49 protein-coding genes are annotated in these 57,154 nt (G+C 72.1%); 24 read left to right on the top strand and 25 right to left on the bottom strand.

What is annotated here, in order from left to right; translation table 11 throughout:
• Window positions 1–97 precede the first annotated feature (97 nt).
• Window positions 98–952, top strand: a complete 855-nt coding sequence (locus tag ITX44_RS33095; RefSeq protein WP_205362166.1) for a helix-turn-helix domain-containing protein — start codon at window positions 98–100, stop codon at window positions 950–952.
• A gap of 66 nt (window positions 953–1,018) precedes the next feature.
• On the opposite strand, the gene ITX44_RS33090 is transcribed toward ITX44_RS33095, so the two are convergent.
• From ITX44_RS33090 to ITX44_RS33065, 6 genes are read right to left on the bottom strand one after another with little or no spacing between them, the layout of a single operon-like run.
• The gene (locus ITX44_RS33090; RefSeq protein WP_307795604.1) at window positions 1,019–2,131 is read right to left on the bottom strand and encodes a cytochrome P450 family protein; all 1,113 of its coding nucleotides are present in this window, start codon (window positions 2,129–2,131) and stop codon (window positions 1,019–1,021) included.
• Entirely contained in the window at window positions 2,128–3,582 is a 1,455-nt protein-coding gene (locus ITX44_RS33085; RefSeq protein ID WP_236062144.1) for a cytochrome P450, read from the bottom strand. Before ITX44_RS33085 ends, ITX44_RS33090 begins: the two co-directional genes overlap by 4 nt.
• A complete protein-coding gene (locus ITX44_RS33080; RefSeq protein WP_205362162.1) occupies window positions 3,579–4,181 on the bottom strand; it encodes a GTP-binding protein in 603 nt (200 codons plus the stop codon). The genes ITX44_RS33085 and ITX44_RS33080 overlap by 4 nt, the downstream gene beginning before the upstream one ends.
• Window positions 4,159–4,518, bottom strand: coding sequence for a DUF742 domain-containing protein (locus ITX44_RS33075; protein ID WP_205362160.1), 360 nt, complete (start codon window positions 4,516–4,518; stop codon window positions 4,159–4,161). The genes ITX44_RS33080 and ITX44_RS33075 overlap by 23 nt, the downstream gene beginning before the upstream one ends.
• The gene (locus tag ITX44_RS33070; protein ID WP_205362158.1) at window positions 4,515–4,943 is read right to left on the bottom strand and encodes a roadblock/LC7 domain-containing protein; all 429 of its coding nucleotides are present in this window, start codon (window positions 4,941–4,943) and stop codon (window positions 4,515–4,517) included. The genes ITX44_RS33075 and ITX44_RS33070 overlap by 4 nt, the downstream gene beginning before the upstream one ends.
• On the bottom strand, window positions 4,940–6,397 hold the full coding sequence (locus ITX44_RS33065) for an ATP-binding protein (RefSeq protein WP_205362156.1): 1,458 nt from the start codon (window positions 6,395–6,397) through the stop codon (window positions 4,940–4,942). The genes ITX44_RS33070 and ITX44_RS33065 overlap by 4 nt, the downstream gene beginning before the upstream one ends.
• 573 nt (window positions 6,398–6,970) lie before the next feature.
• Here ITX44_RS33065 and ITX44_RS33060 point away from each other — a divergent pair.
• Genes ITX44_RS33060 through ITX44_RS33050 form a run of 3 tightly spaced genes read left to right on the top strand, consistent with a single transcriptional unit; the run spans window position 6,971 to window position 10,032 of the window.
• Window positions 6,971–8,317 carry a serine/threonine-protein kinase gene (locus ITX44_RS33060; RefSeq protein WP_205362155.1) on the top strand — a complete coding sequence of 449 codons (1,347 nt, stop codon included), beginning with the start codon at window positions 6,971–6,973 and terminating at the stop codon, window positions 8,315–8,317.
• A complete protein-coding gene (locus tag ITX44_RS42400) occupies window positions 8,310–8,912 on the top strand; it encodes an effector-associated constant component EACC1 (RefSeq protein ID WP_205362153.1) in 603 nt (200 codons plus the stop codon). The genes ITX44_RS33060 and ITX44_RS42400 overlap by 8 nt, the downstream gene beginning before the upstream one ends.
• 4 nt (window positions 8,913–8,916) lie before the next feature.
• Entirely contained in the window at window positions 8,917–10,032 is a 1,116-nt protein-coding gene (locus ITX44_RS33050) for a caspase, EACC1-associated type (RefSeq protein WP_205362151.1), read from the top strand.
• A 49-nt stretch (window positions 10,033–10,081) separates the two neighbouring features.
• Here ITX44_RS33050 and ITX44_RS33045 read toward each other — a convergent pair whose 3' ends face one another.
• Complete coding sequence (locus tag ITX44_RS33045) at window positions 10,082–10,663, bottom strand: TetR/AcrR family transcriptional regulator (RefSeq protein ID WP_205362149.1); 582 nt, start codon at window positions 10,661–10,663, stop codon at window positions 10,082–10,084.
• 87 nt (window positions 10,664–10,750) lie between these two features.
• Between ITX44_RS33045 and ITX44_RS33040 the strand changes: the two genes are divergently transcribed.
• The 3 genes from ITX44_RS33040 (at window position 10,751) to ITX44_RS33030 (ending at window position 12,402) form a co-directional block, all read left to right on the top strand.
• A complete protein-coding gene (locus ITX44_RS33040; protein WP_205362147.1) occupies window positions 10,751–11,212 on the top strand; it encodes a nuclear transport factor 2 family protein in 462 nt (153 codons plus the stop codon).
• A gap of 234 nt (window positions 11,213–11,446) precedes the next feature.
• Entirely contained in the window at window positions 11,447–11,770 is a 324-nt protein-coding gene (locus tag ITX44_RS33035) for a hypothetical protein (protein ID WP_205362145.1), read from the top strand.
• A gap of 98 nt (window positions 11,771–11,868) precedes the next feature.
• A complete protein-coding gene (locus ITX44_RS33030) occupies window positions 11,869–12,402 on the top strand; it encodes a hypothetical protein (RefSeq protein ID WP_205362143.1) in 534 nt (177 codons plus the stop codon).
• A 98-nt stretch (window positions 12,403–12,500) separates the two neighbouring features.
• Here ITX44_RS33030 and ITX44_RS33025 read toward each other — a convergent pair whose 3' ends face one another.
• Window positions 12,501–14,003 (bottom strand): hypothetical protein, encoded by a 1,503-nt coding sequence (locus ITX44_RS33025; protein ID WP_307795603.1) that lies wholly within the window; start codon window positions 14,001–14,003, stop codon window positions 12,501–12,503.
• Window positions 14,004–14,809: 806 nt separating this feature from the next.
• On the opposite strand from ITX44_RS33025, the gene ITX44_RS33020 reads away from it, so the two are divergent.
• Window positions 14,810–15,343 (top strand): hypothetical protein, encoded by a 534-nt coding sequence (locus tag ITX44_RS33020; protein ID WP_205362141.1) that lies wholly within the window; start codon window positions 14,810–14,812, stop codon window positions 15,341–15,343.
• Between the two features lie 22 nt (window positions 15,344–15,365).
• Window positions 15,366–16,094, top strand: a complete 729-nt coding sequence (locus ITX44_RS33015; protein ID WP_205362140.1) for a hypothetical protein — start codon at window positions 15,366–15,368, stop codon at window positions 16,092–16,094.
• A 3-nt stretch (window positions 16,095–16,097) separates the two neighbouring features.
• Here ITX44_RS33015 and ITX44_RS33010 read toward each other — a convergent pair whose 3' ends face one another.
• The 6 genes from ITX44_RS33010 to rhaI all read right to left on the bottom strand — a co-directional run bounded on the left by ITX44_RS33010 (window position 16,098) and on the right by rhaI (window position 24,181).
• On the bottom strand, window positions 16,098–16,748 hold the full coding sequence (locus ITX44_RS33010) for a LutC/YkgG family protein (RefSeq protein WP_205362138.1): 651 nt from the start codon (window positions 16,746–16,748) through the stop codon (window positions 16,098–16,100).
• Complete coding sequence (locus tag ITX44_RS33005) at window positions 16,745–18,223, bottom strand: LutB/LldF family L-lactate oxidation iron-sulfur protein (RefSeq protein ID WP_205362136.1); 1,479 nt, start codon at window positions 18,221–18,223, stop codon at window positions 16,745–16,747. The genes ITX44_RS33010 and ITX44_RS33005 overlap by 4 nt, the downstream gene beginning before the upstream one ends.
• Window positions 18,220–19,059 carry a (Fe-S)-binding protein gene (locus ITX44_RS33000; protein WP_205362135.1) on the bottom strand — a complete coding sequence of 280 codons (840 nt, stop codon included), beginning with the start codon at window positions 19,057–19,059 and terminating at the stop codon, window positions 18,220–18,222. Before ITX44_RS33000 ends, ITX44_RS33005 begins: the two co-directional genes overlap by 4 nt.
• A 24-nt stretch (window positions 19,060–19,083) precedes the next feature.
• Window positions 19,084–20,550, bottom strand: coding sequence for a rhamnulokinase (locus ITX44_RS32995; protein WP_307795602.1), 1,467 nt, complete (start codon window positions 20,548–20,550; stop codon window positions 19,084–19,086).
• Window positions 20,551–20,886: 336 nt separating this feature from the next.
• Entirely contained in the window at window positions 20,887–22,932 is a 2,046-nt protein-coding gene (locus ITX44_RS32990; RefSeq protein WP_205362133.1) for a bifunctional aldolase/short-chain dehydrogenase, read from the bottom strand.
• 82 nt (window positions 22,933–23,014) lie between these two features.
• The gene (gene rhaI / locus ITX44_RS32985; protein ID WP_205362131.1) at window positions 23,015–24,181 is read right to left on the bottom strand and encodes an L-rhamnose isomerase; all 1,167 of its coding nucleotides are present in this window, start codon (window positions 24,179–24,181) and stop codon (window positions 23,015–23,017) included.
• A 364-nt stretch (window positions 24,182–24,545) separates the two neighbouring features.
• Between rhaI and ITX44_RS32980 the strand changes: the two genes are divergently transcribed.
• The 5 genes from ITX44_RS32980 to ITX44_RS32960 all read left to right on the top strand — a co-directional run bounded on the left by ITX44_RS32980 (window position 24,546) and on the right by ITX44_RS32960 (window position 30,658).
• A complete protein-coding gene (locus tag ITX44_RS32980) occupies window positions 24,546–26,066 on the top strand; it encodes a sugar ABC transporter ATP-binding protein (protein ID WP_205362129.1) in 1,521 nt (506 codons plus the stop codon).
• Window positions 26,063–27,115 (top strand): ABC transporter permease, encoded by a 1,053-nt coding sequence (locus ITX44_RS32975; protein WP_205362127.1) that lies wholly within the window; start codon window positions 26,063–26,065, stop codon window positions 27,113–27,115. Before ITX44_RS32980 ends, ITX44_RS32975 begins: the two co-directional genes overlap by 4 nt.
• A gap of 16 nt (window positions 27,116–27,131) precedes the next feature.
• Complete coding sequence (locus ITX44_RS32970; protein WP_372441066.1) at window positions 27,132–28,169, top strand: ABC transporter permease; 1,038 nt, start codon at window positions 27,132–27,134, stop codon at window positions 28,167–28,169.
• An 84-nt stretch (window positions 28,170–28,253) separates the two neighbouring features.
• Window positions 28,254–29,357 (top strand): rhamnose ABC transporter substrate-binding protein, encoded by a 1,104-nt coding sequence (gene rhaS / locus ITX44_RS32965; RefSeq protein ID WP_205362125.1) that lies wholly within the window; start codon window positions 28,254–28,256, stop codon window positions 29,355–29,357.
• Between the two features lie 290 nt (window positions 29,358–29,647).
• On the top strand, window positions 29,648–30,658 hold the full coding sequence (locus tag ITX44_RS32960) for a LacI family DNA-binding transcriptional regulator (RefSeq protein WP_205362123.1): 1,011 nt from the start codon (window positions 29,648–29,650) through the stop codon (window positions 30,656–30,658).
• A 29-nt stretch (window positions 30,659–30,687) separates the two neighbouring features.
• On the opposite strand, the gene ITX44_RS32955 is transcribed toward ITX44_RS32960, so the two are convergent.
• Together ITX44_RS32955 and ITX44_RS32950 are read right to left on the bottom strand one after the other, a co-directional pair.
• The gene (locus ITX44_RS32955) at window positions 30,688–31,389 is read right to left on the bottom strand and encodes a response regulator transcription factor (RefSeq protein ID WP_205362121.1); all 702 of its coding nucleotides are present in this window, start codon (window positions 31,387–31,389) and stop codon (window positions 30,688–30,690) included.
• Entirely contained in the window at window positions 31,389–32,561 is a 1,173-nt protein-coding gene (locus ITX44_RS32950) for a sensor histidine kinase (protein WP_205362120.1), read from the bottom strand. Before ITX44_RS32950 ends, ITX44_RS32955 begins: the two co-directional genes overlap by 1 nt.
• A gap of 432 nt (window positions 32,562–32,993) precedes the next feature.
• Here ITX44_RS32950 and ITX44_RS32945 point away from each other — a divergent pair, with 432 nt between their 5' ends.
• Window positions 32,994–35,216 carry an MMPL family transporter gene (locus ITX44_RS32945; protein WP_205362118.1) on the top strand — a complete coding sequence of 741 codons (2,223 nt, stop codon included), beginning with the start codon at window positions 32,994–32,996 and terminating at the stop codon, window positions 35,214–35,216.
• 116 nt (window positions 35,217–35,332) lie between these two features.
• Here ITX44_RS32945 and ITX44_RS32940 read toward each other — a convergent pair whose 3' ends face one another.
• Complete coding sequence (locus tag ITX44_RS32940; RefSeq protein WP_236062143.1) at window positions 35,333–35,920, bottom strand: TetR/AcrR family transcriptional regulator; 588 nt, start codon at window positions 35,918–35,920, stop codon at window positions 35,333–35,335.
• Between the two features lie 64 nt (window positions 35,921–35,984).
• Between ITX44_RS32940 and ITX44_RS32935 the strand changes: the two genes are divergently transcribed.
• Window positions 35,985–36,863, top strand: coding sequence for an oxidoreductase (locus ITX44_RS32935; RefSeq protein ID WP_205362116.1), 879 nt, complete (start codon window positions 35,985–35,987; stop codon window positions 36,861–36,863).
• A gap of 75 nt (window positions 36,864–36,938) precedes the next feature.
• Here ITX44_RS32935 and ITX44_RS32930 read toward each other — a convergent pair whose 3' ends face one another.
• Entirely contained in the window at window positions 36,939–37,592 is a 654-nt protein-coding gene (locus tag ITX44_RS32930) for an ATP-dependent endonuclease (RefSeq protein WP_205362111.1), read from the bottom strand.
• Between the two features lie 147 nt (window positions 37,593–37,739).
• On the opposite strand from ITX44_RS32930, the gene ITX44_RS41785 reads away from it, so the two are divergent.
• Both ITX44_RS41785 and ITX44_RS32920 read left to right on the top strand, forming a co-directional pair.
• Window positions 37,740–38,852: a ricin-type beta-trefoil lectin domain protein gene (locus tag ITX44_RS41785; protein WP_307795601.1), complete on the top strand. Its 1,113-nt coding sequence runs from the start codon at window positions 37,740–37,742 to the stop codon at window positions 38,850–38,852.
• An 89-nt stretch (window positions 38,853–38,941) separates the two neighbouring features.
• Window positions 38,942–39,577 carry a hypothetical protein gene (locus ITX44_RS32920; protein WP_205362110.1) on the top strand — a complete coding sequence of 212 codons (636 nt, stop codon included), beginning with the start codon at window positions 38,942–38,944 and terminating at the stop codon, window positions 39,575–39,577.
• Window positions 39,578–39,594: 17 nt separating this feature from the next.
• On the opposite strand, the gene ITX44_RS32915 is transcribed toward ITX44_RS32920, so the two are convergent.
• Window positions 39,595–39,978: an MDR/zinc-dependent alcohol dehydrogenase-like family protein gene (locus tag ITX44_RS32915; RefSeq protein ID WP_372441064.1), complete on the bottom strand. Its 384-nt coding sequence runs from the start codon at window positions 39,976–39,978 to the stop codon at window positions 39,595–39,597.
• A 188-nt stretch (window positions 39,979–40,166) separates the two neighbouring features.
• On the opposite strand from ITX44_RS32915, the gene ITX44_RS32910 reads away from it, so the two are divergent.
• Window positions 40,167–40,748, top strand: coding sequence for a TetR/AcrR family transcriptional regulator (locus ITX44_RS32910; RefSeq protein ID WP_205362107.1), 582 nt, complete (start codon window positions 40,167–40,169; stop codon window positions 40,746–40,748).
• Between the two features lie 88 nt (window positions 40,749–40,836).
• Here the strand turns inward: ITX44_RS32910 and ITX44_RS32905 are convergent, their stop codons facing one another.
• The 4 genes from ITX44_RS32905 to ITX44_RS32890 form a co-directional block, all read right to left on the bottom strand.
• Entirely contained in the window at window positions 40,837–41,622 is a 786-nt protein-coding gene (locus ITX44_RS32905) for a hypothetical protein (RefSeq protein ID WP_205362105.1), read from the bottom strand.
• A gap of 94 nt (window positions 41,623–41,716) precedes the next feature.
• The gene (locus ITX44_RS32900) at window positions 41,717–42,166 is read right to left on the bottom strand and encodes an aldo/keto reductase (RefSeq protein WP_372441063.1); all 450 of its coding nucleotides are present in this window, start codon (window positions 42,164–42,166) and stop codon (window positions 41,717–41,719) included.
• A 46-nt stretch (window positions 42,167–42,212) separates the two neighbouring features.
• Window positions 42,213–43,238, bottom strand: a complete 1,026-nt coding sequence (locus tag ITX44_RS32895) for an oxidoreductase (RefSeq protein WP_205362095.1) — start codon at window positions 43,236–43,238, stop codon at window positions 42,213–42,215.
• Window positions 43,239–43,346: 108 nt separating this feature from the next.
• Window positions 43,347–44,357, bottom strand: a complete 1,011-nt coding sequence (locus tag ITX44_RS32890; RefSeq protein ID WP_205362094.1) for an alpha/beta fold hydrolase — start codon at window positions 44,355–44,357, stop codon at window positions 43,347–43,349.
• A 335-nt stretch (window positions 44,358–44,692) separates the two neighbouring features.
• Between ITX44_RS32890 and ITX44_RS32885 the strand changes: the two genes are divergently transcribed.
• From ITX44_RS32885 to ITX44_RS32865, 5 genes are all read left to right on the top strand, one after another.
• Window positions 44,693–45,424: a 2OG-Fe(II) oxygenase gene (locus tag ITX44_RS32885; protein WP_205362093.1), complete on the top strand. Its 732-nt coding sequence runs from the start codon at window positions 44,693–44,695 to the stop codon at window positions 45,422–45,424.
• Window positions 45,425–45,559: 135 nt separating this feature from the next.
• Window positions 45,560–46,105, top strand: a complete 546-nt coding sequence (locus ITX44_RS32880) for a carboxymuconolactone decarboxylase family protein (protein ID WP_205362092.1) — start codon at window positions 45,560–45,562, stop codon at window positions 46,103–46,105.
• Window positions 46,106–46,683: 578 nt separating this feature from the next.
• The gene (locus ITX44_RS32875; protein WP_205362091.1) at window positions 46,684–48,603 is read left to right on the top strand and encodes an FAD/NAD(P)-binding protein; all 1,920 of its coding nucleotides are present in this window, start codon (window positions 46,684–46,686) and stop codon (window positions 48,601–48,603) included.
• A gap of 16 nt (window positions 48,604–48,619) precedes the next feature.
• The gene (locus tag ITX44_RS32870) at window positions 48,620–49,876 is read left to right on the top strand and encodes a putative PEP-binding protein (RefSeq protein WP_205362090.1); all 1,257 of its coding nucleotides are present in this window, start codon (window positions 48,620–48,622) and stop codon (window positions 49,874–49,876) included.
• Between the two features lie 181 nt (window positions 49,877–50,057).
• Window positions 50,058–51,941, top strand: a complete 1,884-nt coding sequence (locus ITX44_RS32865; RefSeq protein WP_205362088.1) for a CehA/McbA family metallohydrolase domain-containing protein — start codon at window positions 50,058–50,060, stop codon at window positions 51,939–51,941.
• Window positions 51,942–52,004: 63 nt separating this feature from the next.
• Here the strand turns inward: ITX44_RS32865 and ITX44_RS32860 are convergent, their stop codons facing one another.
• Together ITX44_RS32860 and ITX44_RS32855 are read right to left on the bottom strand one after the other, a co-directional pair.
• Window positions 52,005–53,447, bottom strand: coding sequence for a glycoside hydrolase family 76 protein (locus ITX44_RS32860; protein WP_372441061.1), 1,443 nt, complete (start codon window positions 53,445–53,447; stop codon window positions 52,005–52,007).
• Window positions 53,448–53,525: 78 nt separating this feature from the next.
• On the bottom strand, window positions 53,526–57,077 hold the full coding sequence (locus ITX44_RS32855; RefSeq protein ID WP_205362085.1) for a ricin-type beta-trefoil lectin domain protein: 3,552 nt from the start codon (window positions 57,075–57,077) through the stop codon (window positions 53,526–53,528).
• Window positions 57,078–57,154 lie beyond the last annotated feature (77 nt).

Below are 57,154 nucleotides of genomic sequence, written 5' to 3'. Positions count from 1 at the left end.
CGCGGGGTGCCGGGAGAAGGCCGAGTCCCTGCCTGGGAAGGATCCTGCCCCCGCACGGCGGTCGGACCGTGACCGCGGCCGCGCCCACAATGGAGGAGTGAGTACGGAACGGGAGCTGGGCGACTTTCTCAGGGCGCGGCGCGGGCAGTTGACGCCGGGCGAGGTGGGGCTGCCCGATCCGGGTACGCAGCGCAGGGTGCCGGGGCTGCGGCGCGAGGAGGTGGCGCAGTTGGCGTCGATCAGCGTCGACTACCTCACTCGGCTCGAGCAGGGCCGGGTGCCGGCGTCCGGCTCGGTGCTGGTCACCCTGGCGCGAGCGCTGCGGCTCGACGACGACCAGCGGCGCTACCTCTACCAGCTCGCCGGCCGGCCGATGGTCCGGCGGCGGCGGGGTGTGCAGCGGGTGCGCCCCGCGATGCGCCGGCTGCTCGACCAGCTCACCCGTACACCGGCGCTGGTGACCGGCAAGCGGCTCGACATCCTGGCGTGGAACGACGCCGCCGCCGCGCTCTTCACCGACTTCTCGGCGTACGCCCCGCCGCGCCGCAACTACGTCTACCTCCTGTTCAGCGACCCGGCCGTGCGGGCCCTGCACCGCGACTGGGAGGAGGCCGCCTCGACCGCGACGGCCTACTTGCGCATGCACGCCGCCGCCGAGCCCGACGACCCCGCGCTGGCCGTGCTGGTCGGGGAGCTCTCGGTCCAGCACGAGGAGTTCCGCGCCTGGTGGGCGGCCCACAAGGTCACCGGCGGCGTCTACGGCACGAAGAAGTACCACCACCCCGCCGTGGGCGACCTCACCTTGGACTGCGACCTGTGGGAGAGCCCCGACGGCAGCGGCCAGCACCTCATGGTCCTCACCGCCGAACCCGGCACGCCGTCCTGGGACGCCCTCCAGGCGCTCGGATCACCGGCGGCCAGGACCGAACGGACCGAACGGCAACCTGCCTGAGGTGTACGGAAGGGGCCCGGTCCCCGGTGCCGTACGACACCGCAAGCCGGGCCCCCTGACCGCGGATCAGCCCGCCGACGTCCCCGTCAGCAGCACCGGAAGGCTCCGGTGGCCGTTGGAGATGAAGGACTCGACGGGGGAAAGATCGGCGGGCGGGACCGCGAGGGCGAGGTCCGGGAAGCGGTCGAAGAGCGCCGGGAGGGCGATCGCCGCTTCCAGCCGGGCCAGTGGGGCGCCCAGGCAGTGGTGCACGCCGTGGCCGAAGGCCAGGTGTTCCTTGTTCACGCGGGTGACGTCGAAGCGGTCGGCGTCGGAGCCGTGCAGGGCGGGGTGCCGTCCGGCGGCCGCGTAGGCGGCCAGGATCGCCTCGCCCTTGGCTATGTGCACGTCGCCGGCGTCGATGTCGTCCACCGCGTACCGCAGCGGGAGGTTCGCCACCGGCGCCTCCGCCCGCAGCGTCTCCTCGACGACGTCGGACCAGGTCGCCTGCCCCTTGCGGACGAGGTCGAGCTGGTCGGGGCGGGTGAGCAGGGCGTGGACAGCGTTGTCGAGCAGGTTGACGGTGGTCTCGTGGCCCGCGCTGATCATCAGCAGCAGGGTGTCGACCAGTTCGCTCTCGGCCAGCCGGGAGCCGTCCTCCTCGCGCGCCGCGATCAGCACGCTGGTCATGTCGTCGCCGGGCTCCCGCCGCTTGAGCGCAACCAGGTCGGAGAGCACGGTGTGCATGTCCTGGAAGGTGGCCGCGGCCTCCTCCGGAGTGACCGCCGTGTTGAAGATGCTGTCCACCAGGCGGCGCAGCTCATCGCGGGTGTCGTCCTCCGGGACGCCGAACAGCTCGCTGATCACCTGGATCGGGATCGGGTAGCAGTACTCCTCGCGCAGGTCGACCGCCGTGCCGGGCGCGGTCGCGGCCAGGCCGTCCAGCAGGCCGGCCGCGATCGACTCGATCCGCGGCCGCAACGCCTCGGTCCGGCGGGCGGTGAACGCCACCGAGACCAGCTTGCGCAGCCGCCGGTGGTCGCCGCCGTACGCGGTGAACATGTTGGTCACCGCGACCCAGGTGAACAGCGGCCAGTCCGGGGTGATCTCACCCCTGGCCCAGGCCCCCCAGTGCTGCCGCGGGTCCTTGGACACGCGCGGGTCGGTGAGCAGGTCCTTCAGCACACCCGGGTCGGTCACCGCCCACGCAGCCACCTGCCCGGGAAGTTCCACCAGCGCCGCCGGCCCGTGTTCGCGTAAGCGGGCTCCTTCGCCGTGGATGTCGGGCCCGGACGGGTCGATGACGACGGGGTGGGATCGCTGATCCATGAACTGACTCCAGAGGACTCGTCGTTCGCTTCGCCGCGTTCGGCAATGGCCGGGAAGCGCACCGGAAGGGCGGCGAGCGCCCGGTGGAAGGGACCCTGCCGCCATTCCAACTGCTCTACCCCGACTGCGAGTTCGACATCCGGGAGGCGGTCGAGAAGTTTTTCGACGGCGACCGCGGCGATCAGCCGGGCGGGGCTCTTGGCCGGGCAGGTGTGCGGGCCGGCGCTCCACGCGAGGTGGGCCCGGTTGCCGCCGCGCCGGTCGGCGGCCAGGCTCGGGTCGGTGTTGGCGGCGGCCAGGCTGATCAGGACCGGCTCGCCCTCGCGCAGCGGGGTGCCGTCCAGTTCCAGGTCGCGCAGCGGGTAGTGGATGGCGTAGTTGGCCATGGGCGGGTCGGCCCACAGCACCTCGTCCAGCGCGTCCTCCACCGGCAGGCTGCCGCCGGCCAGGTCGCCCGCGAAGCGGTCGTCGGACAGCAGCAGGCGCAGCGCGTTGCAGATCAGGTTCTGCTGCGGCTCGGTCCCCGCGCCCATCAGCACCACCAGTTGGTGCATCATCTCCTCGTCGCTGAGCTGCGCCGGGTGGGCCATCAGCCAGGACGTCACGTCGGCCCGCGGCTTGGCGCGCTTGAGGGCGACCAGTTCGGCCACGCCCTCGGTGAGGATCGCGTTGGCCTTCTCCGAGTCGGCGTTGCTGTCGAAGATCCCGGACATGCCGACGACCAGCTTCTCCCCGATGTCCGGCGGGCAGCCGAACATCTGGTTGAAGACCAGCAGCGGCAGCAGCGCGCCGTACTGGCCGCGCAGGTCCGCCTCGCCCTTGGGGCCGAACTCGTCGATGAGGTGGTCGGCGGCCGACTCGACATAGCCGCGCAGCGCGTTGGGGTCCACCCGGCCGAGGCTGTCGGTGATGGCGCCGCGCAGCCGGGCGTGCTCGTCGCCGTCCGTCCACAGCGCGTTGGGCCGGTACATCATCATCGGCACGACCGGGCTGTCGGCCGGCACGGTGCCGTCGGCCAGCGCCCGCCAGCGCCGCGGGTCCTTGGCGAAACGTTCCGGGCTGCGCAGCACCTCGAGCGCGGTGTCGTAGCCGACGACGAGCGAGGCGTCCACGCCGGGGGCGAGTTCCACCGGCGCGACCGTGCCGTGGGCGGCGCGCAGCCGGGCGTAGGTCGCGCCGGGGTCGGCCGCGAAGGCCGCGCCGTGCAGGGCGGCCCGGCCGGTCGCGCCGTCGCCGCCGGCGTGGGCCGGGCAGCCGGGCGGCGGCACGGCCCCGGACGCGGCCGGGGGTACGGCGCCGGAGGCTGGGGAGGTGGTGCTCATCGCTGCTCCTGGGCGGGTGTGCGGGTCTGGAGGTATTCCACGAGGGAGATCAGCGCCTTGGTGGAGGAGCCGGCCTCGCGGGCGTCGCAGGTGACGAGGGGGGTCTCGGGAAGCAGGTCCAGGGCCTCGCGGATCTCCTCCTCCGGGAAGAGCGGGGCGCCCTCGAACTGGTTGACGGCCACCGCGTACGGCATGCCGTGCTCCTCCAGCAGGCCCATGATGTCGAAGGACGCGTCCAGCCGCCGGGTGTCGGCGAGCACCAGGGCGCCCAGCGCGCCGTACATCATGTCCTTCCACAGCCGGGTGAAGCGTTTCTGGCCGGGGGCGCCGAACAGGTAGAGCACGAGGTGGTCGTTGAGGGTGATCCGGCCGAAGTCCATGGCCACGGTGGTGGTGGTCTTCTCCGGGCTGCCGGCCAGGTCGTCCACGTGCGCCCCGGCCTGGGTCATGATCTCCTCGGTGCGCAGCGGCCGGATCTCGGAGAGCGTGCCGACGAACGTCGTCTTGCCGACCGCGAAGTGCCCGACGACCAGGATCTTGACCGCGGCTCTGACCGAGTCCGAGAGGTAGACCTGGTCAGAGACGGGAGCGGAGCCCATCGAGCACCTCCTGCAGGATGCGGGCGTCGGGGAGTTCGGTCCGGGGGATGGGGGCCCGGGCGGTGAGGTGACCGCTGTCGATCAGGTCGCTGACCAGCACCTTGGTGACGCTGATGGCCAGGTTCAGGTGGCCGGCCACCTCGGCGAGCGACAGCGCGCCCGGCCGGCACAGCTCCACGACCCTGCGTTTTTCCGGGCTGAGTCCGGTCAGCGGGCGGCTGCCGGTGCCGTTGACGAGGGTGACCAGGTCGAGTGTGTTGCGCGTGGGGTGGGCGCGCCCGTCCGTGACGACGTACGGGCGGACCAGCCCCCGCTCGCGCCGCAGCGGCGGGGTCATGACGGGCTGGCGCCGGGGGCCATGGCCGCGTCCTCGCGCGGCGGGCTGGTCAGTTCCTTGCCGAGCCGGTCGACCAGCTTCTGCATGCGATAGGTGACCGTCTCCATGTCCACGTGCTGCGTGGCCGAGACCGCCAGGTACGCGCCCGCGCCGGCCGCGACCAGGAACACGTACCCGTCGGCGAACTCCACCAGAGTCTGCCGCCACGGCGAGTGCTCGTCGCCGCAGAACTCGGCGGTGCTGCGGCTGATCGACTGGAGGCCGGACAGCGCGGCCGCCTGGCGTTCGGCCTCGTCCCGGCCGATGCCCTGGGAGTGGGAGCGGAGCATCCCGTCGGCCGAGAGCAGGATCGCGTGGCGCGCCTCGGGGACCTTCAGGACCTCGTCGAGCATCCAGCCCAGCTCGTTGGTCATGTGGTCGTTCATTCCTGCGGGATCCCTTCGTCGTCTGCGGTTGCGGCGCGCCCGCTGCGGGTGCCGCGGGCGAAAGCTCCCATGCGGGTGGCGGTCTCGTACGCCGGCCGGGTGGCGGTGGCGGGCTCGTCGTCCGCGGGGTCCGGGGCGGTCTGCGCGGTCGCGGCCTCGGTCGGGGTACGCCGGCGGCGCCGGGGCAGGCCGCCGGCGGTGGCGGCGGCCGGGGAGCCCTCGTCCTCGTGGTCCGGGGCGTCCTGGGCGGGCGCGTCGGCCGGGCTCGTGGTGTCGGTCAGGGCGGCGGGGCCGGCCGGTACGGTCTGCGCCGGGTCCGCGAGCAGGCCGGCGGGCGGTGTGTCGGGAGCCGCCGGGAGGACGTGGGTGCCGCGGGTGGGCAGCGTCGCCGTGCGGGTGCCGCCGCCCGGCGCCGGGGTGCGCGCGCCCCGCACCGGTGCCGTGACCGTCGAACCCGCCGTCGCCAGCAGCGACTTGGGCAGGAACACCACGGCCCGCACGCCCCCGTACGGGGAGCGGGAGTCGACCGAGACGGTGAACCCGTAGCGGGCGGCGAGCACTCCGATGACGGCGAAGCCGAACTGCGGCGGGTCGCCGAGCCGGTTGATGTCGATGTCCTCGGTGCCCGACAGCCGCCGGCCCGCCTCCTCGATCTCGCCGGAGTCCATGCCGACCCCGGCGTCGTCGATCACCACGGACACCCCGTTGTGCGCGGAGCGGATGTTGACCTCGACCGAGGTGTTGGGCTGCGAGTGGCGTGCCGCGTTGTCCAGCAGCTCGGCGACCGCGAGGACCACCGGCTCGACCGCGCGGCTGGTGACGTCGATGTCGGCGGCCGAGTGGATCTCGACCCGCCGGTAGTCGCGGATGCGGGAGGTCGCGCCGCGTACGACATCGATCAGCGGGGAGGCGGCCCGCTGCCGGCCCGGCCAGGACCCGCAGAGCACGGCGATGGCCTGCGCGCGGCGGCCGAACTGGGAGTTGGCGTGGTCGATCTCCAGCAGGTCCTGGAGGACGTGCGGGCTGTCGTGCCGGTCCTGCATGTCGGAGATGGACAGCTGCTGCTCGTTGGCCAGGGCCTGCAGCGCGCGCATCGCCGCCTTGAGGGTGGCCTTCGCCGAGTGGTCGGCCCGGGTGCGGGCGGTCTCGGCGGCGCCGGTGAACCGGTCCACGACCTGCTGCAGGGACCGGGCGAAGTCGGTGCCGAACAGGCCCCCGTCGAGCAGTCCGGGCAGCGGCTGGCCGCCGGCCCAGTGGTTCTCCTCCAGCGCGGTCAGCCGGACCTCGACCAGGTGCCGGACCTCCGCGTCACGGCCGCGCAGCGTCTTTTCCGCCGCGGCCAGCCGTCTGCGCAGGGCCGCCGCGGCCCGGTACTGACGCAGCGACAGGACCAGCCCCGCGAGCGCCACGGCGGCGACGCACCAGAACACCGCCTCCGGTATGTGTCGTGTCATCGGATCCTCGTGTGCTGGGACGTGGTGGGAGCCGACCGAGGCAGGGCGGAGCGGACGGACGCGAAGGGAGGGAACGCTCAGGAACGCCTGTCGGCGCTCCAGGGGCATTCCGGCCGGTCGAGCCGGAACAGGGCGCACGGGATACCGATGTGTCGCCCGGACGCTGCGCCCACCATGGGCGGGGAGTGGCAGTCATCCTAGCCATGACGCAGAGCCGCGAGTCACCTACTGTCCGGAACTTCTTTGCCCTGCCTGTACCTTCCGTACGGGTGTTCCCCCTGGCAGAACTCACGATTTCCGGCACTGCCGCCGAGAGCGGTCAGATTCCCTTTTCCGCCCTTCTACCGGGAGGTGACGGGCATGTCCGCGGGCGGATTGCCCTGGCTTCTACGGGAGAAGGCGGCACATGGCCGCACTTCCTACCGGGAATTGTGGTGTTCGTCATGCGGGCAGTGCCGGGAGCGCTTCGGGGCACCGCTCGGCTTCGGGGCCGGGACCCGCGGCAGGCACCGAACGCCGAACGTACGGGCGGCATAGGATCGTTCCACGCGCACGTCACGGGGGAGGAAGCGGATGACGACAGGCGGCACGGTCCTCGCCGACCGCTACCGGTTACTGCGGCCGCTCGGCAGCGGTGGCACCAGCCGGGTCCACGAGGCGGAGGACCTGGCCCTGGGCCGCCGGGTCGCGGTCAAGGTCCTCACCGAGGGCCCGGGGCCCGCCGACCCGGTCGCCCTCCAGCGCTTCCGGCGTGAGGCCGAGACGCTGGCCAGGATCAGCTCCCCCTTCGTGGTCGGGGTGCTGGACGTCGGGGTGGGCGGTTCGGAGCCGTCGTATCTGGTGATGGAACTCCTCGACGGCGTCGAACTCGACGTCCTGGTGGAGGATCGCGGCGCGCTGCCGCCCGACATGGCCGAGGCGGTCGCCGCGGGCATCTGCGCGGGCCTGCTGGTGGTCCACGAGGCGGGCGTGGTCCACCGGGATGTCAAACCGTCCAATGTGATGATCACAAGGACCGGCCGGGTCGTCCTCCAGGACTTCGGGCTCGCCCGCGCCGTCGACAACACCCCGGTGACCGAACTGGGCGAGGTCGTCGGCACCCCGCGCTATCTGCCGCCGGAGACGCTGCGCGGCGCCTCCCCGCGGCCGGCCGCCGACCTGTACGGGCTCGGCACCTGCCTCTACACCATGCTCACCGGGCGGCACCCGTTCACCGGCGAAGAGGAGATCGCGCCGATCATCTTCCAGGTCGTGGACAGCGGCCTGCCCCGGCTGGGCGGCACCGCCGGCATCCCCGCGCGGCTCGCCGAACTCACGGACGCGCTCACCGAACGCGACGCCGAGCGCCGCCCGGCGAGCGCGGCCGACGTCCTGGGCCGGCTGGAGACGGCGACGTCCCCGGAGACCGTACGGCGGCTGCGCGACCTGGTCGCCGACTGCATCCGCGAGCAGGCGCTCGCCACGGTGGCGCGGCTCGGCGAGACCCGGGGCGGCACGGCAGCTCCCACCACCTCCGTGCCGGCCGGTGATGCCGCCGAGGACATCTCGGGGCTGCGGATGACCGGCGCCCCGGCGCCGGCCCAGGCCTGGCCGGGCGCGGCCGGACCCGGCCCGCTCGGGCTGAGCGGCACCACCCAGCAGATGGTCATGAGCGGCATGACCGACGCGAAGGCGACCTCCCGGCTGCGCGAGGCGGTCAACCTCGTGCACCGCGGCGACCTCCAGGAAGCGGTACGCATCCTCGGCACCCTGGCCCGGGTCTGCCCCACGTCGCTGGGCCGGGACCATCCCACGACACTGGCCGCCCAGTTCTGGCAGGCGATGTGCCTGTCCCGGCTCGGCGCGGGCGGGGAGGCCGTCGCCCTGTTCTCGGCGGTGAACGAGCGCTGCGAGGCGGAGAGGAGCACCGGGCGTGGTTGAGATCGAGGTCGGCCTGGCCGCGGCCGTCCCGGAGGACACCGAGGACGACCTGCGGTCGCTGCTGCGCTGGCTGCGCGCGGACGAGAGCCTGGCGGGCCGCGCGGACGGCCAGGTGCGCGACGGGGCGCCGCCCCGGCCCGGGCAGATGGGCACGGCGTTCGACATCCTGCAACTCACCCTCGGGTCGGGGCTGTCGGCGGCGTCGCTGGTGGTGTCCGTCCTCCAGTGGCGCGACGCCCACCGCCGCCCGCCCGCTCTCGTCCTGCGGCGCGGCGAGGCGACGGTCGAGGTCCCGGCGACCGGTGAGGTGGACGCGGCCGCGCTCGTCCAGGCGGTAGTGCTCCTAGCGGAAGAGCCACCGGTGATGATGCCCGCCGCGGCGGCGCCTCCCGTACCGGTGGCGGCTCCCGCACCTGCCGCGGCACCTCCCGTTCCGGCGGCGGCTCCCGCACCTGCGGCGCCACCTCCCGCCCCGGTGGCGGCACCTGCGCGGGTCGCGGACGCCGTACCGGCCGGGGACGCCGTACCCACCGGGGCCGAGCAGAGCACGCACCCACTCACGGGGGAGCCGGCGGGTGACGGAACGCCTTCCTGATCCGATGCGGTCGCGCGCCGTCCTGGTCGGCACCGCGGCGTATCACCAGCTCGAACAGCTCCCCGCGGTGGGCGCCAATCTGCGCGACCTCGCCCAGGCGCTCGGCGACCCCATGCTGTGGGGGCTGCCCGACGGGAACTGCCTGGTCGTCGCCGACCCGCAGAGCTCCTCCGCGCTGCTGGATCCGGTGCAGCGGGCGGGCGAGGACGCCGACGACACGCTGCTCGTGTACTACGCGGGCCACGGCCTGCGGGACGCCGACTCCGCCGACCTCTACCTCGCGCTGACCGGCTCCCGGGCCAACACCGGCTACACCGCGGTTGCCTACCAGCACCTGCGCACCGTGGTCCGGCAGTCCCGGGCGCGGCGCAAAATCATCGTGCTGGACTGCTGCTTCAGCGGGCGGGCGGCCCGGGCACTGGCCGGCGGCATCGCGGACGAGACGGCCGTGGACGGCGCGTACGTGCTCGCCGCGTCCCCGAAGGACCGGGTGGCGCTTGCGCCGGACGGCGAGATGCACACCGCCTTCACCGGCGAACTCCTGGACATCCTGCGGCTCGGCATCGACGACGGGCCGGAGCTGATCGACCTGGAGACGATCTACCAGGAACTCGACCTGCGCCTGCGGGCCAAGAACCGTCCCCGGCCGCAGCGCCACCAGGAGAACAACACCGGCCGGCTGCCGCTGGTCCGCAACCGCGCCGCGGCCGCGGCTCCGGTGCCGGCCGGACCCGTACTCCGCGAGGAGGTGCGCGCCGCGATGCTCAGCGCCGGGCTGAGCCTGGCCCGGCTGCTGCGGTCGGCGGGGCGCAGCCGGGACGCGCTGCCGGTGCTGCGGCTCGTCCTCCAGGAAGGCGCGCCCGATCCCGGCGCCCACACCTATGCCGTCCAGCTCGAACTGGCCGAACTCCTCGCCGACACAGGGCAGAGCAGGGAGGCCGTCGAGGTGCTGGAGCAGGCGTTCCTGGCCACCCACAAGTCCTTCGGCCCGGAGGCCGTCCTGGTCTGCCGCCGGCTCGCCGACCTCCTCCAGGAGTCCGGCAACCACATCCAGGCCTGCGAGGTCCTCAAGCACGCGCTGGACCTGATGGAGTACGGCTCCCACGAGCGCGCCGGCTGAGCGGCGTGACCCGGTCTGCCGGTACGGCGCCCGCTCCGGGGCGGCGAGGTCATCCCGGCTCGGGGGCTGCCGCTTCGAGCAGCGTGGCGACGGCCGTGCGGGCGTGGCGGGCCGGGGCAGGGTCGCCGGTGATGGCGGCCGTCACAATCGCTCCTTCGGCGAGGAGGTGGACCGGTTCGGCCGACGGTATCCCGGTGGGCCGGACCCATGCGGCGATCTGGTCGTGGAACGCCCGCTTGTGGGACCGGACTTCGGCGAGCACCGGCTCGGACGACGTACCCAGTTCGCCGAACGCGTTGGTCCAGGCGCAGCCGCGGAAATCGGGTTCGGCGAACCACCGGGCGAGCCAGTCGAAGATCGCCAGGACGCGCTCGCGGGGGTCCGCGGTCCCTTCCACGTAGGCGGCCAGGTTTCCCCGCCACCGCTGGTCGCGGTTTCTGAGCATCGCCACGACGAGGTCCTCCTTCGTGGCGAAAAGCCGGTATATGCGCTTCAGCGGCAGGCCGGACGCCGCCCGGACCTCGTCCATGCCGACGGCCTGGATGCCGCGTGCGTAGAAGAGCCGCTCCGCCGCGTCGAGCAGCGCGTGGCGGTCCAGGCGGCTTTGTTCCTCGGTGACCGGGGCCGGCATGCGGGGCTCCTTGACGTTGAGAACGGTCGTTCTCTATCGTAGGTCACCTCGACGGAGAACGTACGTTCTCGACGCAAGGAGGCCGTGATGCCCGAAGACCGCCCGCCCTACCCCCCGTTCACCCGGGAAACAGCCCTGCAGAAGGTCCAGGCGGCCGAGGACGCGTGGAACACCCGCGATCCGGAGCGGGTCGCCTCGGCCTACACCCCGGATTCGGTGTGGCGCAACCGCGGCGCCTTCGTGACCGGCCGCGAGGAGATCGTCGCCTTCCTCACCCGCAAGTGGGAGCGCGAACTCGACTACGCCCTGCGCAAGAGCCTGTGGGCCTTCCACGAGAACCGCATCGCCGTCCGCTTCCAGTACGAGTGCCACGACGCGACGGGCCAATGGTGGCGCAGCTACGGCAACGAACTGTGGGAATTCGACGAGCACGGCCTCATGCTGCGGCGCGAGGCGAGCATCAACGATGTCGCCATCCAGGCAACCGACCGCCGTATCCACGGCCCCCGCCCCCGCGAGGAATTCGGGCTCGACATCCCACTCGAGTAATGCCCGGACAATGTCCGGAACAGGGCGTCCGCAAGAGGCTGCCCCGGGCGGTACCGTGCTGACCCTCGCGGGCAGGGACCGATCACCGTTACGATCGGCGCATGGCTTCCCGTCAGGCAGATGCCCCGTAGGTCCCCGCACGAGCTCCGCGCCGGACGGCCCGATGTCCCCAACCCGGCGCCGACCAGCACTCTGCTTGTCAGCAGGTGTCCCGGGGCGCCGCTGTGCACGGCGGTGCACACGTACCTGTTCGTCGACGGCCTCGACATGATCTCGCGCAGCGACAGCAGAGCGGTCGGCCTCCCCCCGAGCCACCTCCTCCGCCCCGGCGGCCCCCTCTACCCGACGGAAACCCCCCGCACGGTCAGCGTGGCCCACACGAGCCCCGGGCCCGCCCCGGACGAACTGCGCATCCGGGTCCACCTGCGCGGCGACACGGTCGTCTGGACCGACCTGACGTACCCGGGGCCCGACGACGAACCCGTCGAGGAAGCCCGCTTCCATCTCGGCCAGTACACGGCCGAGATCCAGCGGGCGTTTCTCGTCCTGCTCGGCTGAGGACCTTCGCTTCGGGGCGCCGGTGCGAAAACCGGCGTGTCGGACCGGGGCACTCGGTGCCAGCATGTAGATCCATTGGCCGGGGGGAACGGGGACGCATGGCGAACGAAGTGGTCACGGTCTGCCTGCCGGCGGACGCCCACCAGGACCTGCGTGCCGCGATCGAGGAGGCCATGGCCCCCTTCGACCTCAACGGCCGCCACGAGCCCTGCCAAGGGGAATGGGACAGCTGGTGGCTCGGCCGGCCGGGCGAGGAGTTCGACGTACTCCCCGGCCACGAAGACGACCCTCGCCTCGTGCGGGCGCTGGTGGACGCCCGCGGGGAGCCCCGCGACTGGACGGCCGGGCAGTGCGACGGGGGGCCGCGCGGCCTGCTCGACTTCAAGGGCATGCGCACCCGCGCCGCACAACTGGCCGCAAGCCTTGACCCCGCTCAGGCCCGTCACACCCCGTACGGAATGAGGCAACCCGAGTGGGTGATCCCTACGGACAACCTGCTCACCCTGGACGGAGCGTGGTTCTACGTCACGTCCGAACCCCGGGCGCCGCAGCAGTCCCTCGACTTCGCCAACACCTACCTTGACGGCCTCGCACCGGACGTCATGATCGTCCGCCTGCGCATCCACGGCTGATCGGCCACTGACCGGCTGACCGCACCGCGCCGGCATCCCCGATCAGGTGAAAGGGGAGGCCGTGGTCGGTGCGGTCAGCGGGTTGTTCGGGCTGGGTGTCAGAGGCCGTAGTCGCGGTGGACCGTGTAGGCGCACTCCGTGTAGACGTAGTCGGAGCGGAGGGTGGAGGTGTGGCTGGCGGGAGTGGTGGAGGGGTCGTCCACCGGCTTGTTGAGGAAGTACATGGTGCCGGCGGGGAGGTAGAGGGTCTTCTTCGCGTAGTTCTTGCTGCTGCTCTTGCAGGCGTGGGCGCTCGCGTCGGTTTCGGTGGCGTAGACGGAGCAGCCCGAGCAGCCCTTGATGGTGATGCTGCCGGTCACCTGGCCGGTGTAGAGGATCTGCACGGCGTCGGGGCTGTCGTTGGTGAACGTCATGGGGATGCTTCCGCCCGAGTCCAGCGTGGGCAGGTGCTTGCCGGCCGCCGGTTCGTTCTGGGCGACCTCGGCGGCGATGGCGATCTTCTTGGCGAGCGCCAAGTGGCCGTCGTGCGGGTAGCGGGTGATGAAGTCGTTGATCGTGGTGAGCGCGGTGTCGAAGTCGCCGCCCTTGTACTGGTGCACGCCGCAGGCGTACGTACCGGACTCCTCGTAGCCCGCGGCGCGCTGGGCGTCCTTGGCGAAGGCGTCGGCCATCCCCGCCTGCTTGCCGGGCAGGCCGGCGACGCTTCCGTCGAGCGCGCGTACGGTGCCGGTGGCCGCGCAGGGGTCGCTGCCCTTCAACTCCCGGGCGGCCTTGTCGATCGCCGCCCGGTAGGCCGGCTCGACCTTCGCGGCCTGGGGAGAGGCCGGAAACGTGGTCAGCAGCGTGCTGAAGTCCGTCTCGGCGGTGGACGAGGACGGGTCCTGGCTCAGCGACTGCGCGCCGCATTCGTACAGCGACGTCGCCAGCCGGTCGTCGGGCCAGGTGGCCAGCGTGCCCAGGGCCTTCTTGTCGAAGTGCGCCGGTACGGTGCGCAGGTACTGGAGCGGCTCGACCGCGTCGCAGTACTTCTTCTGGTCGTACGTCGCGCCGACCGCCGAGTAGTACGCCGTCAGGCTCGCCGGCACCCGCTTGGCGGCCCGCGACCCCGCGTGGTGGTCGTACAGGTCGCGGTAGGTGGCCAGCGCCTTGCCGTACTCGAACTTGGACGAGCCGAACGGCTGGGCCTTGGAGACCTGCACCAGGTGATCCGCCGTGGCGAGCCGGTCCAGCAGCATCTTCTGCGTCGCGTCGTCCTTCGCCCCGTTGTAGAGGACGACCCCGCCGACCGGCACGGCCAGCAGCACCAGGCCGAGGACGACGGCGACCGGCGACTTCGGCGGCCACGACAGGGGCCGGCGCAGCCCGCGGAAAGCACCGTGCACGGCCGCCAGCACCAGGAACACGGCATAGGCGGCGACCACCTTGCCGGACACCCCGTCCGCGTCCGCGGGCAGCGCGACCACCAGCAGCACGGCGGTCGCCACCAGGCACAGCACCAGCCCCGCCCAACGGCGCAGCAGCGCGTAACCGAGCCCGAGCCCGCTGAGGTTGAGCAGCCCGACGGCCACCGCCCGCAGCACGTCCGCGGGCCCGGCGGGCACAGGCTGCCCCTCAGCCGTCAGCGGCGTGGAACCGAGATACTCCACCGGCCCGTACGGCGAGGGCGGTACGGAAGGCGGCGGGCCGTACGGGGAGGGCGGCACGGGTGGAAGAGAGCTCCCGCCGGGGGCGTAGGGCGACGGAGGTACGTAGGGGCCGGCGGGGGCGGGCGGTTCGCCGGGCGCGGGCGGCGCAAAGGGTGCCGGGGCCCCGGCCGGCGGTGCCTGCGGTTCGCCGGGCACGGGCGGCGCGGTCGGCTCACCCCGCGGGGCGGGCTCGGCAAGCAGGAAATCCGCCGACGCGGAGTCAGCGGGAGTGGCCCCGTCTGGCTGGGCCGCCGATTCCTGGGCCGCCCCCGCCTCCCCCGGCTTCCGCGTCGCGTCCGCCCCGCCCGTGCCGTCCTGATCGTTCGTCGTCATGGCTGCTTCCCCCCAGAAGTCTTCGCGGGCGTCACTCCGCTCGCGCGGGGAGCTTATGGGGCGCCCCGCGTACGACGCCAATCGGATTGCGCGTCCTCATGGTCGCGCGGATCGGGGTATTTGCGAAGAAGGCCTCGTTGTCCGCTGCGGCCGGACGCTCCCCCGGCCAGGGCTCCACGCCCCGCGCAGGCCGACCTTGTTCGGCGGCTGCCGCAAGGCCGCGGATACGCCGCCGGACGCCGGCGAAAAAGCTCAGGCGGCAATGGTTTGCCCCGCCGGCCGACGCATCCCCATTGTTCCGCTCACGCGCCGGCCCAAAAAGAAAAGCTCGGCGCGTGTTCGGGATTCGGGTGGGCGGTTCGGCGGAGGCACTTCGGTAACCTCCAGCCGTGGACACCGTGCTCGACCTGATCATTACGTTCGCGGTCACTGGTGAGACCTTGGGGCTGTGGCCCGGCATGCCCGGCGGGGAGGCCGATCGGGTGCTGGGCCGCGGGACCGGGCTGGTGCCGACGGCGGGGACAGCGGGTGACGGTCCGATCGGGTTCAAGGACGGGAGCCTAGAGGTGTGGGTCTCCGCCGAGAGGCGGGTGGAGCTGCTCGGGTTCGACGAGGAGTCGGGCGGGCGGTTCCGTGCCCCGGCCTACGGCGGTGCCGGGGACGAGCGGCTGTGGGGGCCCTTCACCTGGGACGTGGTCACCGCGCGTCTCACGGCGGCCGGGTGCACGTGGAGTTCGTACGACGCCTTGACGTTCGCCGACCAGCAGGCCATCCGCACGCAGGCCGGCGTGTCCCTCCACTTCCGGCCCCCGGAGTCCGCACCGGACGCGCCCGTGCATACGTGGCTGCTGGAGGCGGCGTACAAGTCGTTCCCGCAGAACCCGCAGAATCCGCCGGGAACCGATCCCGGAGCGGTGCCGTAGCGGCTTGAAAGGAAGACATCGCATGGACGTGGTGGACACAGCGACGGACGCGGCGCCGAAAGCTGGGCCCTCAAGAGTCGCCGCCGCAATCGCGGCAGCGCTCGCCATCGGACTTCTGCTGACAGGGTGCTCGGACGCGGGCCACAGCGGGTCCGGGCCCGACTCCCCCGCTGTCGCCACTACCGACGGCGCGGCATCCCCCTCGGCGTCGGCCACCGCCTGGCCCACCGAGCCGAGCAGTGCCAACACGATTCCGCCGGACCTCAAGATCGCGCCCATAGCCGCGGGTTACACCGGCGCGTCCTTCGTGACCGCCCTGGCCCGCACCTGGCACATCACGCTGTCCGCCAGGAAGAGGAGCACTCAGCCGGGCGAGGCGCCGGTCCGGGTCTCGGGCGGGGTCGCCCACCCGGCGAAAAACCAGACCGTCGGCATCGACGTGGTGTGGGACGAGCACGGCAATCTGGAGAACCTCGTCTGCCGCGCCACCAGCGGCTACACCGCCCTGCTGCGGGACTGCGTCCGCCTGGACTACCCCGGCGCGAAACCGCAGGCCGCCCTCGGCTGGTTGACCTCCACCACCCCGCGGATGGACGCCGCCTTCAAGGCCTCCTCCGGGCGCCCCGTGGTGAGCCCGCTGTTCCGCAACGGTCCGGCCGCCACCCACCTCGACGAGCAGAACGTCAAGGAGTACGGCGGCCTGGTACGGATGACCGGCACCTTCGGGACGAGCCGCGGCGCCGCGCGGTGAGGCTCAGCCTGCGTCGTCGAGGAGTACGACGTCGAGGCGACGCGGGCCGTGCACCCCTTCGACCCGTTGCAGTTCGATGTCGCTGGTGGCGGAGGGGCCGGAGATCCAGGTCAACGGGCGGGTGGGAACGAGGCGTTCGAGGGCCTGGGGCAGGGAGGCGACGACCTGGCCGGGGGCGCGGATCACGCAGACGTGGTGGTCGGGGACGAGGGTGATGCGGCGGCGGCCCTGTGCGGGGCCGGCGTCCAGCACGATGGTGCCGGTCTCGGCGATCGCGAGGGCGCAGCCGGTGACGACACTGTCCACGCTGTCCAGGTCGTCATGGGTGGCGTCGGGCCGGTCCTCGACCCGGGTGGCGTCCACTGCCGCGGGCCATTGCGGGGGCAGGCCGGCCGGCACCAGGACCCGCCGTGCGCCGCGGTCGGTGAGCAGCCGCGCAATCAGCCCTGCCAGGCCCGCCGCATCCGTGCGATGGACGTGTGCCCGGTAGTCGGCGAGGTGCTCGGCCAGCAGGTCCACGGTCTGCTCCGTCGTACGCCGGCCGTGCTCGCGTACGTACGCGCGGGCGATGGCCTGTTCGTACGGTGTGGTGTCCGCGGGTGCCCCGGCGAGGGCCCGGCGGACCCGGCCCAGGACGATGTCTTTGCTGCTCACGGGGTGCCGCCCTTCGTGGTGTGGGTGCGCTGCCACCAGGCACGGAAGGACTGGGCGGGTACGGCGGGCAGGTCGCGGGTGTCGGTCCAGGCGCGACCGGGGCCGGGCAGGCGGCGGGAGTGGAGGCGGCGGGTGGCGGTGGCCGCGCGCCGGCCGGCAGCGAAGGCGGCCGGGTGCGTGAAGACCCAGCGGGCGGCGCGCATGGCCGCGCGTTCGGTGGTGTGGCCCTTGGCCGGCTCGAGCACCGTCTTGACGCCTCCCCGGACCGTCTCCCCGCCCTCGACGACGCGTTGGCGGAGGTGGACGAGGATGTCGGGGATGTCGATGGCGACGGGGCAGACGTCGTAGCAGGCTCCGCACAGGCTGGAGGCGTAGGGGAGGGAGGCGTCCAGTTCGGTTGCGGTGCCGCGCAGTTGTGGGGTGAGGATGGCGCCGATGGGGCCGGGGTAGGCGGAGCCGTAGGCGTGGCCGCCGGCGCGTTCGTAGACGGGGCAGACGTTCAGGCAGGCCGAGCAGCGGATGCAGCGCAGGGCCTGGCGGCCTACGGTGTCGGCGAGGGTGTCGGTGCGGCCGTTGTCCAGCAGCACCAGATGAAACTCCTTGGGGCCGTCGCCGTCGGTGGTGCCGGTCCACATGGTGGTGTAGGGGTTCATGCGTTCGGCGGTGGAGGAGCGGGGCAGGGTCTGGAGGAAGACTTCCAGGTCGCGGAAGGTCGGCACGATCTTCTCGATGCCGACCACCGAGATCAGGGTTTCGGGCAGGGTCAGGCACATGCGTCCGTTGCCCTCGGATTCCAGGACGACCAGGGTGCCGGTGTCGGCGACCATGAAGTTGGCTCCGGAGATGCCGACCTTGGTGTGCAGGAATTTCTGCCGCAGGTGCAGCCGGGCCGCCTCCGCCAACGCCGCCGGCTCATCGCTCAGGCCCTGCGGTGCGGGTCGTCCCCAGGCGGCCATCTGGGTGCGGAAGATGTCGCGGATCTCGGCGCGGTTCTTGTGGATCGCGGGGACCAGGATGTGCGAGGGCCGGTCGTCGCCCAACTGGACGATGAGTTCGGCCAGGTCGGTCTCGTAGGCGCGGATGCCCTGAGCGGCGAGGGCTTCGTTGAGGCCGATTTCCTGGGTGGCCATGGATTTGACCTTGACGACCTCGGTTTCGCCGGTGGCGTGGACGAGGTCGGTGACGATGCGGTTGGCCTCGTCGGCGTCGGCGGCCCAGTGGACGTGGCCGCCGGCGGCGGTGACGGCCTGTTCCAGTTGCTGGAGGTAGTGGTCGAGGTGGGCCAGGGTGTGGTCCTTGATCGCGGCTCCCGCGGCCCGCAACTCCCCCCAGTCGGAGAGTTCGCCGACCGCGACGGCGCGTTTGGCGCGGATGGTGTGGGTGGCGTGCCGCAGGTTCGCCCGCAACTGCCCGTCCCGCGTCGACTCCCGCGCCGCCACCGGAAACGACGGCAGACCGAGAAACGTACTGCTCATCGGTGTGTCCCTTCCCGGCGCGCGCGGGCCTCGGTGCCCGGGCGGCCGACGGTCATGTGGACAGGGGCGCCCGTGGCGGGCAGCCGCAACGGCTCCTCCCGCGTCGAGGCGAGGATCTCGGCAATGTGCACCGGGCGGATCGCGGTTCCCTGCCGGGCGATGGTGCCACCGAGGTGCATCAGGCAGGAGTTGTCCGCGGCGCACAGCACCTCGGCGCCGCTCCGTACCGCGTTGGCGACCTTGTCCGCGCCCATGGCGGCCGACACGTCGGAGTTCTTCACCGCGAAGGTGCCGCCGAAGCCGCAGCACTCCTCCGCCCCCGCCAACTCCCGTAGTTCCAGGCCCCGTACGGCTTCCAGCAGCCGCCGCGGGCGGTCGCCCAGGCCCAGCATCCGCAGGCCGTGGCAGGTGGGGTGATAGGTGACGGTGTGCGGGAAGTACGCGCCCACGTCCGTCACGCCGAGCACGTCCACCAGGAACTCGGTGAGTTCGTACGTCCTGGTCCCGGTGCCGGTCAGGTCCCTGGCGAGGCCGTCACCGCGGCCCTCGGCGCGGGCGCGCCCGCCGAGCCGCGGGTGGATGTCGCGCACCATCGCAGCGCACGAACCCGAGGGCGTGACCACGTAGTCGTAGTCGCGGAAGACCCGCGCGTGGCGGCGGGCAAGGGGTTCGGCCTCGTGCCGGTAGCCGGTGTTGTAGTGGGCCTGCCCGCAACAGGTCTGCGCCAGGGGGAAGTCGACCTCCACGCCCAGGCGCTCCAGCAGCCGTACCACCGCCCGACCGGTGTCGGGGTAGAGCGTGTCGTTGACGCAGGTGAGGAAGAGGGCGGCTCGCATGGCGGTCTCCAGGTTCGCGCGTGCTCAGGTCAGGCGGGCCGCGGCGCGGTCCCAGTCCCGGGGGTCGCCGCTCGGCGAGTGGACGCGCAGCGGCTGGGTCGTGGCGACCAGGTGCCGCATCCGGGCCAGGTCGCCGACGAGGCCGTGGGCGCGGGCCTGGACCAGGACGTTGCCCAGGGCGGTGGCCTCGGCGGGGCCGGCGGTCACCGGGAGGCCGGTGGCGTCCGCGGTGAGCCGGCACAGGAGTTCGTTGCGGCTGCCGCCGCCGACCATGTGCACGTGGGTGATCTCGCGGTCCGCGAGTTCCGCGGCCCGGCGCAGGGTGTTGCGGTGGGCCAGCGCCAGGCTCTCCAGGACGCACCGGACGATGGCTGCCTGTCCTTCGGGCACGGGCTGGCCGGTACGGGCGCAGTGCGCGGCGATGGCCGCCGGCATGTCGTCGGGCGCCAGGAATTCCGGGGCGTCCGGGTCGATCAGCGCGGCGAAGGGCTCGGCGCGGGCGGCCTCGGCGAGCAGGGCGTCCAGCGCCACCGGCATGCCGCGCAGGGCCCAGATCCGCCGGCATTCCTCCAGCAGCCACATGCCCATGATGTTGCGCAGGTAGCGGATCGTGCCGTCGATGCCGCGCTCGTTGGTGAAATTGGCGGCCCGGGATTCCTCGCTGAGCACCGGCGCGTCCAGTTCGAGGCCGGCGAGCGACCAGGTGCCGCAGGAGATGTACGCCGCGCCCGGCTCGGTGACCGGGACGGCCACCACCGCCGATGCGGTGTCGTGCGAGGCGACGGCGACGACCGGGGTGCGCGCGGGCAGACCGGTGGCGTCGGCGACGTGCGGCAGCAGGCTCCCGGCGAAGCTCCCCGGCTCGCGCAGGGGCGGCAGCAGCCCGGCGTCCACCCCCGCGGCGGCGGCGAGTTCGGCGGACCAGGTGCCGGTGCGGGCGTCGAGCAGGCCGGTGGTGGAGGCGTTGGTGATCTCCGCCCCGATGCCTCCGGTCAGCCAGTACGTGAGCAGGTCGGGGACGAGCAGCAGGGTGCGGGCCCCGGCCATGGCGGCGGTGTCCCGGGCCGCCGCGAGCTGGAAGATCGTGTTGAAGGGCAGGTGCTGCAGGCCGGTGGCGGCGTAGAGCTCGCGCCCGCCGATCGCGTCCCGGATCCGGTCGGCCACCTGGGCCGTACGAGTGTCGCGGTAGTGGTACGGCAGGCCGAGCAGCGCGCCGTCGCCGTCCAGCAGCCCGTAGTCGACGGCCCATGTGTCGACGCCGGCCGACGTGACCGGGCCGCCGGCCTGCCGCAGGCCGTCCAGGACTCCGTGGAAGAGGGCGGGCAGGTCCCAGTGCAGACCGTGCGGCAGCCGCACCGGCCGGTTGGGGAAGCGGTGCGATTCCCTCATCGACAGCAGTCCGGGGCCGACTTCGCCGACGACGACCCGCCCGCTGGTCGCGCCGATGTCGGCGGCGGCGAAGAGACCGTGGGACGGGGCGAGTCGGTTCACGTCGGCTTCCTGGGGATTGGGGCCGGTGCGGCGACCGGCTCTCACGACGAGGAACGGAGGAACAGGGGCCGGCCGAAGGCCCGTTACGGCCACGCGGTCCGAACCAGCCGGGCACGGGGACGGTCCCTTCGGCAGGGGGCGGCGCACTACCCGGCCGGGGATCGGCCTGCTGCGCACCGCCCCCGCGTCAGCCGCTCCGGGCCGCGGGGTCCGGCGGCCCGCTCCCGCGTACCGGCACGAACCCCGCCCCCGTGTCCGGACGTGCCGTGCCCGGCGCGGTCCGGCCCGCGCCGCCCTGCCCAATGCGGGCGGGTGGCTGCACGACCGGCCGACGGCTCAGCGCAGGAACGCCGCGGCGACCCCCGCGTCGACCGGAATGTGCAGGCCGGTCGTGTGGGTGAGGTCGCCGCCGGTGAGGGCGAACACGGCGTTGGCGACGTGCTCGGGCAGGACCTCGCGCTTGAGCAGGGTGCGCTGGGCGTAGAACTCGCCGAGCTCGGACTCCGCCACCCCGTAGACGGCCGCGCGCTGGGCGCCCCAGCCGCCGGCGAAGATGCCGGAGCCGCGGACCACGCCGTCGGGGTTGATGCCGTTGACGCGGATGCCGTGGGCGCCGAGTTCGGCGGCGAGCAGGCGGACCTGGTGGGCCTGGTCGGCCTTGGTGGCGGAGTAGGCGATGTTGTTCGGGCTGGCGAAGACGGCGTTCTTGGAGGCGATGTAGACGATGTCGCCGCCCAGGCCCTGGGCGGTCATCACGCGGGCGGCCTCGCGGGAGACCAGGAAGGAGCCACGGGCCATGATGGCGTGCTGGAGATCCCAGTCCTTGGCGGTGGTTTCCAGCAGCGGCTTGGAGATGGAGATGCCCGCGTTGTTGACGACCAGGTCCACGCCGCCGAAGGCGAGCAGGGCGGCGTCGAAGGCCGCGGCGATCTGCTCCTCGTCGGTGACGTCCGCGGTGACCGCCACCGCCTTGTCCGGGCCGCCCAGCTCCTCGGCCACGGCGGCGGCGCTGTCGGCGTCGAGATCGGCGACCACGACGCAGGCGCCCTCGGCGACCAGGCGGTGCGCGATGGCCTTGCCGATGCCGGAGCCGGCGCCGGTGACCAGGGCGATCCGGGTGGCCAGCGGCTTGGGCGCGGGCATCCGCCGCAGCTTGGCCTCCTCCAACTCCCAGTACTCGATGCGGAACTTCTCCGCTTCCGGGATGGGCTTGTACGTCGAGACGGCCTCTGCGCCGCGCATGACGTTGATCGCGTTGACGTAGAACTCCCCCGCGACGCGGGCGGTCTGCTTGTCCTTGCCGTAGCTGAACATGCCGACCCCCGGGATCAGGACGATCGCCGGGTCGGCGCCGCGCATGGCCGGGGAGTCCGGGGCGGCGTGCCGCTCGTAGTAGGCGGCGTATTCCGTGCGGTATTCCTCGTGCAGTTCCCGCAGCCGCTCGATGACCTGCTCCAGCGGCGCGGTCGGCGGCAGGTCCAGGACCAGGGGGCGGACCTTGGTGCGCAGGAAGTGGTCGGGGCAGGAGGTGCCCAGTGCCGCCAGCCGGGGGTGCTCGGTGCGGGACAGGAAGTCCAGGACGACGTCGGAGTCGGCGAAGTGGCCGACCTGGGGGCGGTCCGTGGCGGCGATCGACCGCAGGACGGGCGCGAGTCGGGCGGCCCGGGCCCGGCGGTCGGTGCCGGGCAGCGGTCCGTACCCGGCGAGCAGCGGGCCGAACGGCTCGGCCTTGCCGCGCTGTTCGAGGAAGGTCTCGGCGGTGCGGATGATGTGCAGCGAGTTGCGCTCGCACTCTTCGGCGCTCGCGCCCCAGGCGGTGATGCCGTGCCCGCCCAGGACGCAGCCGATGGCCCGGGGGTTGGCGGCCTTCACCGCGGCGATGTCCAGGCCGAGTTGGAAGCCGGGGCGGCGCCAGGGCACCCACACCACGCTGTCGCCGAAGCACTCCTTGGTCAGTGCCTCGCCGTCGGCGGCGCAGGCCAGCGCGATGCCGGAGTCCGGGTGGAGGTGGTCCACATGGGCGGCGTCGACCAGGCCGTGCATGGCGGTGTCGATCGACGGCGCTGCGCCGCCTTTGCCGTGCAGGCAGTAGTCGAAGGCGGCGACCATCTCGTCCTCGCGCTCCACCCCGGGAAAGACGTCCACCAGGGCGCGCAGCCGGTCCAGCCGCAGCACCGCCAAACCGGCCTCGGTGAGGGTGCCCAGGTCGCCGCCGGAGCCCTTGACCCACATGAGTTCGGTGTCGGCGCCGGTGACCGGGTCGGTGGCGGTGCCCTTGGCGGAGGCGTTGCCGCCGGCGTAGTTGGTGTTGCGCGGATCTGCGCCCAGCCGGTTCGAGCGCTCCAGCAGGGCGCTGACCTCGGGGTGCGGAACGGAAGCCATGGGGAGTCCTTCGCTGTACGGGACAGGGTGCGGGTGGGTGCGAGTGCGCCGCGCGGCGCAAGGAGCCGCGGCGGGAGGAGCCCTACGCGTCCCAGCCGGCCTGCTGACCGCCGATCCGTTCGGCGGCGATCTTCTCGGCGTGGCCGGTGGCCCGGTAGGCGGCCATCGGGTCGGGGTGCAGGCCCAGTTCCTCGCGCACCTCGGCGAGCAGTGGCCGTACGTCCGTGTTGTAGGCGTCCATCAAGGCGGCGTTGGCCTCCAGCACGTCGCCCGCCTGCTGGGCGGCGGTCAGCGCGGTCGTGTCGACCAACAGGGCCTTGGCGGTGGCCTCCTGGACGTTCATCACCGAGCGGATGATCGCGGGGATCTTCGCCTCGATGTTGTGGCTCTGGTCGAGCATGAAGGCGACGCCCGTCGCGGGCGCCAGGCCGCCGTTCCTGACCACCTCGTGCATGATCCGGAACAGCTGGAAGGGGTCCGCCGACCCGACCATCAGGTCGTCGTCTGCGTAGAAGCGGGAGTTGAAGTCGAAGCCGCCGAGCTTCCGCTCGCGCAGCAGGAAGGCGACGATGAACTCGATGTTGGTGCCCGGCGCGTGGTGGCCGGTGTCGACCACGACCTGCGCCTTGTCCCCCAGCTTCAGGCAGTGCGCGTAGGAGGTGCCCCAGTCCGGCACGTCGGTGGTGTAGAAGGCCGGCTCGAACAGCTTGTACTCCAGCAGCATCCGCTGGTCCGCGCCGAGCCGCTCGTACACCGCGGCCAGTGATGCGGCGAGCCGGTCCTGACGGGCGGTGATGTCGTCCTGGCCGGGGTAGTTGGTGCCGTCGGCGAACCACAGCTTCAGGTCGCGCGATCCGGTGGCGTCCATGATGTCGACGCACTCCAGCAGGTGGTCCAGCGCCTTGCGGCGTACTGCGGGGTCGGGGTGGCTGACCGACCCGAGTTTGTAGTCGTCGTCCTGGAAGACGTTCGCGTTGATCGCGCCGACCGTCAGCCCGCGGTCCTTGGCGTACGCGGCCAGCGCCGCGTAGTCGTCGACCCGGTCCCACGGAATGTGCAGGGCCACCGCGGGCGCGACGCCCGTGGCCGCCTGCACCTGGGCGGCGTCGTCCAGCTTCTCGTAGGGGTCCCGGGGCACGCCGGCCTGCCGGAACACCTTGAATCGGGTGCCGGAGTTGCCGTACGCCCACGACGGCGTCTCGATCCGCTGGGACTTCAGTGCCGCCTTCACGGCCGACAGATCTGGCATGGCAACCCCTATGAATCGTTTCATGTTCGAGCGTTGACGATAAGCGGCACAAGGGCACCTGTCAATGACTCGTTCAAATCCGCACGACTCGACCGCCGGCCGCGTTATGCCCGATAAGTGCCCACAGAATGAGGCCTATCGGCCGCTCGGACAACCCCCAGGTAGGCCCGTTATTGAATCGTGTCATGCGCCGCTTGAGGGTTCCCACGAGGGCCCGATCGGAGCGCTCAGGCCGGACTATCACGGGTGAACGGACCGCAAGCGGCGAGATCCCTTGACGCCCCGCCCTGGCGAGGCTAACGTCCCGGCAACTCCATTGAAACATTTCACCCGCATTCACGATCGGGAGACTCAGGAGACACCCATGACCGATCCCGCACCGGAGCGCACTCCGGTTCTCGCGCTGGAGGGGGTGAGCAAGTCCTTCGGCGCGGTACGGGCCCTGCGCGACGTGTCGCTCGAGCTGTACGCCGGTGAGGCGCACGCCCTGGCGGGTGAGAACGGCGCCGGAAAGTCCACGCTGATCAAGACGCTGGCGGGGGTGCACCGCCCGGACGCCGGGACCGTGCTCCTCGACGGCACGCCGGTGGTCTTCCACGGTCCGGCCGACGCCCGTGACGCCGGCGTGGCCGTCATCTACCAGGAACCGACCCTCTTCCCCGACCTGTCGATAGCCGAGAACATCTTCGTCGGCCGCCAGCCCCGCCGGTCCTTCGGCCGGGTGGACCACAAGGCCGTACGGGAGGCCACCGCCGCGCTCTTCCGCCGGCTCGGGGTGGACCTCGACCCCGAACAGCCCGCCCGCGGCCTGTCCATCGCCGACCAGCAGCTGGTCGAGATCGCCAAGGCGCTGTCCTTCGACGCCCGGGTGCTGATCATGGACGAGCCGACGGCCGCGCTGACCGGCAGTGAGGTGGCCCGGCTGTTCGGCGTGGTCAGGGCGTTGCGGGAGGCCGGCGCGGCCGTGCTGTTCATCTCGCACCGCCTGGAGGAGGTCTTCGCGCTGTGCCAGCGGGTGACCACGTTGCGGGACGGCGCATGGGTGGCGAGCGAGCCGGTCGCCGGGCTCGGCGAGGACGATCTGGTGCGCCGGATGGTCGGCCGGGACCTGGACGAGCTGTACCCCAAGCAGGACGCAGCGGTCGGTGACGTCGCCCTGAGGGTACGGCGGCTGACCCGCGAGGGCGTCTTCACCGATGTCTCCTTCGAGGTGCGGCACGGCGAGATCGTGGGGCTCGCCGGGCTGGTCGGGGCCGGCCGCAGCGAGGTCGCGCGCGCGGTGTTCGGCGTGGACCGCTGGGACGCCGGCGCGGCCGAGGTGGACGGCCGTCCGCTCAAGCCCGGCGCGCCCAGCCTCGCGATGGCCGCGGGCCTGGCCCTGGTCCCCGAGGACCGCCGGGCCCAGGGCCTGGTGATGGACATGTCCATCGAGCGCAACATCAACCTGACGGGCCTGCGTACCACGGCCCGGGCCGGCCTGATGAACCGCGGCGCCGAACGCAGCCGCGCCCTGGACTGGGCGGTCCGACTCCAGGTGAAGTACGCGCGCCTGGCCGACATGGTGGGCACCCTGTCCGGCGGCAACCAACAGAAGGTCGTCCTGGCCAAGTGGCTGGCCACCGATCCGCGGGTGCTGATCGTGGACGAGCCCACCCGGGGCATCGACGTCGGCACCAAGGCGGAGGTCCACCGGCTGCTGTCGCAACTGGCCGCCGACGGCGTGGCGGTGCTGATGATCTCCTCGGACCTGCCGGAGATCCTGGGCATGGCCGACCGCGTCCTGGTCATGCACGAGGGCCGGCTGACCGCGGACATCCCGCGCGAACGCGCCACCGAGGAAACGGTCATGGCGGCCGCCACCGGCCGTGCGAGGAGCGCAGCATGACCATGACCACCAAGCCCGCCCCGGCCGCGGCCGCCGGAGCGCCGCCCACCGCCGGGTTCCTGGACCGGGTGCTGAAGGTCCGCGAACTGGCCATCGCGGCCGTGCTGGTCCTGATGCTGACCGCGACCCAGCTGGACAACAGCGCCTTCCTGTCCCAGCAGGGCATCAAGGACCTGCTGCTCAACGCCACCATCCTGGTGCTGGTCGCGGTCGGCCAGGCCACCGTGGTGATCACCCGCAACGTGGACCTGTCGGTCGGCTCGGTGCTCGGCATCACCGCCTTCGCCGCGGGCGACTTCCTGCACGGGGGCGGCAACCCCGTCCTGGCGGTGGTGATCGCGGTCGCCATCGGGGCCGGCTTCGGCCTGGTCAACGGCGCCCTGGTGAGTCTCGGCCAGGTCCCCGCGCTGGTCGTGACCCTGGGCACCCTCTACATCATCCGCGGCCTGGACTCGATCTGGGTCGGCTCCCGGCAGATCACCGCCGCCGACCTGCCCAGCGGCTTCGTCTCCTTCGGCCACGACGGCCTGAGCGTGATCCCGTATCTGGCCCTGCTCACCGCGCTGGTCCTGGTCGCCGCGGCCTACTACCTGCGCAGCTACCGCAGCGGACGGGACCTGTACGCGCTCGGCTCCAGCCCGGAGGCGGCCCGGCTGGCCGGTGTCCCGGTCCGCAAGCGGATCCTGGCCGCGTACGTCACCTGCGGCGCCCTGGCCGGACTGGCCGGCGCGCTCTACCTCGCCCGCTTCGGCAACGTCGACTCGGGGACCGGCAACGGCTACGAACTCACCGTCGTCAGCGCGGTCGTGGTCGGTGGCGTCGCCTTCACCGGCGGCTCCGGGAGCGTGTACGGGGCCGCGCTCGGCGCCCTGCTGCTGACCTCCATCAACAGCGTGCTGCCCTCGATCGGCGTGAGTTCGGTGTGGGTGCAGGCCATCGACGGCGTCCTGCTGCTGCTCGCCATCGCGGTCGACCGCATCGTCGCGCTGCGGGTCGCGGGGCTGCTGCGCAAGCGGGCCGCACAGACAAGGAGTGCCACTCATGGCTGACCGCATGACCGACCCCATGGCCGACAACAAGGCCGCCACCGGCCGGGGCTTCGCCGCCCGGGACGCGCTGCGCTGGGACACCGTCGTCGGCGCCCTCCTGGTCGTCCTGCTGGTCTGCTCGTTCTCCTTGGTGAGCAACTTCGGCAACGCGCTGAACCTGTCGTTCCTGATCGGCAACACCCTGCCGATCGCCCTGATCGCGCTGCCGATGACCATGCTCGTCGTCTCCGGCGAGATCGACCTGTCGGTCGGCTCCACCGCGGGCCTGGCCGGGGCCGTGATGGGCCGGCTGTGGAACGGCGGCATGGCCATCGAAATGATCATCCCGCTGTGCGTACTGCTCGGCGTGGTCTGCGGCCTGGTCAACGGCCTGCTCGTGACCCGGCTCGGGCTGCCCTCGCTGGCCGTCACCATCGGCACCCTGGCCGCCTACCGCGGCATCGCCCAGATCGTGCTCGGCTCGAACTCGGTCACCGACTTCCCGCAGCAGTACCTGAACTTCGCCTCGGACCGGATCGGCGGCACCTTCGTCCCGTACGCGGCGATCCCCTGGGCCGTCCTGCTGCTCATCGCGGTGGTCCTCCTGCACGCCACGCCGATCGGACGCTCGCTGTTCGCGGTCGGCGCCTCCCAGGAGGCCGCCCGCTTCGCCGGGATCCGCGTCAAGCGGCTGAAGCTGTCGATGTTCGTGGCCACCGGCACGATCTCGGCGCTGACCGGCGTGTTCTGGGCCCTGCACTACGCCAGTGCCCGCTACGACAACGCCACCGGCCTCGAACTGTCCGTCATCGCCGCCGTCCTGCTGGGCGGGATCGACTTCGACGGCGGCAAGGGGACGCTGGGCGGCGCGGTCGCCGGGGTGTTCCTGCTCGGGGCGCTGCAGAACGTGATGAGCCTGATCAACGTCTCTTCCCAGTCCCAGACCCTGATCACCGGAGTCCTGCTGGTGGTCTCCGTCCTCGCCCCGCGGCTGGCCCGGCAGGCCGGCCGCGCCAGAGCCCGTCGCAAGGCAGCCGTGGGCGACATGCCGCCCACGGCACTCACCGCGGTCTGACCATCGCACCTGTCGTTCCGCCCGGTTCTTGTTCCACCCGGTTCGCACCCTCGTACCTGCCGCACCGCCGCGGCACCGAAAGGAATGCCCATGCACGCCAGAACCACCGCCGTGCGCCGTGCCGTCGCCGCGGTCGCCGCTGTGTCCGTCGTCGCGCTCGGCGCCGCCGCGTGCGGCGGGACGACCAAGAAGTCGACCGACTCCGGCAGTTCCTCCGGCAACGGCAGCGCGGCCACGGCCTCGGCGAACCCCGCCGCCGCCACCAAGAAGGGCCTGACCATCGCCTACCTGCCCAAGCAGGTCAACAACCCGTACTTCACCATCTCCGACAACGGCGGCAAGCAGGCCGTCGAGGCGCTGGGCGAGAAGTACAAGGAAGTGGGCACCAGCAGCGGCACCGACACCGCGGGGCAGGTCAGTTACGTCAACACCCTCACCCAGCAGCAGGTCAACGCGATCGCGGTGTCCGCCCAGGACCCCGGCGCGCTGTGCACCGCCCTCAACCAGGCCCGGAAGAACGGCGTGAAGGTCGTCACCTACGACTCGGACACCAAGGCCGACTGCCGCGACCTGTTCGTCTCCCAGGCCAGTGCCGAGGACCTCGGGCGCACCGAGGTGCAACTGCTGGCCAAGCAGATCGGCGGCAAGGGACAGATAGCGATCCTGTCGGCGGCCCAGACCGCCACCAACCAGAACACCTGGATCGGCTACATGAAGGACGAGCTGAAGAAGCCCGAGTACAAGGACATCCAGCTGGTCAAGGTCGCGTACGGCAACGACGACGCCCAGGCGTCCTTCCAGCAGACCCAGGGCCTGCTCCAGCAGTACCCGAACCTCAAGGGGATCATCTCCCCCACCACCGTGGGCATCAAGGCCGCCGCCCAGTACCTGTCCGGCTCCAAGTACAAGGGCAAGGTCCAGCTCACCGGCCTCGGCACGCCGAACGACATGCGCGCCTACCTCGCCAACGGCACCGTCCAGTCCTTCGAGCTGTGGGACCCGGCCAAGCTCGGCGCGCTCGCCGGCTACACCGCGGTCGCCCTCGCCTCCGGCCAGATCACCGGCGCCCCCGGCCAGACCTTCACCGCCGGCGACCTCGGCAGCTTCACCGTCGGCCAGGACGGCGTCGTCGTCCTCGGCAAGCCCACCGTCTTCGACGGGACCAACATCGGCCAGTACCACTTCTGAGCCGCGTCCGAGACCTGAGCACGTCGGCCCGCATTCCCCCGGAAATGCGGGCCGCATTAGAACCGTCGACTTCGCCGCGCACAGGCACCGGAAAGACTCTTTTGCCGCGTGGAAATCACCTCCGCGCAGTCCGCTGCACTGCGCTGCGCGTCGCCCGAAAAACCCCAACTGGCCTGTGTTTGAATGTCTCCACCACTTCGGACGCTCCGGGCACAAGCCGCACGAGGATACGCGGCCGAGCGCGGCGCGTACCGAAGCGGGGAGACAGGAAACAGGAGAGACCACAAGCGATGATCGGCATAAAGGACGTGGCACGGGAAGCGGGCGTCTCCGTGGGGACGGTGTCCAACGTGATCAACCGGCCCGACCTGGTTTCCGAGGAGACGCGCGCCCGGGTGCAGTCGGTGATCACCCGGCTCGGGTACATCCGCAGCGAGTCCGCCCGGCAACTGCGGGCCGGCGCCAGCCGGATCGTGGCGCTGCTCGTTCTCGACATGGGAAATCCCTTTTTCGTCGACGTCGCCAGTGGCGCCGAACGCGCCGCCCGCCAGGCCGGACTGCGCGTCCTGGTGTGCAACAGCGCGCAGAGCGTGAGCGAGGAAGCGGATTACGTATCGCTGTTCGTGGAGCAGCGCGTCCGCGGTGTCCTGGTCACGCCCGCCGACCCCACCGGCCGCAGCCTGGACGCGCTGCGCCGGCAGAACATCCCGTACGTCCTGGTCGACCGGGTGTCCGCCGACGCCGCGGTCTGCTCGGTGTCGGTCGACGACGTGGCCGGCGGCCGGCTCGCCGCACAGCACCTCATCGACGCCGGGCACAGCTCGATCGTCTACGTCGGCGGTCCGCCGGACCTGCCGCAGGTCCGCGACCGGCGGGCCGGCGCGCTGGCCGCGCTCGCCGACGCGGGACTGCCGGGCACCGCGCTCATCGACCTGACCGCCGAACGCCTCGACGTGGCGGCCGGCCGCGACGCGGGCTCCCGCCTCCTGGGCATCACCCCCCGCCCCACCGCGGTCTTCTGCGCGAACGACCTGCTCGCCCTCGGGGTGCTCCAGTCGCTGTTCGCGGCCGGGATCAAAGTGCCCGACCGCATGGCGATCGTGGGATACGACGACATCGAATTCGCCGCTGCCGCCGCGGTCCCGCTCACCTCGGTCCGCCAGCCGTCCGCCGCGATCGGGCGCATCGCCATGGATCTGCTCACCGAGGAGAACATGCCGACGAAGGTCCCGCACGAGCACCGGCAGATCGTCCTGCAGCCCGAACTGGTGGTCCGGGGTTCCACGCTGCTGCGGGCGTGAGCACCCCCTGAACCCGTGGCGCAGGGAATCTACGAGGTGGCCGGCGTCGGCGGGTTGCCGGTGTGGCCGGGGGCGATGAGGCCGCTCTCGTAGGCGAGCACGACCAGTTGGATGCGGTCGCGGGCGTCCAGCTTGGTCAGGATGTGCGACACGTGCGACTTGCACGTGAACGGGCTGATGCACAGGAGGTCGGCGATCTCGCTGTTGGTCCGGCCGGCGGCGATGAGCCGCAGGATCTCGACCTCCCGGGCGGTGAGGGTGGCCGGGAGCGTCGTGGCCGGCGGGGGCACCACGGCCTGCGCGGTGACGTACGCCTCGATCAGCCGGCGGGTGGCGCCCGGTTCGAGCAGCGCGTTGCCCTGGGCGACCGTGTGGACCGCGCTGATCAGCGCGGGCGGCTCCACGCCCTTGAGCAGGAAGGCACTGGCACCGGCCTTGAGGGCGCCGAAGATGTACTCGTCCAGGTCGAAGGTGGTGAGGACGACGACCTTCGTGGCGTGCAGCCGGGGGTCGGAGGTGATGCGGCGGGTCGCCTCCAGCCCGTCCATGCGCGGCATGCGGATGTCCATGAGCACCACGTCGGGCCGCCGCTCGCCGGCCACTTCGACCGCTTCGAGGCCGTCCTTGGCCTCGCCGACGACCTCGATGTCGTCCTCGTCGCCCAGGATGGACCGGTAGCCGGCCCGGACCAGGGAGTGGTCGTCGGCGATGAGCACGCTGACGGTGTTCATCACACCCCACCGTGCGCGATCGGCAGCTCCGCCTGCACCCGCCAGCGGTTCCCGTCCAGCGGTCCGGCGGCGCAGGTGCCGCCGAGCGCCGCGGCCCGCTCCCGCATGCCCTGGAGACCGTGCCCGGGCGGGTGGGCGCGGGCCGTGCGCGGGGGGCCCTCGTCCACGATCTCGATGACGGCCGAGCGGTCACCGACGTCGATGCGGACGCGCGCGGTCCGGGAGGTGGAGTGGCGCATGACGTTCGTGAGTCCTTCCTGCACGATGCGGTATCCGGCGTGGCTGACCGGGGTGGGCAGCAGCCCCGGGTCGCCGGCCACGTCGAGCTCGACGCTCAGCCCGGTCTCGTGGACGCCCGCGATCAGATCGGTGAGGTCGGCCAGGTCCTGAAAGGGGTGCAGCGGGGCGGGTCCGCGCTGCTCGGAGCGCAGGGCCTTGAGGGTGGTGCGCAGCTCGGACAGCGCCTCGGCGGAGGTCGCGGCGATCTCGGCGAGGACGGCGCCCTCCTCGCCCCGGGTGTTCCGGTTCGCCCGGTGGGCGGCGGCCGCGGCGCGCACGTTGATGGCCACCAGGGTGTGCCCGACCACGTCGTGCAGTTCGTGGGCCAGCGCGAGCCGCTGCTCGTCGAAGTGGTGCTGCGCCGCCGCCTCGCGGGCCCGGGCCGCCTCCTCGACCAGGGCCCGCTGGAGCGCCTGCCGGGCGCGCAGGGCGTCGCCGGCGATCAGGGCGCCGACCACCAGCGCGGTGTGCGCGACGATGTCGGTGGTCTCCGGGTGCCGGCTGGTGACGACCACGGCGGCCGTGACGATCAGCGCCATCACCGCGCCCACCACGAGTGTCCTGGCCCGCCGGCCTTCGAGTCCCACGGTGAACACCAGCAGCATGGCGATGCCGACCGCGGCCCGGTTCGGGTGGTAGAGGGCCAGGGACAGCATCAGCAGGGGCACCTCGGCGGCCAGGACGGGCACCGGGAAGCGCCGCCTGAAGGCGAGGGGCGCCGCCGCCGCGAACGCCAGGATCCCCATCGGGACCGTCGGCGCGGACACCAGGTGCTGGAGGACCGGGTCCACGAGCAGGGCCGCGAAGGCCGCAAGGGCCAGCAGGAGGTCCAGGTCCGGCACCCGCAGCGTGTCCCGGACGGCGGTCCGGCCCGCGGCGATCACGGACGCCACGGGTTTGCTGTGAAGAGACGGGACGGAGACGGCATGCCGGAAGAATACTGCCGATACCGATCGGTACCGGGAGCAGTCGCAACGGAGACGATCGGCGCGGCCGTACCGACCCGGGCGACCGTACCCGCCCGTGCGACCGTACCCACCGTGACGGCCGCCCACCGAAGGCCACGACGGCGCCATGAGCGCGCCTGCCGCCTCGGACCCACCGCGACCTCCCGCCGATCCCGTCCTACCGGTCCCGCCTGCCGGGACCTTGTGACGCCAGGCTAGGAACCCCGTCGCCCGCCGCGCATCGTCCGCCCGCACTAGTTCCGGCGCACCAGCCCGCCGGCGCGGAACGGCTCCGGCGGCCGACGACTTCCCCCCTCCCCGGAGCCGAGGGTGGACGCGAGGTCCCCGGACGGCGGGGACCGGTACAAGGGGAGATGTATGCGCTCCGTAGCCCAGTGGTGCGTCGGACACCGCTTCCTGGTGCTGGCCGTATGGCTGATGGCGCTCGCCGGCGCTGTGGTCGCCGGCTCCGCGACCGGCAGCAGTTACGCCAACGGCACCAAGCTTTCCGGTACTCCGAGTGCCGCTGCCGCGAGCCTCCTGCAGCAGGCGGTGCCGGGCCAGTCCGGCGACACCGAGCAGATCGTGTTCCAGGTGAAGTCCGGGACGGTGCGGGACCCGGCCGTCCGCACGGACGTCACCGGCATGCTCGGCAAGGTGTCGCACCTGCCCGGCGTGTCCGACGTGACCTCGCCGTACGGCCCTGCGGGCGCCGAGCAGATCAGCGCGGACAGGACCGTCGCCTTCGCCACGGTCAACTTCGACAAGGACGCCAACAGCATCCCGCAGGACGAGGCGACCCGGTTCGTGGACACCGCGCGGGCCCCGGACTCGGCCCGCCTCCAGGTGGACGTCGTGGGTGACGTCGCGGCCGCCACCAACCCGTCGTCCTCGTCGAGCACGCTCATCGGCGTGGTCGCGGCGCTCGTGGTGCTGCTGCTGTTCTTCGGTACGGTCCTGCCCGCCCTGCTGCCGCTGCTGAGCGCGGCCGTCGGCCTGATCACCGGCCTGCAGATCGTCAACATGCTGTCCAACTCGATCACCATGGCCTCGTTCACCTCCCAGCTGTGCATCCTCATCGGGCTGGGAGTCGGCATCGACTACGCGCTGTTCGTCCTGACCCGCACGCGCACCGGGCTGCGCCGCGGGCTGAGCGTCCAGGAGGCGGTGACCACCGCGGTCGGCACCGCGGGCCGGGCCGTGCTGTTCGCGGGCGTCACCGTGTGCATCGCCCTGCTGGGCATCCTCAGCGTCGGGGTCAGCGAGTTGTCCGGCGCGGCGATCGGGGCCGCGATCACCGTCGTGTTCGCCGTCCTCGCGGCCCTCACGCTGCTGCCGGCCCTGGCCGGACTGATGGGCACACGTCTGCTCACCCGGCGCCAGCGCCGCGCCGTGGCCCGCGGCGAGACCGACTACGACGAGGCGTCCCGCGGCTGGACGCGCTGGGGCCGGCTGGTCCAGCGGCGCGCGCTCGTGCTCGGCGTCGCCGCGCTGGGGGTCATGCTGGCGCTGGGCGCTCCGTTCCTGTCGATGCGGCAGGGCTCGGCCGACTACAGCGTGGACCCCACGAGCACGACGACCACCACCTACCGCGGCTACGAGATGCTCGTGCACGGCTTCGGCCCCGGCTTCAGCGGACCTCTTCAGCTCGTGGCGCCGCTGAACGGCCCCGGCGACCAGGCCGCCTTCCGGAACGTGGTCGACGCCGCCGGCCACGCCCCCGACGTGGTCACGGCTGTCGGCCCGCAGGTCTTCCCCGCGGCACCGGGACATCCGGCCGTGGCACTGGCCAAGGTGTACCCGGCCGGCAGCCCGCAGGACCCGTCGACCACGCATCTGATCACGAACCTGCGCGACACCGTGATACCGGGCGCCCTGCACGGCTCGCACCTGCACGTGCTGGTCGGCGGGCAGACCGCGCTCGGCATCGACCTGGCCGACCAGCTCTCCGGCAAGCTGCCGCTGTTCGTGGGCATGGTCGTCGCGCTGTCCTTCGTCCTGCTGCTGATCGTCTTCCGCAGCCTGGCCATCCCCGTGACCGCGGCGGTGATGAACCTGCTGTCCGCCGGAACGGCGTTCGGTGTGATGACCGCGGTCTTCCAGTTCGGCTGGTTCAAGAGCCTGGTCGGGGTGACCAACACCGGCCCGGTCAGCCCGTATCTGCCGATCCTGATGTTCGCCGTGCTGTTCGGCCTGACCACCGACTACCAGGTGTTCCTGGTCAGCAGGATCCAGGAGGAATGGCTCGAGCGCCGTGACAACGCGGCTGCCGTACGGATCGGCATGGCGACCACCGGCCGCATCATCACCGCGGCGGCGGCCATCATGACCGTGGTCTTCTTCGCCTTCACCTTCACCACCGACCGCACCATCAAGATGATCGGCCTCGGCATGGCCGTCGCGGTGGCCACCGACGCACTCGTGGTCCGCACGGTCCTCGTCCCCGCGGTCATGTACGCGCTGGATCGGACCAACTGGCGCCTCCCCCGCGCGCTGGACCGGGTCCTGCCGCGCCTGGACCTGGAGGGCGGCGACCATGACGCCGCACAGCAGATCCCCGCCGACGAGCTGACCGGCACGGAAACACCGTCCAGGGCGTGATCCCCGCGGCCCGCGCCGGTCAGCGCCCAGTGGGTTCGCCCCCTGCGGTCGCCGACCGGCGCGGCCTCGGTGTCGGGCCGAGCGGCCTCCGGGCCCGCCCCGGGGTTCGACGGAGTTCAGCGGGCCGGCTTGCCGGTGAAGAGGGCGACCGCGTCGGTGACCAGGGCGTCGGCCTGTGCGCCGGGGACCCTGCCGGAGATCACGAGGGTCGCGATGCCCTGGAGGGTGGCCGCGAGGAGCAGGCGCAGGCGGTCGGGGTCGCCGGGCGGGAGGAGGCCGGCCCGCTGGCCCTGGTGGATCAGGTCGCCCACGGCGGTGAACAGCCGCGTCGAGCCCTCGGTCAGCGCGGCCGACTCCCCGCTGTTCTTCCTGGCGAACATCAGGTCGAGCAGGGCACTGTCGTGGGTCGCGAAGCGTACGTACGCAGTCGCCATCGCGTGCATGCGCGCCTCGTAGTCCGGTCCGGCGCCCGCGACGGCCGCGGTCACCTGGTCGCCGAGGCGCAGGAACCCGGTCTCCGCGAGGGCGTCGAGGAGCGCCTGGCGGTCGGCGAAGTGGCGGCGCGGCGCGGCGTGGCTGACTCCGGCCTGCCGGGCGAGATCCCGGAGCGACAGGCCCTCGATGCCGTCCTCCCGGAGCGTGCGCTCGGCCTCGACGAGCAGCGTGTCCCGCAGGTGGCCGTGGTGGTAGGGGCGCGTGGTCATGAGCAGCAGTCTAGTCGCGATGTTGTCATTGACATCATAGTTGCCGCTGACTACATTGTTGTCCATGGCTACATTCACCACTGGAGACATTCCCCCCATGAACGGCGGCACGGTGATCGTCACCGGCGCCAACAGCGGCGTCGGACGATCGGCCGCCCACGCACTCGCCGCGGCCGGAGCGCACGTGGTCCTCGCGGTGCGCAGCGTCGGCAAGGGCAAGGAGGCCGCGGCCGGCATGCCCGGGTCGACCGAGGTCCGCGAGCTCGACCTCGCCGACCTGAGCTCGGTGCGGGCGTTCGCCGCGGGCTGGGAGGGCCCGATCGACCTGCTGATCAACAACGCCGGCACCTCCGCGCCGTCGCTGACCCGTACCTCCGACGGGTTCGAGTCGACCTTCGGCGTCAATCACCTCGGCCACTTCGCCCTGACCAACCTGCTCGCCGGGCACCTCACCGGCCGGGTCGTGACGGTCGCCTCCCAGGCCGAGCGGATGGCCCGGCTCGACCTGGACGACCCCAACTGGCAGCGGCGGCCCTTCCAGTCCTCGCGCGCCTACGCCGACTCGAAGCTGGCGAACGTGCTGTTCACGGCGGAGCTCCAGCGCCGGCTGACCGCCGCCGGCTCCGGCGTGCTGGCGCAGGCGGCGCACCCCGGCCTCGTCGCGACCGCCATCTACGACCGCGGGGAGCGCAGCGTCTCCAACTCGCTGTGGAAACTGGCCGTCAAGCTGCTGGCGCAGAACTCCGACCAGGGCGCACTGCCCGTGCTGTACGCCGCCGTCGCCGACGTCCCCGGCAACAGCTTCGCCGGCCCCAGTCACCTCGCGCACATGCGCGGCGCCCCGGAGCTCATTCCCCGCTCCGCCACCGCGCAGGACCCGGCCGTCGCGGCCCGCCTGTGGACGGTGTCCGAGCAGCTCACCGGCGTCGGCTTCCCCGCCTGACCTCTTCTCCCTGAGACCTGAGACCTGAGACCGTGCCGCAAGCTGCGTTCGTAGCGCGTCGGCGTCCGGGCCCGCTCAGACGTACGCGAGAAGCCGCTCCAGCGGCCGGGGCACGCGGTCGAGGTCCAGATGCGCGACGAGCGCCTGCGCGTAGAGGGCCTTGCGGCCGCTGTGCGTGCCCATGAAGCGCCGCAGTTGGTGCTCGACGGGCCGGTCCCGCTGGGCCGGCTGGCCCTGGAAGGTGAGGAAGGGCCGCAACTCGCCCTGAGCCTCGATCACTTGGCAGACGCCTTCGGCGCCGAGCGCGCGGATGAGTTCGTCCTCCAGGTCGGCGACGCACACGTGGAAGCCGAGGGTTTCCAGGGCGGCGGGCGTGAGGCCGGACCCGAGCCCGACCCGTTCCAGGTGGCGCCGGAAATGCCGCTCCTCGCCGATGTCGCACAGGCCCGCGAGCGGCAGGCCGAGGCCCGCGGGGCCGCACACGTCAAGGAAACGCCCGATGCTCGTCGCGCCGCCGAGCGGGACCACCGCGACGCCTTCCGCGCCGAGGTCGCGGCCGTGCCGGGTGGCCAGGGCTTCGAGCGCGACCTGGTCGCTGCCGCCCTCGACGAGCACGACCGTCCGTAGGCCGCCGGCCAGTTCGCGGGCTGCCGCGGCGGCCTCGTCCGCACCCGCTCCGCCGGCCGCCCACGCGATCAGCGCCGGCCGGAATCGCCTCACCTCGTCCACAGTCCTCGCTTCCCAGGCCATCGTGGCACGGCCGAAATGGGGTACGCACGCGTGTTTTCCGGGGCGGGAGCACAGGCTATTGACAGGTAACTGTCAGTAAGGTTACCTGTCAATCCCCCGCTTCCCCCCACCGAAAGGGGCCCACGCGTGATCCGTAAACGATTGCGCCTCACCTTCGCCGCCCTGGCCGTCGCCGCCGCGACCTTCACCGCGGCGACCACGCTCGGCGCGAGCACGTCCGTCGCCGCGCCCACCCGTTCGGCGGTCCCGAACGTGACCGGGCCGACCGCCTCCCAGCTCCTGGCCAAGACCCAGAGCTGTACGCCGGCGTCGAACGGCAAGTACGCCACCGACGAGGGCGGCGCCGCCACCGTGTCCATCTGCAAAAACGGCTCCGCGTACTTCTGGACCTCCGACATGGACGTGGACTGCGACGGCATCACCACCGCGCGGTGCAACGGCTCGACGGACCCGTCGTACTTCAACGAGACGTCGTTCACCACCTCCACCGGGCAGTTCTTCACCGCGGACGTCACGCACTACTACGTGATCCCGCTGCCCAGCAGCCGCTTCGACTACCAGGCCGCCGGTATCTCGCCGGGCAGTGTGGCCGCCGTGGTCTACAACGGCAAGGTGGTCTACGCGGTCTTCGCGGACGAGGGCCCCAGCGACATCATCGGCGAGGCGTCGTACGCCACCGCCTCCGCGCTCGGCATCGACCCGGACCCGGCCACCGGCGGCACCGCCGGACCGGTGACCTTCATCGTCTTCCCGGGCCAGGTCCCGAACCCGGTGGAGAACAACTCCACCATCGACACGGTGGGCGCCACCGCGGCCAACTCCTGGGTCGGCACGTCCACTCCGCCGCCCGGCGGCGGCGCCACCGGCCGTATCACCGGCTACGGCGGCAAGTGCGTCGACGTCGCCGGCGCGAACAGCGCCAACGGCACCGCCGTCCAGCTCTACACCTGCAACGGCACCACCGCCCAGAACTGGACCGTGAACGCCGACAACACCCTGACCTCGCTGGGCAAGTGCATGGACGTCACCGCGGCCGGCACCGCCAACGGCACCAAGGTCCAGCTCTACGACTGCAACGGCACCGCCGCCCAGAAGTGGACCCGCAGCGGCAACGAACTGGTCAACGCCGGCTCGGGCAAATGCCTCGACGCCACCGGCCCCAGCTCCGCCGACGGCACCCGCCTCCAGATCTGGTCCTGCACCGGCGCGGCCAACCAGTCCTGGACCCTCCCCTCCTGACGCCCTGCTCTTTTGATGCCCTACGGCTCCCCGCCGCGTCTCACTTGGCGGGGAGCCGTCGTGTGCACACTTCCGTGCACAATCGGACCGTGGGAACCAGCGTTCGGGGATTTGTGGAGTGCCGCGGCTGGCGCCCCGGTCTCGGCATCGGAGAGACGGCGTGGAGCCCGGCCATTGAACTGTCCATGCTGGGCATGACCAGGGACTACGCCGGCTTCGCCTGCCTCTTCGGCGTCCGGGACATCAGCGGACATTGGCGGCCGGTCGCCGCCGGCCGCGGACTGCCCGCCGATGTGTCCGAGGCCGTACGTGCCGAGCACACGTCATGGGGCGAGGCGGCGTTCGGGGCCACCTGGCTGGGCTGGCACGAAGTCCTCGCCGTCGACTGGGACGAGCCGGCGATCCCCCGGGCGACCGGCATCGCGCGCTACCGGCGGCTGCCGGACGGCGCGCTGGAACTGGTGCGCAAGGACGACTGGAGCCGGGGCTTCGCCAGGACCAGCGGGATCGACACGCTGAGCGTCGACCCCGACCGCGTAGCCGAACTGTGGGCCGAGGGCACCGAATGGGTGGCCGGCGCCACCGTCTTCCGCGCCGAACGCGCCCGGCGACGCGACGCCGTCCCGGCCGACGGCCCGTGGCAGCCGGTGTGGACGGTCATGCGCGCCCTCGCCGGTGTCCACGGCGACCATGACGTGCGGCTGGTCGTCTGGTTCGAGGAGTAGACCCGCCCCCGCCCGCGTCAGGAGGCAGGTTCGTCCAGGTCGGAGAGGTCGAGGACGAAGCGGTAGCGGACGTCGCCTTGGGTGAGGCGGGTGAGGGCGTCCTGGAGGCGGGTGGAGGGGAGGATTTCGACGTCGGCGGTGACGGCGTGCTGGGCGCAGAAGGCGAGCATGTCGGCGGTCTCGCGGCGGCCGCCGGTGCCCGAGGAGGTCAGCTTCTTGCGGCCGAGGGTGAGGTCCATGATCCGGACGGAGGTCTCGACGGGGAAGCCGAGGACGGTGAGGGTGCCGTCCAGGGTGGCCATGTGGAGCAGCGGGGACAGGTCGTGGGGGGCGGGGACCGTGTCCATGATCAGGTCGAAGCGGCCGCGGGCCCGCTGCGTCTGCTGCTCGTCGGTGGTCAGGAGTACGTCCGCGGCGCCGAGCCGGCGGGCGTCGGCGGACTTGCGAGCGCGGTGGAGCCTGCGACGGTGCTCTGCCAGGCAGTGGTGGAGCGCATGGATCCTCCAAGACAGACTATTCGGTCTGTCTTGGAGACTAGCCCTCCCCGACCGAAAAGCAAACCAACTGTTCTGTCTGCTACCGTGGTCCCATGCCCGAACTGCCGACCACGCCGCGCGGCGCCGCGACCAGTCGACGCATCCTCGACGCGGCCACCGAGGAATTCGCCCGGTACGGCATCGCCGGCTCCCGGATCGAGCGCATCATCACCGAGGCGCGCACCAACAAGGCACAGCTCTACGGCTACTTCGGCAACAAGGAGAGCCTGTTCGACGCGGTCGTCGCCGACTGCGTGGACCGCAGCACCGACGCCGTCCCCTTCGACGTGGACGACCTGGCCGGCTGGGCGGTGGGACTGTACGACCAAAATCTGCGGCAGCCCCACCTGGTCCGGCTCATCGCCTGGATCCGCCTGGAGCGGCGCCCGACCGGCCGCTGGTTCGACAACTCCTTCCAGCACGAGCCGAAGCTCGCGGCCATCGCGAAGGCCCAGGCAGCGGGCCGCCTGTGCCCGGGCGACCCCTTCGACCTGCTGACTCTGGTCATCGCCATGGCCTGCGCCTGGTCACCGGCCAGCGGCGTCTACACCGCCACCGCGGACGAGCCCTCCGCCGAGCACGACCGCCGCCGCGCCCTGCTGCACGACTGCGTCATCCGGGCTGTCACACCCTGACCCCGGGCGACCTCCAACGCACTACCAGCCGGCCGGCTGACCGGCTCACCCCGAACCGGACAGCGCGACGGCACGGTCCGGTTCGCGATCAGGAGGACAGCGACGTCATCAGACGACGCATCGCCGTGGTCATGGCCGGGCGCAGACGGGTGAAGTCGGGCTGTCGTGGCAGGGCGCTGCCGTCCGCCGGGGACCCGCCGGGGCCGTTCCAGCTCCTGTAGTCGGTGATCTGGAGGCTGAGCACCGCGCCGCCGCGCAGGACCTTCAGGCTCTGGTCGAAGGGCTGGGGTTCCACCAGGTACGCCTCGTCGCCGACACCCGCGACGGGATGCACGTCGGCCGCGGACGTGAAACCGGACGTGGCGAGTGCGACCATCACGTTGCCGTACTGGGCACCGGGGAGTCTGGAGACCTGGGCGTGGCGAGTGTTCTCGAACTCCGCTCGGGGGTCGGTCTTCTTGTGCAGTTCCACGTCGACGCTGATGGTGTAGGTGGTCGTCCACCCGTCGCCCGCCGGCGCCATAGCGTTCAGCACACACGACACCTTGTCCAGCGCGGGCCCCTTGCTCACCATCGCGTCGGACGCCGAGAAGCCCTCCCGCGCGCCCACGGCGTCCTGGAGGGGCTTGAGTGCGGGGCCGCCGCACGGGTTGCCGCCCAGGTGATAGCCGTGCAGGTCCACCCCCGTGCCCCCGGCCCCGTGCAGTACCGCCGCCCACACCGCCGACGCCACCGCGATCCCGCCCACCGCCCACAGCCACGGCCGGGGCTTACGGACCGCGGCAGTCGTAGCTAACGGACCGTCGGACTCGCCCAGCGCATCGCCGGGCAGGTCACCGCCCGGCTCGTCCGACATCTCCGGCTCACCGATCACAGCGAACTCCCCCCTTGCCTCAGACGTCACACTTTAGGGTGAGTGACACGCCGGACGGGATTCCGGGGCGGCGAGCAGGGCTACGGCTCCGGGCTCACCGCTCCCGGCGGTAGTCGGTCGCGCCGACCCCGTTGATCTCGGCCCCGGCCTGCTGCAGCGGGGTGGCGATCGTGGCCAGCCACGGGAACGGGTAGTTCAGATCGGGGGTACTGACCTCGTCGAGCTCCCGGAGCGCGTCGTCCGGCAGCGTCACCGCCAACGAGCCGACGTTCGCCTCCAGTTGGGCCAGGGACGGGGCCCCGACGATGGTCGAGGTCAGCGCCGGCTGCTGCCGTACCCAGGCGAGCGCGGCCGCGGCGACACCGCAGCCGAGGTCGGCGGCCACGCGGTGCAGGACGTCGATGATCGCGAACGTCCGGTCGCCGAGCTGGGCCTGGGCGAGCGCGCCGCGCCCCGAGCCCTCGGGATTGCGCTGCTCGCGGGAGTACTTGCCGGAGAGCACCCCGCTGGCCAGCGGGCTGTAGGCGAGCACTCCGACGCCCAGCTCGCGGGCGGCCCAGCGTGCGGTAGGAGTCTGTGCCTTGCGCCTTTCAGCGGTTCGTGCGGTTCGTGCGGTTCGTGCTGAAGGTGATGCCGAGCAGCTGCTCGCTGAGCGACCACAGGCGGTCGGCGGCGTCCGGGTCGACCGCGTAGGCCTGGACGCCGGAGAGCCGGCCGCCGTCGGCCATCGTCGTTTCGCCGGTGAGTCGGGGCGCGACGGGGGCGATGTCGCAGTTCTCGCAGTACACGCCGCCCAGGCCGGCCAGTGCCGGGCTGGTCGCGGCCCAGACGAGGGTCGCGGCGCCCTGCTCGGGGGTCTTCAGGCCGCGCGCGGGGTCCAGGACGGGCGTGCCGTCGGCGTTGATGACGCCGGCCGCGACGAGCATCTCCGGCGGCACGTGCTTCTCCAGTCCGGTGCCGGCGATGCTGCCCGGGTGGCAGGAGAAGGCGCGCACGCCGCTGGCCTGCCCCCGCTCGTCGAGGGCCAGGGCGAACAGGATGTTCGCCGTCTTCGACTGGCCGTAGCCGGCCCAGGGGTCGTACGGGTGCCGCTCGAAGCCCGGATCGTCGAACAGCACCGGGGAATAGCGGTGTCCGAGCGAGGAGACCTGCACCACGCGCGCTCCGTCCGCGGCCGCCAGCGCGAGCCACAGCCGTGCCGTGAGCAGGAAGTGGCCGAGGTGGTTGGTGGCGAACTGCGACTCGAACCCGCGGGCGTCCCGGGTCAGGGGCGCCGCCATGATGCCGGCGCTGTTCACCAGCAGGTGCAGGGGCAGGCCGGTGGCCAGGAAACGGTCCGCGAAGGCGTCGATCGACGCGGGGTCGAGCAGGTCCATCGGCCACACCTGCACGCCGTCGATCCCGGCGAGCCGTGCCTCGGCCCGGGGCACGTCGCGCGCCGGGACCACGACCTGCGCGCCCGCGGCGGTGAAGGTGCGGACCGTCTGGCGGCCGAGCCCGGAGTAGCCGCCCGTGACGATCGCGGTGCGGCCGCTCAGGTCGATGCCCGCGATGACCTCGGAGGTGGTGGACGCCGCTCCGAAGCCGGAGCGGAGGGGGGTCTGTGGTGTGGGCAAGGGGATCTCCGCCGTGACGACCGCACACGAAAAACGGAGAGATCTCCGCCTCCGCTCGACAGTAACGGAGACCTCTCCTGTTCGCAAACGGTGCCGGCGGCCCCGGCCTTACTCGGCGGGGAGGGAAGCGAGCCAGGTGGTGAGGTGGCCGTTGGTTTCGGCGGGGCGTTCCTGCTGGAGCCAGTGGCCGCAGCCGTCCAGGATCGTGGCGGCGGCGAGGGCGGGCATGGTGGTGGGGAAGGCGGTGATCGCTTCGGCCAACCAGGTGGTGGAGGCGTCCTGGCTGCCGCCGAGGAACAGGGAGGGCTGGGTGATCGGGGCGCCGCGGTAGGGGGCGAGGTCGGACCAGTCGCGGTCCATCGCGCGGTAGCGGTTCAGCGCGCCGGTCAGGCCGGTGCGTTCGAACTCCCCGGCGTAGACGTCGAGATCGTCCTCGCCGAGCCAGGCCGGGCGGGGGCCTGCGGGGAAACGGGCGCACAGGGTGCCGCCCGGCGCGACGAAGTGCGGGTCGGGGGTGCCGGGGGCGGGCATGGTGTCCGCGGACAGGGCGGCGTAGAAGCCGGCGAGCCAGCCGCGCACGTCGGGCTCGATCTCCGCCTCGGCTCGGCCGGGCTCCTGGAAGTAGGAGACGTAGAACTCCTCGTCGCCGCCCATGCCGGCGAAGATCTCGCTCGGCCGGGGGCCGCCGGGCGGGGTGTACGGCACGCTCAGCAGCCCGACCGCGCGGAAGACGTCGGGCCGCACCAGAGCGGAGGTCGCGGCGATGGTCGCGCCCCAGTCGTGGCCGACGATCACTGCGGACCGCTCCCCCAGCGCCTCGACCACGGCGGCGTTGTCCTCGACCAGCTCCAGCAGCCGGTACGCGTCCGCCGCCGCGGGCCGGGAGGAACGCCCGTAGCCGCGTACGTCGATCGCCGCCGCCCGGTAGCCGGCGGCGGCCAGCGCGGGCAGTTGGTGCCGCCACGAATACCAGGACTCCGGAAACCCGTGCACGAGCAGCACCAGCGGCCCGCTCCCCTGCTCGACCACGTGGATCCGCCCGGCCGGTGCCGGCACCAGCCGGTGCGTACGGCCTCCGGCGGTGGCCGGTGTGCTGCTCTGTGCCGTTGTCTGCCGCATCGCTTCCTCCGGGGGCGTCGCGCACGAATCCGTCACCTTCACCCGGCCGGACCCGCTCGGGCTCCGCCCGGCCCCGGCCGTCACCGGCGATCATGGGGCCCGCACGGCCACCGGTGCGAAATCCGTTGCCGTTCCGGCAACCCCGGGCATTGGCGTGCGCCCATGGCGACGGAAACGATGGGACCAGCGGGGCCGGAAAGAGCGGGATCCGACGAGGCCTGCGGCTTTCGGCTGACGGCCGTGGGGCTGATCGCCCTGTAGGCCATCCCGCAGGGGGGCAGCGCGACGTCCGATTTCCGCCGGACGGGCGGGTCCGCAGGCCGCACAGTGGTCGTATGACCGACACCATCCTGTCCGCGCGGCCGGTGGCCGACCGGGTCGCCGGCACCGACTGGGCCGCGCTGGCCGGCGAGCTCGACGTACACGGGAACGCGCTCACCGGCGGGCTGCTCACCCCGGCCGAGTGCCGGGACATCGCGGCCCTGTACGACGAGCCCGCGCACTTCCGTACCACCGTGGACATGGCCCGCCACCGCTTCGGGTCCGGCGAGTACCGGTATTTCACCCATGAACTGCCGGAGGTGGTGCGGGAGTTGCGCGAGGCGTTCTATCCGCGGCTGCTGCCCGTCGCCCGGGAGTGGGCCGAGCGGCTGGGCAGGCCCGCGCCGTGGCCCGACCGCTTGGAGGAGTGGGTGGCGATGTGCCACGCGGCCGGGCAGGCCAGGTCCGCGCAGATCCTGCTGCGGTACGGCCCCGGCGACTGGAACGCCCTGCACCGCGACGTGTTCGGCGACATGCTCTTCCCGCTCCAGGTCGTCATCGGCCTCGACGCGCCCGGAGTCGACTACACCGGCGGGGAGTTCCTGATGACAGAGCAGCGCCCGCGCGCCCAGACCCGCGGCTCGGCCACCGTCCTCCCGCAGGGGCACGGCCTGGTCTTCACCACCCGCGACCGGCCGGTCGCGAGCAAGCGGGGCTGGTCGAACGGCCCCATGCGGCACGGCGTGAGCACCGTCCGCTCCGGCCGCCGGCACACCCTCGGCCTGGTCTTCCACGACGCCGCGTGACCGCCGCCGCGGGACCGGAACCGGAACGGCTCCACCTGCCGGCGGAAGAGCATGTGACAAGGTCTCACCGGGATCGGCGCTCCGGCACACTACGGATGGCGAGGAACGTCCATCACTACGAGGAGAGGCATTCGCATGCCCCGGATTCCCGTTCACACCGTCGACAACGCTCCCGCGGCGAGCGAGCAGAACCTGCGCACCCTGGAGAAGAAGTTCGGGAAGGTGCTCAACATCCACGGCGGGATGGCCCATTCGCCGGTGGTCCTGGCGACGTACACCGCGATCCAGGGCGCCATCGCCGAGCACGGCACCTTCGACGCCCGTACGCGTGAGGCGATCGCGCTGGCCGTCGGCGCGGTGGACGATTGCTCGTACTGCCAGGCGGCGCACACGGTGGGCGCGAAGGCCGCCGGCTTCACCGAGGAGGAGACCGTGGCGATCCGCCGCGGTGACGCCGACGTGGAGTCGAAGCTGGCCGCGCTCCTCGAGGTCGCGCGGGAGGTCGCCGGCGAGGTCGGCGAGGTCTCCGACGCCACCTGGGACAAGGCCCTGGCCGCCGGCTGGACCGACGTCGAACTCACCGAGGTGTTCGCGCACGTGGCGGTGAACCTGTACACCAACTACTTCAACCACCTGGCCCGGACCGACCTCGACCTCCCGGCCGCCCCCGCCCTGGCCTGACCCTCGTCGGGACACCCCCTCCCGGGCGGCGTGACCAGCCGGACCGGCGACCGCCGGGGAGGGACCCGCGCCGTAGAGACGACCGGGCGGTGCACAGCCGCCCGGTCACTCCGGCCGCCGCGGGCAGGACCGCGCCACCGTAGCGCTCCGTGTCCACCCGCATCCGACTTCGCGCGCTCCGCGCGCTTCCCGCACTTCCCGCGCTGCGCGTGCTTCCCCCGCGCACCCATGCGCCCCATTGGCGCTCCCCCGTTCGGGCAATTTCCCCGATCCGCCGTCGATTCGGCCACGACGCCTCCCCGCGGGCCGAATCCGATGTCCCGGTTATCCGAACGGCAGCGGAACTCTGACCCCCAACACGAGCAACGCCGCCGGTCAAAGCACTAGCCTTGTGCGCGGGGAATAGCGCGCCCGCATGTGCCGGCGATCTGTCCCCCGATCCGTTTCGGAAAAGGACGGATCATCTCAGTTTGGACAGCGCTTCCAACGATACGGAGTCACATTCCGTCAGCAGCAGCCCTGGGCCCGGCGCCGGACAGCGGCGCCGGGTTCTCATCGCTCCACGGGGAGGCTTCACCATGAGTCGAACGGGCACCCGCCCAAGAGTGCTCATAATCGGGGCGGGCCTGGCAGGCACCGCCACCGCGATTCGACTGCTCCGCTGCGCACGCAAGCCGCTCGAGGTCGTCCTGCTCGAGCGGCGACCCGATTACCGGTCGGCCGGCGTCGCCTACCACCGCGACGGCAACCCCTGGGACCACGTGTTCAACATCCAGGCGGGCCGGATGTCGGTGTTCCGGGAGGACGTCCACGACTTCATCCGCTGGGCCAACGGCGAGGCCGACCGCCAGGACTGGCCGGCGCCCTGGGACGCGCTCGAATTCGTCGAGCAGGGCCCGGCGCCCCGGCGGATCTTCCAGGACTACCTGATCGACCGGCTGGCCGAGGCGCAGCGGGAGGCATTCCCCGGCGTCGTCCTCGTGGAAGCGGACGGCGAGGCGGTCGACATGGAATTACGTGCCGGCGGAGTCGATGTGACCGTGTGTCACGTCGACGGGCACGAGGGGACCGGCTACGAGCCCGGGCCGGACCCGGAGCCCGCTTCGGATTCGGATTCGGCGCGGACCGTGATGTCCGCCGACCACGTGATCCTCGCGACCGGTCTCGAACTCAGGGAACCGGCCTTCGCCGCCGAGGTGCTCGATCACCCGGCCTTCGTGCGGAACCCGTACTCCGCTTCGGGCATCCGCACGATGGAGGCGCTCCCGCCGGAAGCGAGCGTCGCCATCGTCGGGTCGGTGCTGAGCGCCTACGACGCGGCGAGCCTCCTCATCCGCCAGGGCCACACCGGGCGGATCCATCTGATCTCCAAGAGCGGGACCATCTTCCGGACCTATCCCGGCGGCCATGAACACGGAGTGATACGGCTGCCCTGTCCGACGACGCTGCTGGAGCCGTACCGGAACCGCGAGGAATTCCTCGGCCGGGTGCGGGCCGAATGGGAAACGGCGTGCGCGATGGTGACCCGGGAACACCCCGATGTCGACCCGGTGATCCTCGCGGAGCGGGTGACCAAGGCGTGGGAGCCCTATCTCCCGGAGGCCATCGAGCAGATTCCGACCCAGGAACTGCGCGGCATGCTGAACGAGTTCGGCACCGCGCTCGCGGCACTGCGGGTCGGCGCCATGGAGTACACGATGTCGGTCATCGAGCGGGCGATGAACTCCGCGGACGGGCCGGTGCGACTGCTCGTCGGCGGTGTGGAGTCCATCACACCCACCGAGTCCGGGCGCCTGGTGGTCTCGGTCGCCGGCCAGGGCGAGAAACACACCGTCGAGGCCGATCTGGTGGTGTCCAACTTCGGCCGGGAGGCGGACTACCACCGGGTCCGCCAGCCGTTGTGGCGCAATCTGGTCCGCAAGGGGATCGCGGTGCCGCACGAGCGGACCGGGCGCGGCGTGGAGGTCGACGAACACGGCACGCTGGTGGGCGCCGACGGGCAGCCGACCGGTCCGGTCTCCGCGGTCGGCGTGCTGCGCGAGGGCGACGAGATCGTCCGCAACGGCCGGACCGGCGCGTTCGCCTTCAATCTCGCCGCCATCAAGAACCAGTCAATCGCGGTCGCCGCACGGGCGGTCGAGCAACTGGAACTGGTGCCTGACGCCGAAGTGGGGCCCGAGGGTTTGGGGTCAGTGATGGCTCAATACCGCGGCCACGGCGGCAATACGGAGGAAGCGGCCCGGCCCGGATTCGAGGAGGCTGTTGTCCTGGAGGTGCGGAGGTTGGCCACGCGTGCGCGAAAAGAGCGGGAACTGCTCGATTCCCGCCTGGACGCCTGTATTCGGACCCTGGGCGAACTCCCGACCCCTCCGCTGGATGCTTCCCGGCACGACCTCCTGATGAGGGTGGTCGTCAACCGGGCCGCCGTCGAACGACTCACCGATGTCTCCGTGACGCCACGGCAATTGCGTCAACAACTGGGGATAGCGAACGCCTAAAAATCCGGAGGGCTAATTGAACGGGCGACGGATTCAAGGATTCCTATTGGCTGGTGGCACGCAGAGTGTAGTACGGGGTATCTGCAACAGCACAAGAAATCCGGTCGAGGGATCCATTCTCGTCGCCCCTTCCCTCGAAGCGAGTCTGTACGACGCGATTGTCGTGGCGCGTGCCGTCGTGTGCGGTGCGGGCGGACTCACCGGCCATATGCAGTCCCTCTGCCGCGGCAGGGGAATTCCCGTGCTCCGCGTCGACCAGGCGGATCTCGACCGCCTGGTCGGCGAGGTGACGCTGGACCTGGAGAGCGAGTCGGTGCTGCTCGGGTCCGAATCGGGCATCGAGGCCCTGGTCATGGGCAGCGGCAATCCCTCGCCGGACGACCTCGGCTCGGCGTGCGCGGTCATCGCGGACGTGCAGGACATCGAGACGATCAACTCCTCCGGGCCGGAGGCGAAGCGGGTGGAGTCGTTCTTCATCCGCGAGGAGTTCCTCTGCCTGGCGGCGGGGCTGCGTCCGCTGGACGCGCTGCACGGCGGCCCCGCCGACATCGCCGCCTACGGACAGGCCGTCGCGGACCGGCTGTGCGCCTGGGTCGAGGCGCTCCTGCCCGACCAGCGGCTGGTCCTGCGGCTGCTGGACCTGCGCTCGGACCACGCCGCCGGCGTGACCGAGACAGCCCCGGTGGCGGTCGAGCCCAACCCCGAACTGGGCCTGCACGGCGCGCGCTGGCTGCTGGAGTCGGCCGCCTACCGGGACGCGCTGCACGCCATGCTCGGCTCGCTGCGCAGGCGGCTGGGCGACGAGGCCCGCCGCGTGCACCTGTCGGTGCCCTTCCTCAACGACGAGGAGGAGTACACGAAGCTGCGGGCGCACCTGGAACTGCCGGACGACGTACCGCTGTCGGTGTTCATCGAGACACCCGCGGCGGTGCACGCCACCCCGGCGATCTGCGCCGCGGGGGCCAGCGAGCTGTTCGTCGGCATCAAGGACCTGGTGCAGTTCTACCTGGCCGCGGACCGTACCAACCACCTGGTGGCCGGCTCCTACCAGACCCGGCACCCGGCGGTCCTGGACGGTGTGCGCAGGGTCGTGGAGTCCGCCCGCGCCGCGGGTACCCCGGTGCGGGTGTTCTCACTGGGCGCGGACCTGGCCCACTACCTGGAACAGTTGCCGACCCCCGACGGCTACATGATGTGCACCGCCGAACTCCAGCAGGTGGTCCTCCAGGCCCGGCTCCGGCCGGCCCTGGCCACCTCCGACCAGATGCTCTGACCTGGCACGACGACCTGGCACGACGAGGCGGGGCCCGACCGACGCACCACGGCCGGGCCCCGCCTCGTACCCCGTCTCCGGCGTGCCCGGTGTTCGTCCACTCGACGCGGAATGCCTGCTTCCGGTTCATCTCGTGCGGTTATCCCTGGCGGAACTGCATGTAATGAGCAAGAACTGGAGCATGGTGAGACCCACACGACGTGACGTGATGAAATCGGCCGCCGCGATCACCGCGCTCAGCGCGGGCCGGCTGGCACTGGGCCCGCAGCCGACCGCGAGCGCCGAGACGGCGCCGGCCGACGGCGCGACATGGACCGGCCGCTCGCCCGGGATCGTGTCGATGGCCATGCACATCCACGCTTCCTGGAGCGAGGGCACCGGCACCATGCAGGCGCACCTCGACCAGGCCACCAGGACCGGCATCGACGTGCTGTGGTGGACCGAGCACGACTTCCGCATGGCCGAGCACGGCTACCCGGACGAGATCCACCTGAACGGCGCCAGCGAGACCGTCAACGGGGTCGTCTGGTCCTGGGCCGAGAAGACCACCGGGAAGCTCGCGGCCTCGAGTGTGGCGTGGGACAAGACGATGGCCTCGCCGGCCGACGCGTCGGTGCCCGGGTCGGTCCACCTGACCGCGCGGTCCGCCGGCGCCGACAGCGCCTCCGTCGGCGTCGAGGGCTCGGCCGCCAACACCGTGGACCAGCGGTCCGTCTACGACCAGACGATCACGGTCGACGTCTTCCCCGCCGCGGTCTCCCCGCACAACTACCTCACCGTGAAGCTCACGACGAGCTGGCGTCCGGCGACCAACGGCCGCCCCTCCGGCGAGTACACGCTCACCTACGTCATCGACGGGACCGAGAGCCGGTCCCACGTGCGGCACGGCATCGACGGCGTGATCCGGGTGCCCGCCCGCCAGGGGCAGTGGAACACGATCGAGCTGCACCCCGAGGAGGACCTGCACCGGTTCTGGCCGGACATCGACGCCCGCGACGCCGCGATGTTCAACCTCACCCTCGGTGCGGTCAGCGAGCAGGAACGGCCGGCCGAGGGCTGGTTCGACCTGCTGCGGATCACCCGGCCGCCGCGGACGGTGAACGCGCCGCTGGAGAAGCAGGCCGAGCTGATGCGCGGCTACGCGCACCGCTTCCCCGCGGTCCGGCAGTACCAGGGCCTGGAGGTCTCGCTGGTCAAGCCGACCCACCTGAACTGGTTCGGCCCGAGCATCACCATGCCCTCCTTCGCCAAGCCGACGCCGACCGCCGACCCGGACCCGAACGCCGCCTACGCGGTGGTCGACATGATCCACGCGACGGGCGGCCTGGCCTCGTACAACCACCCGTTCGGCACCTCGCACCCGGCCCTGCTGTCCTCGGCCCAGCAGGACGCGATGCGCGCCTCGGTGGCGGCGTCGGTGCTCGCCGACCGCGCGATGGGCTGCGACATCCTGGAGGTCGGCTACCCCAGCCGCGGCGGCGTGGACCTGGACCGGCACGCGCAGGTGTGGGACGTCTGCTCGCGCAACGGGCTCTTCCTCACCGGCACCGGCGTGAGCGACGACCACTCGGGCCAGGACTGGCTCGGCCAGGACTCGAACTTCGTCACCTGGGCGCACGCCGGCAGCCGAGAGATGGCGGACCTGCTCCCCGCGCTCGCGGCCGGCAACGTGTTCTTCGGCAACCCCGCGCTGTTCGCCGGCACGCTCGCCCTCCTCGTGGACGGCGCCGCCCCGATGGGCTCGGTCACCGTGTCCGGCGCCCTGACCCGCAACGTCCGGGTGCTGGCCGACGGTCTGCCCGCCGACAGCGTCGTACGGATCGTGCAGGGCACGGTCGACGGCGCCGGGCCGTCCGTTCCCGAGCCCGGCACCAGCTTCGCCCAGCTCCCGGCGTCACAGTTCGCGGGCGGCTACGTGGACGTGAAGGTCGACACCAGCGCGCCGCGGTTCGTCCGGGTCGAGGTCCGCACGCCCGCCGGGGACGTCATCGCGCTGTCCAACCCGGTCTGGCTGCTCCGCGACGACCCGGCCGGCGGCATCCCGGCCACCCGCCAGGTCCGCTGACCGACGCGACCGGTTCGGCAGGTGGGGGCGGCGGCGGTACCGTAGCCGCCCCCACCGGAGCCGTCAGTCCGCCGCGTTCAGCAGGTCGAGGGCGCTCTGCTGGCAGCCGTAGTCGCTCGTGCCGGCGCCGCCCGCCCAGTGCGGGCCGTACTGGTCGAGTGCGTTGCGGTCGTTCGCGTAGGCGGAGTTCGCCCAGGTGGTGAGCTTGGTGGCGTAAGGGTGGTCGGAGAGCTGGGAGTTGAGCCTGCCCAGGCCCCGGACGTAGGCGCCTTTGAAGCTGGGGCCGTCGCCGGTGCAGCCGTCGCCCTCGCCGGGCTCGCGCAGCACACCATTGGTGGACAGCGCGACCGTGGACGCGTCGGCGAGGGTGCGCGCGGTGGTCAGCAGGCTCGCGTCGCCGGTGGCCCGGTTCAGCTCGGTCAGGCCGCCCAGCACCACGCCCTGGTTGTACGTCCAGGTCTGCTGGCCGTTGTTGGCGCAAGCGCTGGTCAGGCCGTCGTTGATCAGGTGGCTTCCGTTGATCATGCCGCTGCCCTTGAACCAGTTCCACTCGCTCTGCGCCCGGCCCAGGTACACCGTGTCGCCGCCGATCCGGTTGTGCAGGGCCGCGTTGAGCTGGAGGAACAGCTCGTTGGTGATGGCGTTCTTGTAGCCGCGGCTCTCGTTCCACCACACGCCGCCGCCGCACGTGCCGTCCCAGTACGCCTGCATGTGGTCGGCGTCCGCGCGCGCGGTGTTGAGGTAGCGGCTGTCGCCGGTCAGGTCGTAGGCGTCCACCCAGGCCAGGCCCCACCAGCCGGTGTCGTCCAGGTAGTTGTTGGCGAAGTTGCCCTCCTGGGCGCCCAGGTTGGCGTCGTAGGTCTGGGAGATCGCGTAGGTGTAGCTGGGCATGCCGGTGTCGCGGATGTTGTCGATGATCGCGGTCAGCGCGTTGGCGGCGGTCCACCAGCCGTTGCCGCCGAAGAGCTTGGTGCCGCGGTCGTACGACATCATCAGCGCGGTGGCGGCGGCCCGGCGCCGGTCGGCGGCGTTCCAGGTGGTCCGCGCCCAGGGGGTGCAGGTGATGTCGGGGCGGTCGCCGGCCTTGCCGCAGGCGCGCAGCGCGCCCACGCCGAGGGCGTTCCAGTCGTCCACGTTGTACATCAGGGTGCGCCAGCCCCGGGAGCCGGACGGGATGAAGGTGTCGCCGAGCTTGCTGCCGTTCGTCCAGGTGCGGCCGCCGTCGAAGGACCGGTCGAGCCAGACCTCGTCACCCGGGTTGCCGTTGTCGATCGACGCCCAGCCCATCGCGTCGGCGTCGTCGAAGTGCAGGGTGAAGGTGCGGGAGAACAGCGTGCTGGTCACGGGGGTGCGGTCGCCCGTGCTGAGCGCGGGGTCGCGCGTGTCGCAGTACTTGTTGCAGATGCTGGTCGCGGCGGCGGCCGGCGTGCCCGCCGTGATCTGTACGGACACCGCCAAGGACGCCACGGTGGCGAAGACGGCCAGGAGTGATCTCAGGGTTTTCACGGACGAACTCCTCGCGAATCGCGTGAACAGGGGTCGCGTGGGCGGGTGTGGCGTGGACCGAGGTCGCATGGACGGGGGTCAGCCCAGGCGGAAGACCTGGGCGGCGGTGCCGTTGCAGTCGTAGATCTGGAGCGCGTCGCCGGGCTGCTGGTGGTTGCCGCTGTCGTCCAGGCAGCGGCCGGAGGGCGGGTTGAACAGGGTGCCGTCGGCCCGGCTGGTCCAGGTCTGCGCGCCGGTGCCGTTGCAGTCCCACAGCTGCACCCGGGTGCCGTTGCCGGTGCCGCCGCCCATGACGTCAAGGCACTTGCCGAAGGTGCGCAGCGTGCTGTCGCCGGGCGCCGACCAGCGCTGGGCGTCGGTGCCGTTGCAGCCCCACAGCTGGACCGGGGTCGACGAGGCGGGGTCGGCGTTGACCACGTCGGCGCACAGTCCGCCGGGGCCGCCGAGCGGGCCGGGCGGCAGCTTCCACGCCTGGGCGGCGGTGCCGTTGCAGTCGTAGATCTGGAGCTGCACCGCGCCGGGCGTCGTGGTGCCGTCGGGCACGTCCAGGCAGCGGCCGGAGGCGGGGTTGAGCAGGCTGCCGTCGCTGCGGTGGGTCCAGGTCTGCGCGGCGGAGCCGGTGGTGCAGGAGCCGAGGGCGACCGGCGTGCGGTCGGCGGTGCCGCCGGCGGTCACGCAGGTGCCCAGCACCCGCAGGGTGTTGTCGGCCTGGAGCGCGAACTGCTGGGCGCCGGTGTGATTGCAGCCCCACAGTTGCAGCGCGGTGCCGTCGGCGGCGGTGCCGCCGCGTACGTCCAGGCAGCCGCCGCCGTCACCGATCACCTCGCCGGTGGCCGGGTTGGCGGTCGCACTGCCGGTCAGGGTCACGGTGTGGGCGGAGTTCAGCGGCAGCGCCGCGGTGGTCACCGTGACGGTGCGGCGGTTGGGGTTCCACGACCAGTCGGTCTCGGGCACCTGGGTGCCGTCCACGCTCACCGCGGTCGGCGCGTTCGCGTTCGACAGCCGCAGCGTGTACGAGCGCGAGGTCGGGGCGCCGGTCCAACTGCCGCTCTGCGCACCGATGGTGAGGGTGCGGGCGGTGTCGCTCCAGGACAGCGGCGCGGTCGAGGACTGGCCCGACGTCCAGCCGCTGCCCTCCCCCGCGTCGGAGTACAGCGAGAACGAACCGTCCGCGCCCGCCGCCACGTTGACGGTCAGCGCGGTCAGCGGCTTGCTGGTGTTCTGGGCGTAGTCGGCCCGGGTGGTCAGGATGCCGCCGGACCTCAGCAGCACCGGCATCTGGTTCAGCGGGTCGGTGATCGTGACGGTCGCCGGGCCGGTGTACGAGCGGCCGGTGAAGTAGTCCGTCCAGGTGCCCGGCGGCACCCACACCGACGACGAGCCGTTGCCCGACGCGTCGTTCGCGGTGGTGATCGGCGCGACCAGCACGTCGTCGCCGTACAGGTACTGCCCGGACGCGTGGTAGGCGGCGTCCTGGTCCGGATAGTCGAGGTACATCGGCCGGACGATCGGCACCCCGGTGGCGTTGGCCTGCCGGGCCAGGGTGTAGGTGTACGGCACCAGGGACTCGCGCAGCCGCAGCGCCTGCGCGGCGGCGTCGGCCGCGGCCCCGGTGTAGTTCCAGGGCAGCCGGTCGCCGTGGTCGGAGTGCAACCGGTCGACCGGCTGGAAGGCGCCGAACTGCAGCCAGCGCACGTACAGGTCGTCGGGCAGGTGGCCGCCGTGGAAGCTGCCGATGTCGTGGCTGACGTTGGACAGTCCGGCGGCGGCCTCGTCGGCGGTGAAGCGCACCTCGAAGCCGAGCATGTCCCAGGTGGCCGGGGTGTCACCGGTGAACTGCATGGTGCTGCGGCGCTCGGACCAGGGACCCAGCGCGTAGTTGCTGTCGTCGCCGCCCTGTTCTGAGCCGCCGAGGCGGGCGAAGGAGAAGCCGCGCAGGCCCTTGGCGGCCGCGTCGTCGGCGTAGGCCTGGTTGATCAGATTGTCAGGGGCGACGTGCGGGTCGCTCGCGGTCGAACCGCCGCAGCCGCCGCAGTAGTCCAGCCACCACTCGCGTACGCCCTGCTGCTCGAACGGCTGGTGGAGGCCGAGATACGCGGACAGCTGCGCGGGCTTGGACCAGTCGAAGCGGTAGGTGTTGCCGCTGTCCACGGTGAGGCCGCCGGCCTGGCTGTTGGCGGCGGCGAACTCGGGGTCGTCGCCGTTGATGCTCGGGTGGATGTTCATCGCCACCGACAGGCCCTGCTGCTTGGTCCAGTCGAGGAAGGCCTGCGGATCGGGGAAGAGCGCGGAGTTCCAGTTCCAGCCGTTCCACTGGCTGGGCGACTTCCAGTCGGTGTCGACCACCAGCCAGTCGATCGGGGTCTGCCCGCTGCGGAAGGCCGGCAGCAGCGTGTTCTCGTAGTCGGCGGTGGTGTAGGCGTAATAGCGCGAGTACCAGACGCCGTACGCGGACTGCGGCAGCAGATCGGTGCCGCCGGTCAGCGCGTTGAGGTCGGCCAGGCCCTGCTTGTAGTTCTGCCCGTAGCCGAAGAAGTATCCGTCCTGGTACGGCTGTCCGCCGTGCGAGGGCCGGTCGGTGACCGTGTGTCCGGCGCCGAGCAGCGCGGTGCGGCTGTCGTCGAGCAGGTACCAGCCGTCCCGGTCGAGGATGCCGGGGTGCTCGGGCACCGGCAGCGTCCGGGGGTTGTCCAGGGTGCGCGACCAGCCGCCCAGGGTGTCGGTGGGTCCGGCGCCGTAGCCGGTGGTGGTCAGGTCGGTGCGCGCGGCGGGGTAGCCGGTGGTGGACAGCGGGGTGACGGCGATGCTGTCGATGTTGACCCGGCCGGTGTCGCCGCTGTTCTGCACGATGTCCAGCGCGTTGGTGCCCGCGGCCAGTTGGACGGTGGCCGACGCGGTGGACCAGGCGTCCCAGGAGGAGGTCGGCGCAAGGCTCAGCGCCGGCCCGGCCGCGCCGCCCACCCGGGTGGACAGACTGCCGGTGCCGCCGGCCGCGTTGGAGTAGCGGACCTGGAGCCGGTACGCGCCGGCCGCCGGGATCCCGGACACGTCCGTCGTGATGCCGCTGCCGGTGGCCTCGTAGCCGGCGACGAAGCCGGACCCGGTGGAGCCGCTGTGGTCGTACGCGACCGCGGCGCGTCCGGTGAACAGCGCGTTTTCCGCCTGGCAGGCGGTGGCGAGCGCGCAGTAGGACGGGAACGACGGCGCGGCCCGCACGCCGGTCGAGGTCAGCGTGACGGTGGTGTTGTCCGAGGTGAAGGGGCCGCTGCCCTCCTTCCAGCGCAGGGTGAGCGCGCTCGTCCTGATCTCCCGGTAGCCGTCGGAGGTCACGTCGGTGGTGTACGACGGCGGGGTGAAGGAGCGGTTGACGGCGTTGAAGGTGGCGCCGTCCTGGAAGGCGCCGTCCCCGGCGTACTCCAGCCGGATCAGCGTCGGGGTGAGCACCTCGAAGCGGGCGTTGCCATCGGTGACCGCGGCGGCGGTCGCCGCGTGGGCGGCGGGCGCGGCGGCGGCCGCACCCGTCAGTGTCGCGGCCAACAGCGCGAGGCAGCCGCCGGCGGCGAGCAGGAAGGGGCGGGCGCGCCCGGCCGGGCGGTGGTGCGGTGGCCGGGCGGAAGTGCGCAGATGCATGGGAACCTCCCGAGCGTGCAGACAACGTTGTCCATGCGGTGGGGAGCGGGGCGTCCGGGTCCGCGGGGTGGGGGCCC

Origin of the sequence: Actinacidiphila acididurans, assembly GCF_016918855.1 — a bacterium.
Taxonomy (GTDB): Bacteria; Actinomycetota; Actinomycetes; order Streptomycetales; family Streptomycetaceae; genus Actinacidiphila; species Actinacidiphila acididurans.
The sequence above is the reverse complement of the archived record's forward strand: the minus strand, read 5'-3'. Positions and strand labels throughout refer to the sequence as shown.

Bases quoted from the DNA above. Each gene is read 5' to 3' on its own strand.
- ITX44_RS33085 (WP_236062144.1), bottom strand. From the start codon at position 3,582: ATGAGCACCACCTCCCCAGCCTCCGGCGCCGTACCCCCGGCCGCGTCC.
- ITX44_RS33080 (WP_205362162.1), bottom strand. From the start codon at position 4,181: ATGGGCTCCGCTCCCGTCTCTGACCAGGTCTACCTCTCGGACTCGGTC.
- ITX44_RS33075 (WP_205362160.1), bottom strand. From the start codon at position 4,518: ATGACCCCGCCGCTGCGGCGCGAGCGGGGGCTGGTCCGCCCGTACGTC.
- ITX44_RS33070 (WP_205362158.1), bottom strand. From the start codon at position 4,943: ATGAACGACCACATGACCAACGAGCTGGGCTGGATGCTCGACGAGGTC.
- ITX44_RS33065 (WP_205362156.1), bottom strand. From the start codon at position 6,397: ATGACACGACACATACCGGAGGCGGTGTTCTGGTGCGTCGCCGCCGTG.
- ITX44_RS33060 (WP_205362155.1), top strand. From the start codon at position 6,971: ATGACGACAGGCGGCACGGTCCTCGCCGACCGCTACCGGTTACTGCGG.
- ITX44_RS33050 (WP_205362151.1), top strand. From the start codon at position 8,917: ATGCGGTCGCGCGCCGTCCTGGTCGGCACCGCGGCGTATCACCAGCTC.
- ITX44_RS33045 (WP_205362149.1), bottom strand. From the start codon at position 10,663: ATGCCGGCCCCGGTCACCGAGGAACAAAGCCGCCTGGACCGCCACGCG.
- ITX44_RS33040 (WP_205362147.1), top strand. From the start codon at position 10,751: ATGCCCGAAGACCGCCCGCCCTACCCCCCGTTCACCCGGGAAACAGCC.
- ITX44_RS33030 (WP_205362143.1), top strand. From the start codon at position 11,869: ATGGCGAACGAAGTGGTCACGGTCTGCCTGCCGGCGGACGCCCACCAG.
- ITX44_RS33015 (WP_205362140.1), top strand. From the start codon at position 15,366: ATGGACGTGGTGGACACAGCGACGGACGCGGCGCCGAAAGCTGGGCCC.
- ITX44_RS33005 (WP_205362136.1), bottom strand. From the start codon at position 18,223: ATGAGCAGTACGTTTCTCGGTCTGCCGTCGTTTCCGGTGGCGGCGCGG.
- ITX44_RS33000 (WP_205362135.1), bottom strand. From the start codon at position 19,059: ATGCGAGCCGCCCTCTTCCTCACCTGCGTCAACGACACGCTCTACCCC.
- ITX44_RS32990 (WP_205362133.1), bottom strand. From the start codon at position 22,932: ATGGCTTCCGTTCCGCACCCCGAGGTCAGCGCCCTGCTGGAGCGCTCG.
- rhaI (WP_205362131.1), bottom strand. From the start codon at position 24,181: ATGCCAGATCTGTCGGCCGTGAAGGCGGCACTGAAGTCCCAGCGGATC.
- ITX44_RS32980 (WP_205362129.1), top strand. From the start codon at position 24,546: ATGACCGATCCCGCACCGGAGCGCACTCCGGTTCTCGCGCTGGAGGGG.
- ITX44_RS32975 (WP_205362127.1), top strand. From the start codon at position 26,063: ATGACCATGACCACCAAGCCCGCCCCGGCCGCGGCCGCCGGAGCGCCG.
- ITX44_RS32970 (WP_372441066.1), top strand. From the start codon at position 27,132: ATGGCCGACAACAAGGCCGCCACCGGCCGGGGCTTCGCCGCCCGGGAC.
- rhaS (WP_205362125.1), top strand. From the start codon at position 28,254: ATGCCCATGCACGCCAGAACCACCGCCGTGCGCCGTGCCGTCGCCGCG.
- ITX44_RS32960 (WP_205362123.1), top strand. From the start codon at position 29,648: ATGATCGGCATAAAGGACGTGGCACGGGAAGCGGGCGTCTCCGTGGGG.
- ITX44_RS32955 (WP_205362121.1), bottom strand. From the start codon at position 31,389: ATGAACACCGTCAGCGTGCTCATCGCCGACGACCACTCCCTGGTCCGG.
- ITX44_RS32945 (WP_205362118.1), top strand. From the start codon at position 32,994: ATGCGCTCCGTAGCCCAGTGGTGCGTCGGACACCGCTTCCTGGTGCTG.
- ITX44_RS32940 (WP_236062143.1), bottom strand. From the start codon at position 35,920: ATGACCACGCGCCCCTACCACCACGGCCACCTGCGGGACACGCTGCTC.
- ITX44_RS32935 (WP_205362116.1), top strand. From the start codon at position 35,985: ATGGCTACATTCACCACTGGAGACATTCCCCCCATGAACGGCGGCACG.
- ITX44_RS32910 (WP_205362107.1), top strand. From the start codon at position 40,167: ATGCCCGAACTGCCGACCACGCCGCGCGGCGCCGCGACCAGTCGACGC.
- ITX44_RS32890 (WP_205362094.1), bottom strand. From the start codon at position 44,357: ATGCGGCAGACAACGGCACAGAGCAGCACACCGGCCACCGCCGGAGGC.
- ITX44_RS32885 (WP_205362093.1), top strand. From the start codon at position 44,693: ATGACCGACACCATCCTGTCCGCGCGGCCGGTGGCCGACCGGGTCGCC.
- ITX44_RS32880 (WP_205362092.1), top strand. From the start codon at position 45,560: ATGCCCCGGATTCCCGTTCACACCGTCGACAACGCTCCCGCGGCGAGC.
- ITX44_RS32875 (WP_205362091.1), top strand. From the start codon at position 46,684: ATGAGTCGAACGGGCACCCGCCCAAGAGTGCTCATAATCGGGGCGGGC.
- ITX44_RS32865 (WP_205362088.1), top strand. From the start codon at position 50,058: ATGGTGAGACCCACACGACGTGACGTGATGAAATCGGCCGCCGCGATC.
- ITX44_RS32855 (WP_205362085.1), bottom strand. From the start codon at position 57,077: ATGCATCTGCGCACTTCCGCCCGGCCACCGCACCACCGCCCGGCCGGG.